Raw genomic sequence first — 56,331 nt, 5'->3', positions numbered from 1 at the left:
GAAGAACTGATTATTTACAGCCGACTGACCCGCATCGACGGGCGCGATGCCATTCAACAACTTTTGGCACTTCCACAGCCGCCCGACGCTGCTTTTTGCGGAAACGACACCTCGGCACTTGCCATGATGGTATACCTGAAAAAAATCGGGATGAAAATCCCGCAGGACTTCGGCCTAATTGGCTTTAGCGACGAACCGTTCTCGGAAGTGGTTACCCCTTCTATTTCAACATTAAAACAGCCGGCCTTTGAAATGGGACTGAAAGCTGCGGAGCTACTCATTCAGGAAATTGAAAGTAAAAACAGGCTAAGCAAACACCTGACCATTACGATGCCAACCGAGTTGATTCAACGCGAATCATCGTCGCGAATCCGTTAAAACGCCCTCCTATTTTCGATTAAATTCATCCGAAGGCTCTGTTGCGGGGCCTCACGGCCCGTATTTCAGGCCCGCGCAGCTACCTGTACACCAACGCTCCCTGAACAGCCGGAAGAGCAACCACCGATACCTTGTCACGGGTTATACCGATTAACAGTTGGTATTAAACCGCAGGCCGAAACCTCCAGGCACCATGCCGACAGATCGCTAAAGCCCTGCAACGAGAACTGCATTTAGGGGGTCATTTCAACTACAAATCGGCATTACATCCACCTCCTTACTATTTCCCTGCTCATGGCTTGTCTGCTACACCTTCTTGTGGATTTATTACACTCCACAAATGACACCCCACATTCAATTTTCAACAATTTCGAAAAATATTTTGAAAAAACAGCTATTAACGATCATTTGTTCTATATATTTGCATTAACAAATCGCACATTAGTGCAAATATAAACGAACAAAAATTAACATCGTATGAAAATAGCCATCACTGCAACCGCGAACAATAGCAAAGCAAAACTGGACAACCGTTTTGGCCGTTGCGCCTATTTTGCGATTTACGATACCGAGTTACAACAAACCGAGTATCACGAAAACCCGGCTAAAGCAAGCGCAGAAGGCGCCGGACCGGCATCCGTGCAGTTTATCGCGTCCAAAGGTGTTAACCGGATTATATCGGGAGAATTCGGGGGCAAAGTAAAAGATATTCTAAATGGTCTTAAAATCCAGATGGTGATCCATGGACAGCCGGATAGTACCATCGCGGAGATCGTACAACAATTTTCTAAAAACTAATAAATTAAAACGTTATGCCAGGATTTAACAGAAAAGGCCCACAAGGCGAAGGACCGATGACCGGTCGTTCCATGGGCAAATGCGGAAACAAACAAGGAAACCGGATGAACGGTCCGGCAAACAACGATGTGCCTTCAGAAAACAATGGTGATCAACAGCAGATGAGCCCAATGTTCAGGAACAGAGGCCGCGGCCGCCAACGCTGCCAGTCGAACGGCGGTGGATTCGGAGGCAGAAGAGGAAGATTTTCAACCGATAAATAACGAAGAATGAGAAAAATAGCGATCCCAACCGAAAACGGTGTTTTAAGTACCCATTTCGGACATTGTAAAAACTTCACATTGATTGAAGTTCAGGAGAACACCATGACAAACGAAACCGTTGTTGAAGCGCCGCCACACGAACCAGGCTTATTACCCAAGTGGCTGGCCGAAAGAGGTGTCACTGAAATTATTTCAGGTGGTATCGGCCAAAAAGCCGTGAACCTGTTCAATGCAAACCGGATTGTTGTTCATGCAGGCGCCCCAAACAAGCCGGCCAAAGAATTAGTTTCCGACTTAATTCAAAATAAACTGGCCACCGGCACTAATGCTTGCGATCATTAAGCTATGGCTTTCGATTATCGTTGCTTTTATTGCTTTTGCCGGGCCTGCGACAGGCTCATCAGCCAAATGCAATTAACGGAACAACAAGCCAACACGCTCACCGCTGAGCTGATTGAGATTTATGCTTCGGAGAAAGACAGGTTCTCGACTCCGCAATTTGCCCGGGAACTTCATGCCCGCATCAAGCAGATTACGGGCCAGCTCGATCCTTACAGCGAAATAAAAGCGCAGAGCAACCGGCAGGTGCTGGCCATGTATGCCGACCTGAAACAAAAGGTTTCGGAAGCAACAGATCCTTTTGAAATGGCCTTAAGGCTGGCTATTGCCGGCAATATTATTGATTATGCAGTCCATGATGAATACAATTTGCCGGAAACAATTGCCCATGTCGTGCAATCGGATTTTGCGATAAACCATGCTGCGCGGCTAAAAGCAGAAATCGCCAAAGCGAACAAAGTATTGTATTTGGGCGACAACAACGGCGAGGTCGTTTTTGACAAATTGTTCATTGAGACGATCAACCATCCGAACCTGATTTATGCCGTTCGGGGCGATGCTGTAATTAACGATGTTACCATAACTGATGCACAATCGGTGGGGATGGATGAGCTTGTCAACGTCATTTCAAATGGTTACGATGCTCCTTCCACCCTGCCCGATTTGTGCTCACCCCAATTCAAGGCGCATTTCGAATCTGCCGATCTGATTATCTCGAAGGGCCAAGGTAACCTGGAAGGATTACTCGATGACAAAAGCCACAACATCGCCTTTTTACTTATGGTGAAATGTCCGGTTATTGCCGAAAAGCTTCAGGTAGCAAAAGGCGATTTTGTTGTCAAAATGAATTAAATTATTTACGAATGAAAATAGCGATTGCCAGCGGCAAAGGTGGCACCGGTAAAACCTTGGTTTCAACCAACCTTTTCAATGTCATCCGTCAAACCGGGCAGAAAACCCAGTTGATCGACTGCGACGCCGAGGAGCCCAATGTATGCGAATTTATTCGGGGCAAGGTTGAAGAAGAAACCCTCACAACAACGCATATCCCGGTTATCGACGCGCGGAAATGTACTTTTTGCGGCAAGTGCCAGGAGTATTGCAGCTACAATGCCATCATCATGCTGCCGGCCATTAAAACCATTCAGGTTGTCGAAGATTTGTGCCACGACTGCGGCGCCTGCGTTTATGCCTGCCAGTACGATGCCATTACCGAAAAAGAAAAGGTTACCGGCAGCATTACCCAATACGCAATTGGCTCGAATGCTGATTTGCTGGAAAGTCAGACCGAAATCGGCATTTACTCGCCTGTCCCGATTATCGGGCAAACCATCAACATGGCCGAAGCTGAGGCACTGACCTTGTTGGACTCGCCCCCGGGAACCTCGTGCCCCTTTATTGCAACTGTGGAGCGGGCCGATTACGTTGTTCTGGTAACTGAACCCACTCCTTTCGGGTTGAATGACTTAAAGCTTTCGGTTGAAACACTGCGCCGGTTGAAGAAGAAATTCGGTGTTGTGATCAATCGTTTCGGCCTGGGAAAAGAACTAATTGAAGACTACCTCAAGCGCGAAGGAATTGCCCTGTTGGAACACATTCCTTTTGATAAACGCATCGCCCGGGTTTATGCCAAAGGAGAGCTTATCACCGAAGAGCTGCCCGAATACCACGACTTATTCGGGAAATTATATCAAAACATCATGAAACAAGTTCAGGCATGACAGAAATAGCCGTTTTAAGTGGAAAAGGAGGAACAGGAAAATCCGGCATTAGCGCTGCACTAGCCAGTTTGGCCTCCAAAGTTGTTGTGGCCGACTGCGACGTGGATGCCGCGAACCTACACTTGATTTTAGAGCCGGAGAACTATCTCGAAGAAGTTTACACCTCCGGGCAAAAGGCGCAAATTGATGCCGACAAATGTACAAGCTGCGGCAAGTGTATCGACTACTGCCGTTTTGATGCTATTAAAATCTCTGACGGGGAATTTACGGTTGTTGGAACCGCCTGCGATGGATGTCAGCTCTGTGCGCGCGTTTGCCCCACCGGCGCGATCACCATGATTGATCAAAACGAAAGTCGCTGGTTTGCCGGTGACATCCGGAATGGGAAAATGGTACATGCGCGCCTGGCTCCCGGCGAGGATAATTCGGGCAAGCTGGTCAACCTGGTGCGCGACCATGCACGCAAGGAGGCGCACGATATTCAATCGGATCTGATCCTGATTGACGGCCCCCCGGGAATTGGCTGCCCGGTCATTTCAACGTTGAGTGGAATCAACAAAGTGCTGCTGGTGACAGAACCAACTGTCTCGGGCATACACGATTTAAAACGCATCACCGAGTTGGTCAACCAGTACAAACTAGAAGTATTCCTGGTGATCAACAAATGCGACATCAACATGGAAATGACAGAAGAGATTGAAAAATGGGCGGCTGGAAAACAAATTCCGGTGATCAGCAAAATCCCGTTCTCTGAAGTTTGGGTTGAAGCAATGATCAACTGCAAAAGCATTGTCGACTGGGCCCCGGAGTCAGCGCTAAGTAATGAGATAAGAGTGATTTGGAATCAATTAATTGGAAATGAATAAGCAAACAGCAATCGAAAAAATAAAACTGCCCGGCGTAAAAAACATCATCGTTGTGGCATCGGGTAAAGGGGGCGTTGGCAAATCAACCGTGGCAGCCAACCTGGCCGTTGCATTGGCATCCGAAGGCTACAAAACCGCCCTGTTTGATGCCGACCTATACGGCCCGTCGAGCCCGATTCTTTTTGATGTTCAGGATGAAAAGCCACAGGTTTTTAAATATCCGGAAGGTGAAAAATATTTCCCTGTCGAAAAATACGGGGTTAAACTCATGTCGGTCGGGTTCTTCGTTGCGAAGAAAAAATCGCTGATCTGGCGCGGGCCCGCAGCCTCGGGCGTTTTAACCCAGCTGCTCTCGTCAACCGAATGGGGCGAAACAGACTATCTGATCATTGACTTTCCTCCGGGCACCGGCGATATTCAGCTGACAACCATCCAGAAACTGGCACTTACGGGAGCGCTAATTGTAACCACGCCCCAACAGCTGGCCCTGGCCGATGCCGAGAAAGCTGCCGACATGTTCGAAAATGAGCACCTCCACGTACCGCTTTTGGGCGTGGTTGAGAACATGGCCTATTTTACGCCGGCACAACACCCCGACGAGCGCTATTTTGTGTTCGGCAGCGGAGGAGGCCAGCAGCTGGCGAACCAGCTTAATGTACCACTGTTGGCTCAGCTGCCGCTCATCTGCGAAAATGACGTGAGTTCGCCCGAGACCTTCAAAATAAGCACCAACCCAATTCTGGCTGAGAAATTCCGGGGCTTGGCCGATTCCATTCAGAAATCGGTGTCGGACAAAGCCTGGGGATTCAGATATGTCAAACAAAATTGAACCGAAAAGCATGATTAGAGGAAAAATAAGCCTGCGCCCACGCTACGGCGAAGTCGACCAAATGGGCTACGTGTACCATGGCAACTACGTCAACTATTTTCACCAGGCCCGCACCGAGCTGATGCGCGAATTGGGCATTGAAGACAGCAAACTGGAGGCTCAACAAATTATGATGCCCGTCATCAGCATGAATTTGCAGTATCATCGCCCGGCCGGTTACGACGAACTACTCACAATTCACACGCTCGTTTTGGAGAATCCCGTAACCCGCTTAAGCTTTCAGTTTGAAGTGCGAAATGAACAAAACCAACTGGTGTGCTCGGCCGACTCAACCGTTGTTTTTGTTGACAGCAAGACCCGAAAGCCCATGCGGGTCCCCCGATTCGTAAAAGAAAAATTCGACCTGATTTTTGAAAATGCAATGGCATGAAAATAACCATTCTAACTGAAAACATAGCCGGTGGATATTGCTGCGCAGAACATGGCTTGTCGTACCTGATTGAGCACGATGAAAAAAACATCCTGCTGGATGCAGGGCACAGCGATGTTTTCCTGAAAAACGCCAATCATCTGGGCATCAACCTGATCGATCAAGTTGACCAAATCGTTCTCAGCCATGGGCATTGGGACCACGGCGATGGATTGCGATACATCCAAAACAAGCCCCTGTTGACACATCCCAAATCGTTTATGAAACGTTTTCGGAAACGCGATCAAACAAACTTAGGCCTGAGTTTAAGCCCTCTGGAAATTGAAGAACAATTTGACCTTCAGCTTTCGTCGGCTCCTGTTCAAATTTCCGAACACATCTTTTTTCTGGGTGAAATTCCACGAACAAACAGCTTCGAAGCGCAGACAACCGCCTTTGTTGATGAAAACGGAAATGACGACTTTGTCCCCGACGATTCGGCTTTGGCTTTTGTCGAAAACGAGGCGTTGATCATCGTTACCGGCTGCAGCCATTCCGGCATCTGCAACATCTGCGAATACGCCAAAAAGATTACCGGGCTTAGCCACATCAAAGCCGTGATTGGCGGCTTCCACCTGAAACAAAACAACCTTCAAACCAAAGAAACCATCAACTATTTCATGCGGGAAAAAGTTGAAACCCTACTCCCTTCACATTGCACTGACTTACCGGCATTGGCTGCCTTTCAAAACCCGTTTTCAAACCGGTTTGTCAAAACCGGGCAAACATATCAATTTTAAAACCTTAAACCGAAATTGAAATGAATACACGCAAAAAAATAATCGTTATCGGAGGATCGGCTGCGGGGCCCAAAGCTGCTGCGCGCGCACGACGCATGGACGAATTTGCCGAAATAACCATGTTTCAAAAAGGTCCCGACCTATCGATGGCCTCCTGTGGTTTTCCATATTATGTGGGCGGTTTTTTCGACGATCGCAACAAACTGCTTTGTACACCGACGGGCGTGGTTCGCGACCCCAATTTTTATTGGAATGCCAAGGGAATTGTGTGCAAGATCAACACCGAAGTAACGAAGATAGATCGGGCTAAAAAGCAGATTGAATACAAAGATTTGCTGACCGGTGAAACCGGCACGCAGGAGTACGACAAGCTGGTTATTGCGACCGGAGCCACAGCGAACATGCCGCCAATTCCAGGGATTGAGCTTGACGGCATCACCACACTGCAATCGATGCAGGATGCTGATTACCTGCGTAAAATCAGGGACGAAAAGAAAATACAGAAAGCAGTTGTGATCGGTGGCGGCTTGATCGGCATCGAAACCCTGGAAGCGCTTCACCTGGCAGGTATTGAATTAACCATGATTGAATTGCTGCCGCAACTTCTTACTTTTCTCGACTGGAAAATGGCGAAACTGGTTGAGAATTACCTGAAGTCGAAAGCCAATGTGGTAACGAAAAACGGTGTTGCCCAATTCATTGGCGAAGATGGCAAACTAACCGGTGTTAAGTTGCAAAACGGCACCGAGATCCCTTGCGAGCTGGCGGTTGTGGCCATCGGCGTACGTCCCCGGGTTGACTTAGCCAAAGCTGCCGGGCTCGAAATTGGCCAGCTTGGCGGCATCCTTGTCAACCAATACATGCAAACCAGCGATCCGGACATTTACGCTGCCGGCGATTGCTGCGAAATTCCCAACCTGATTACCGGCAAAAATGTTTTGGCCCCCTACGGCGACCTGGCAAACCTGGAAGGACGTGCCGCCGGCGAAAACATCATCAAAGGGAACGTAGCTACCTTCCCGGGAACGATTCAGACCGGAGTTTGTAAAATATTTGATTATGGCGTTGGCATCACCGGCTTATCGGAAGCCAAAGCGATTGATGCCGACATTGACTACGTGAAAGCAGTCAATGCCAGTCCCGACAAACCGGGCTTCATGGAGGGCAAATTGCTATTCACCAAACTAATTGCAGAGAAAAAAACCGGGCGAATCCTGGGCGCACAATGCCTGGGACCGGGCGATGTGAGCAAACAACTGGCCATCTGGGCAACTGCCATCAAGGGGAAATTAACCGTTGACGATATGGTGAATGCCGATCTTCCGTACGCGCCTCCCTTTTCGCTGGCTATCGACCACAGTATCGCGACGGCACACATCCTTCAAAACAAGATGCACGGTCTGTTTGATGGCATCTCTTCGCTGGATCTGAAAACAATGCTTGATAGCGGCGAAGACCTCTACATCCTGGATGTTCGCGGTGCCGACGAATACGAACAAACCCGCCTCGGTGTTGGTGAAACGCTAATCCCGCTGGGCGTTCTTCGGAAACGGATCAACGAACTTCCGGCCGACAAAAACAAAACGATTGTCACCTATTGCAAGATATCGCTGCGTGGCTACGAAGCTGCCATGTTGATCAAGGCACATGGCTACACCAACGTGAAAGTGATGGAAGGTGGTATCGCCGGCTGGCCGTTCGAAAAAGAAAAATAAAGGGGGAAGATTAGTCATTTTTCGATTAACTCCGGCAGTCGGGCGTATTCAGCTTTAGCGTGATACCAATGGCTGCCGGATATTTTTTAATTTTACCGCTATGAAAACAACCAACTGTATTTACTTTTCACCAACCCATACAACAGCCAGCATTGCCAAAACAATCGCCGAAAAGCTGAGCTCAAACACCGTTCATGAAGTTAATCTGACCAAGTCGGACTTCCTCTTCGAGCCCGACAATTTCAGCAACGAATCCCTGTCCGTTATTGGCATGCCTGTTTACGCAGGTCGTTTGCCGCTCGATGCGGTGGTGCGTTTTCTGAATATCGATGGCAAAGGCTCGAAGGCCGTTGTTGTGGTTGTTTACGGCAATCGCGAGTTTGACGACGCTCTGCTGGAGCTGACCGAGCTGGCCGAAAAAGCAAACTTTGAAGTCGTTGCCGCTGCTGCTTTTATTGGCGAACACTCCTACTCCACTGTCCACAAGCCCATTGCTGCCAACCGCCCCGATGCCGGGGATATGCAAAAGGTTGCTGACTTTGCCGACCGCATTCACCAAAAACTAGCAGGGCCGGACTCCGGCATATCCTTCGACAGCTCCCAAATTCCGGGAAACCGACCCTTTGTAAAGCGGAAAGAACACCCCGCAGCTGCTCCTGCAACAGATACCGAAACGTGCACGCTGTGCGGGCTTTGTGCCGCAAGCTGCCCAACAGATGCCATCCGCGTCGGAAGCAGCATCGTAACCGACCCGGAGAAATGTATCTGGTGCTGCGCCTGCCTCAAGCAATGTCCGGAGCAAGCACGCACGTTCGATGTGGCAATAATCCAGTCGATTCGCGAACGTTTATTTCAGAATTGCGCACAGCGAAAGGAACCACAGTTTTTCCTGTAACGGCCAATATTTCCCCAACGTGAAGCTTTGCACGTTGCAGCACAATCCGGCACCAATCGTAACGATCGGGTGTTAAGTTTGCATCCCTTAAGTCAAAAAAAAACAGATGGGTTTATACAAAAGTTATCGGGAAAACCCGATGTACAAATATCTGATCCTGCTGGCTGTTGCATCGGCCATGGGATTTCAGGGCTGGCGTACGCTGTTCAATAACTTTGCAGTGGACGTTGCCGGCGTCAATTCGGTCGAAATCGGCATCCTCCAGTCGGTTCGCGAAATTCCCGGTTTTCTCACCTTTTTTGTGATTTACCTGCTGCTTATTTTTGCGGAACACCGCTTTGCCGCACTGTCTGTCATTGTTTTAGGGATTGGAGTGGCATTATCCGGCATGTTTCCCAGCTTTCACGGCCTGCTGTTTACAATCGTGGTCATGTCGGTCGGCTTTCACTTCTTCGAAACCTGCAACCAGTCACTTTCACTCCAATATTTCCAGGGCGACCGGGTGCCGCAGGTACTGGCCAAGCTCAAAAGCATCGGAGCGCTCACCAATGTCTCGGTTGGTGCTTTTATCTGGATTGTATCGAAGTATCTGCAACTGCATGCTATCTTTTACATCATCGGTGCTGTAGTTATCGTCTTAGGCTTTTATGCGTTGACCCGCAACCCGGTCGACCACAGCCTGCCTGTTCAGCAAAAGAAGTTAATTCTGAAAAAGAAATACTGGCTTTTTTACACCCTGAACTTTCTGGCCGGAGCTCGCCGACAAATTTTTGTTGTTTTTGCCGTCTTCATCCTGGTTGAAAAATACCACTTCTCGGTCGGCCATATCACCACCTTATTTGTGATCAACAACATCATCACCTATTTCCTGAGCCCTTACGTTGGACGGGCAATCAACCGCTTTGGAGAACGGACGATGCTAAGCATTGAATACGGAGGCCTGATCATCATTTTCCTTTGCTATGCCCTCATTGAAAATAAAGACGTTGCTTCCGGACTGTACATTGTCAATAACTTTTTCTTCAGCTTTTCGATTGCCATCAACAGCTTTTTCCGCAAATACGCCGAGCCGCAGGATATTGCGCCCTCCATGGGTGTTGGCTTTGCCATCAACCATATTTCAGCGGTCATTCTGCCGGTTGTTGGGGGGGTATTGTGGACGATCGACTGGCGGATTCCGTTTGTAGGCGGAGCTGCAATCGCTGTTTGTTCCTTATTTTTCACCCAATACATCCGAAAGTACGAGGCTCGATTAGTTAAGGCATAAAAAAAAAGCAGGCCGACAAACCGCCGACCTGCTTCATAATTAATCTAACCCTGTATTTACTAAGCTTACTAGCTTAAGAATTTCTTGCGAAGGTCTTCAACTTGTTCGTCGTTAATTGGAACAAGTTTACCCAATGAAGCGCCCATTACCAGTGATTTCGCGCTAAATTCGGCTACTTCCAGTTTATCGAAAGTTCCCAGCAACTTGTCGCCGGTAACAATTACTGAATCGTTGTTCACCAATACGGCAGGAGTGTCTTTTGAAATGGTATTCAAAATTCCTTCCTCACCGGCAAAGTGTGAACCAAACGGCATGTTTGGAATATCTTGCAGGAAGATCCAGCTTTCCGGAATTGTACGAACATCCAACTTTTCATTGGTGACACTGTACGCCATCAAATAAGGTGTTTGTGTCAAGATGATTGAGTTGATGTGCGGGTTACGCTTGTAGATTTCCTGGTGCAACCAGGTTGAACGGCTTGGAACTTTTCCCGGCTCGCGTTTTCCACCTTTAATCTGCACGATATCCTCGTGTTGAATATCCCAACGCGAAACTTGCGGAGGAGTGATCAGGAAGTCGTCGCCTCTCCAACGCACAGAAACTGTTCCGTAGGAGCTGATCATCAATCCTTGATCGCAGGCTCGGTGAACAATTTTACAGATGTCTTCGCGAATGGCACGTTCGTCAGAAGGATGCTCTACGGCGTCCATTTCGGGCAACAAGCGAGGAATTTGAGATTCAAACGCTTCAATTTGCTCGTCCGACAAATAGTTGGGCGTACCAATCTGGCTACCGTAGATGATGGTGCGGCAGCAGAACTCCAGCGTTTCAAAACGTTGATAAGCGTCAACCATGTCGGTGCCACCAACAACAGTTCCGTGGTTTTCCATGATGACACCGTTGAATCCTTTTTCAAATTCTTTGGCGATCACTTCACCTAACTCATCACTACCTGGTAGCGCGTAATCAGCATAACCGATATCGCCACAGATGTATTTGGCCTGTGGGATGATGTTGGTGTTTGGAATTTGACGCACGATACTGAGTGAAACCAGTGCCGGCGGGTGAGCGTGAATAACCGCTTTAATTTCAGGGCGGCATTCGTAAATCGCTTTATGGAAAGGGAATTCAGAGGACGGTTTGTGACGACCATCAATCGTACCATCTTTACGTACGCATACGATATCAGATGCACGCAAAGTTCCCTTGTCGATTGCAGAAGGAGTAACCCAGATGTCTCCGTTTTCATCGATAATTGAAATGTTACCACCTGAGGTAGTTGTCAAACCACTGCGGTAAATCTTATCAATGATCATCGTGATCTGGTCACGCGGATGCATCAATTTGGTGTCTAATTTTCTCATTTCTAACTAAATTTATTATGGAATATTAATAAGCTGCTTCGTAAATTTTCACCGTTTCTTCCAAGTTCACCGGGCGGGGATTTCCGCCGGTACAAACATCAGCCAATGCTTTTTTCGCCATTGTTTCGAAATCTTCCGGTTTAGCACCCAATTCTTTCAAACCTGTTGGGATACCAACATCAGCAGATAATTTTTTGATGGCACCGATCGCTGCCTTGTTGGCTTCTTCGGTCGACATACCTGTTGTGTCAACACCTAAAGCTTCAGCAACATCGCGGAATTTATCGCCGCAAACCGGAGCATTAAACTCTTCAACGTAAGGAAGAAGAACTGCGTTACAAACACCGTGAGGCAAATCGTAAACAGCGCCCAACTGGTGAGCCATGGAGTGTACGTAACCTAAACCACAGTTTGAAAAAGCTTGTCCGGCGATGAATTGGCCCCAGGCCATTTTGTTGCGGGCTTCCAGATTTTGGCCATCGGCAACAGCGTCGCGCAAGCTTTCGCCAATCAATTTGATTGCCTTCAAAGCCAGGGTATCCGACCAATCGTAAGCACCGGCAGTTACATAAGCTTCAACAGCGTGAGTCAATGCATCCATACCGGTTGCAGCGGTCAAGCCTTTCGGCATGTTCACCATCAAAACCGGATCATTAACAGCGATGTCAACCAAACAGTTTTTGTCGACCATCACCATTTTCACTTTCCGTTTTTCGTCAGTGATTACGTAGTTGATGGTGATTTCGCTGGCTGTTCCGGCCGTTGTGTTAATTGCAATCAACGGAGCCGATTTTTTAGCTGATTTGTGAATACCTTCATACGATTCGATGTCGCCACCGTTTGTTGCCAGGATTGCAATTGCTTTACCGCAGTCCTGAGGTGAACCACCGCCCAACGTTACGATCGCGTCGCACTTGTTATCTTGATAAACCTTTAAGCCTTCGTTCACATTCGAGACCGTCGGGTTTTGTTTTACCTGGTCGAAAATCAAGTATTTCAAACCCGCTTCTTTCAGGATTTCTTCAACTTTAGCGGCCAAGCCAATTTGCACCAACATCGGGTCGGTTACAAATAAAACTTGTTTGTATGAACTCGTTTTCAGATCCTCTTTCAGTTCTTGCAAGGCATTCGGGCCAACCAAGCTCAAAGGAGGTAAATAAATGCGTTTTGCAGTTTCCATTTGTTTTTAATTTGTTGATTTTATCGTGTGTTTTTTAATCTAAAGCCAATTTAATTTCCGGCTTGAATCCAACCACATCGGCCACCACCAAAGCGGCACCCAATGCACTGGCATTGTCAATCTCGGATGTAATAATTTCTTTTTGAGTGAAATATTCTTTCAATAAGTGAATGTAGATCGGGTTACGGGCGAAACCTCCGGAGATGTACAGTTTGCTGGTTGAATCGTTTTGAGGGATAACCAGGTTAATTGCAGTAATACACAGATTTGTTAAGTCGATCATCAGTTTCGTGTAAGCCTCTTCGTAGTTGTCGAAAATGCTCAGATCAACCGACTTCAAGCCATCTTCGAAGCTTTCTTTCCCGGCTGGGAAGAAAACGGAAGTCGAGCCAAACGTTTCTTCCTGTTTTGCCAACAAGCTTTCACCACATTTCACCTGTTTGAAATAGGAACCTTCAGTTTTGAAATGTGTCGCCAGTTTTTCGGCCCAAACTTCGTGGAAGTGCCCCATAAACAAGCGCGAAGATTTTACTTGCTGCTTATCCGGACTCAGGAAACAAAGGCAATCCTGTTCCAACTGGTCAGCGGTTAAAGGCTCGCTATTGAAAGGATTCATGGTGATGCACCAGGTTCCGGTTGAAACCAAAATAAACGGTTCTTCACTTCCTTTTAAATAAGGCACGAGTGAAGAAGAACTATCGTGGATACCGGTTCCCACCAACACATTTTTTCCGCCAATTTCACTTTCGAAAACAAGGTCGTTGGTTACCGGCTGTGGTAATTCAATTTTGTGATCCCCAATCCACGGATGGTAAGTCCTATTATCGTAGTCCCACAGGAAGGTGTGGCAGCCAATTGATGTGGGCTCAGAAACTACTTTGCCATTTAAGGTGTAAGCCAAATATTGCGGAAAGTGCAGGATTGATGCTGTCTTCGCGAACACCTCCGGTTTTTCCTGTTTCAACCACAGGATTTGAATACCGGAATTCAGCAACAAGCCCAGCGCCGGGCTTGCTGTACGACGGCAGAACTCGTCTTTGCCACCGTAGTTTGCAAATAAGCTTTCGGAGATTGCTGAAGGAACGTCCTTCAAATAGTTGTACACCGGTGTCAATCGTTGTCCCTTCGCATCCAGGAACATCAGCGAAGCACCGTAAGTTGAAAAGTTAACAGCCTTCAAATCATACTCTCCGACTTTCGCGATGGTTGTCAATTCTGTTTTAATCCAGTCGGTAATCCGGTCAATGTCGTCACACTCAAATCCATCTTCGTCGGCAATGACCGGGAATTTTTGTTCGTGCTGAAAAACCAATTTCAAGCTCTCGTCGAAGAGCAGGACTTTTTTATTCGTTTTTCCGATATCGAATACAGCAATAACTTTCTTCATAGGTTGGTTTGTTGGCAATAGCCTCAATTGGTATTGAAAGTGGTCAAATCAAAAATTACCGGTTCATGGCAGAACCGGTAATTTCAGAAATGTAGTTATCGATTGCTTAGAACGTCTTTTTCGTATTGCTGAATTTCAGCGATATAATCGGCTCCGGTCGGAACGCCTTCCTGCAGACAGTAGTAATCCCAAACAGCGGCGAAAGGCATTGTTTTCAGTTCTTCCAACATTGCCAAACGTTCGAAGTTTTGACCCGCTTCTTCCAACTCAACCAATGTTTTTGTCGGCTCCAGCATCGCGATCAGGAATGCTTTTTGAGCAGCACGAGTTCCAACGACATAAGCACCGATACGGTTAATTGAAGCGTCGAAGAAGTCGAGGCCTACATTGACACGTTTCATGAAGTCGTTACGCACGATTTCCGAAGCAATCAGCTGAACTTCTTCGTTCAGTGTTACAACGTGGTCCGAGTCCCAGCGAATTGGGCGGGTTACGTGCAACAACACTTCGTCAACAAACTGAAGGCATGATGAAATCTTATCGCCAACAACTTCTGTTGGATGGAAGTGACCGTTGTCCAAACAGATCAATTTGTTATTCTTGATGGCGTAGCCCAAATAGTAATCGTGAGAACCAACTGTCATCGACTCGGCACCAATACCGAACACTTTACTTTCAACAGCATCTTTCATGTTTTCTTTCGGGTATTCTGTCGCAAAACCTTCGTCCAACGATTTTGTCAACTGCGCACGCATGCCGTTACGGTCAACCGGAGTGTCTTTTGATCCGTCAGGAATCCAGGTGTTCAACACACAGGGAGTTCCCAATTGTTTACCGATTTCGTTGGCGATTTCGCGGGAACGCTTCAGGTGTTCAACCCAAAATTTACGCACTTCTTCATCTTTTGACGAAAGTGTAAAACCACTGTCGGCTTTTGGGTGAGAGAAGAATGAGCCGTTGAAGTCCATACCGATTCCCATTTTCTTACACCAGTCGATCCATCCCTGGAATTGCTTCACGCTAATTGCGTCGCGATCAACCATCCCGTCAGAAAAATCGCCGTACAAAGCATGTACATTCACACGTTGCTTACCCGGAAGCAGAGACATTACTTTCTCCAGGTCGGCTGTAATTTCGGCAATATTGCGTGCCTTTCCCGGGTAGTTGCCGGTAGCCTGAATACCGCCCGACAATTGCCCATCCGGATTCTCGGTACCCGACACGTCGTCGGTTTGCCAGCAGTGCAACGAAATCGCTAATTCGCCCATTTTTTTCATGGCAGCGTCGGTATCCACGCCCAGTGCAGCATACTGCTCTTTCGCTAATTCATAAGCTTTTTTGATCAATTCGTTCTTGTTCATTTTATAGATATTAGATTTTATACTTTCGATTTTTAGATTCCTCTCTTTGGAACTTGTCTTCCGAATTTTGGAATCTGGATTTTGGATTTTGGAATTTGGATTTTGTCCTCCTTATTCCATATAAAACAGTTCCTCCAACGGTACGCTCACCGGCGAATTGTCGGGGTTGGTTTTCATCACATCGGCCATGAAGGCCCACCACTTTTGCACGATTTCGGTTTTTCCCAAATCCTGTGATCCTCCGTCGCCGCTAACCTTTTGAAAAGCAAAAAGGATGTTGGTTTCTTCGTCCAGAAAGATGGAATATTCACTCACTCCGGCGTCTTTCAGGAGTTTTTTCAGCTCAGGCCAGATTTCATCGTGGCGCTTTTTGTAGGCCTCTTTCTGTCCTTCGTTCAGGTACATTTTGAATGCTAAGCGATTCATTTTAGCTGTGTTTTTAGTTTAAGAAGTCGCTTTTGGCAATCCCCATAATGATGATGGATAACAAGATCAAACCAATTCCCAGGAAAATGGTAGTCCGTGTTTTGCTGGAAACGCCAGCCCACTCTTTGCGGTAGAAGCCCCAAAAGTTGGCCGTGAGGATGATGGTCGACATGTGGAGGATCCACGAACTGGCACCATTCCCGATTTTGGTTTCGCCCATTCCGTAGAAGAAAAACTGCAGGAACCAGGTTGTTCCGGCCAAGGCACAAAACAGGTAGTTTTTCAGCAAGGGAGTTGACGAGTCGATCAGATCACCACCGGTTTTATTTTTCAAAATCAGAGCAACCGACCAAATCAGGTTGGTTGTTAAGCCCCCCCAAAGAATAACCAGAAAGATGATATTGTTCTCGAACAGGTAGGTTCCATTGCTCACGAACGACAAATTGTTAGCCACTGCTATTTCGCGAACAGCTTCGCCCATTTGTTTACCGGCATCAATTCCGAAGCTAAAGAAGGCACTTAAGATTCCGGATATTCCCGCAATAATTAAACCGACTGTCAGTTTAAACTCAGTATTTACCCCTTCTTTTTGGCCCAGCAGATCTTTATCTTTCATCAACCCGGCTTTACCGCAAAACACGATACCAATCATCAGCACCAGGATACCGAAGAGAATTACCTGGCCACTGGACGTTCCAAGCATATCGGTAAATGAATCTCCGGCCGGCAGTACTTCAGCCAGGTTGCCAACATTCCGCAAAACGGGTAATCCCAGCGAGCCCACCAGGGAGGTAATACCCAGCAGTACCGAGTTACCAAGCGACATACCCAGGTAGCGAATGCCAAGCCCGTAAGTTAAGCCCCCCACTCCCCAAAGAACACCCAAAATATAGGTAGTACGAACAACAGCCGGATCGGCTTCCGCAAGAATGTTTTGCCAGCCGGGAGTGGTTAACAATACGGCGATGAAAGGCATAATCAGCCATGAGAAAAGCCCGCCAATGATCCAGTACACTTCCCAGCGCCACTTTTTGACCAAATTGTAGGGCATATACCAGCTTCCCGAGGAAGCCCCTCCCAAAGAGTGAAAAATAATTCCTAAAATAGCTTGCATAGTTTATTCGATTTAATCCGGTTTAAAATGATTATTATACTTTTGGTTTGATTCTATTTCATTACAGCATGTCAAAATTAACGGCAGATGCAGAAATCATCAATACACAAAATGGCAATTTAGTTACACTTTTTGACCCTATATTTGAATGGCTGACTTTTTAAAATACCTAACACCGGGGGAACGCGACAAAGCCTGGGGAATTTATCTGAATGTAGCCGGATCATCACGGGTACAGCCCAATAGTGTTTATCCGTCGCCGCAACATCCGTCGGGATATCACTTTAATTGGGAACAAGGACGTTTATTGAATGAGTACCAGATAAACTACATTACCGAGGGCAAAGGCATTATTGAAACAGAAGCGGGAAAGCAGCAGATAAAGCCCGGGAGCATCCTGTTAATCAGGCCCAACTTCTGGCATCGGTACCGCCCCTTAAAAAATACCGGATGGAAAGAGCAATTTATCGGCTTTAGCGGTTCCATTGCCGATCAGTTTTTAGGTCACAACCTGTTTTCGAGCAAACTGCCGCTAATGCAAATTGGCATGCACGAAGAGGTGCTGGACACTTATTTGAAGATTTTTGATTTAGTGCGCGACGAAAAACCCGGCTACCAGCAAATTGCCTCGGGCATGATTGTCAAACTATTGGGGTATCTGCTTTCCATCGAGATGCAAAAAGAATTTACGGGAAAGCGAATTGCACATATCATTGAGGAAGTGCGATTTAAAATGCGGGCTGCTGTTGACGGCAACATCGATTTGAAGGAACTTGCCGACCACTACAACATTGGCTACTCCTACTTCCGGAAGATGTTTAAAAGCTACACGGGTGTGGCGCCGCACCAATATTATTTGGAGTTGAAGATTATGCGCGCCAGGGAACTGCTACTGTCAACCGATAAGAGTGTGAAGGAAATCAGCTTTGAGTTGGGCTTTCAGTCCATTCACTATTTCAGCCGCATCTTTAAAAGCAAAACAGGAATTAGCCCGAGTGAACTGAGAAAATAAATCGTAAAATCGCTTGTTCACCCAGGCTATCAACTATCTAAAACAGGAATCTACTTCCCTTCTATTTCAGGAATAAACCGTTAAAACCAGTTGGCGGGGGCCACCATGATCGCGAAACTCGCACATATAAATGCCTTGCCAGCTTCCCAGGTTCATCTTCCCGCCGGTAATCGGGATGGTTACTTCGCAGCCGATCAATGCTGCTTTGATATGTGCAGGCATATCGTCGCCCCCCTCCGAAGTATGCGTATATATCCGGTTATTCTCCGGGACAATGATATTCATCGTCGACTCAAAGTCGCGACGAACAGCCGGATCCACATTTTCATTCAGGGTAATCCCAGCCGAGGTGTGTTTTACCAAAATATGCAACAAACCAGCCTCCGGCAAATCGGGCAAGCCAGCCAACTCCGTTTCAACAACATCCGTAATTAAATGATAGCCCCGACGGAAAGCAGGCAACTTTATTTCTTTTTGCTGAATCATAAGTTTAAATTTTTAAGTTAAACGTTTTATTTGATAAGGTCATTATAGGCATGATAGTTTCCGTTTGTTTGCTGAGCCTGCTGCTGATCGTGTTGCTGTTGCTGCCATTGCAGGGCAAGCTCGCTCAAGGTGGCATCGGCATGCTCAAAAAACAATTTATAAGAGGCACAAAAGCGCGGTTTCCGGTGATCCTGCGGGTCTTTAATCCGGTCTTTCGTACAACCGCCAAAACATTTAGTCAGCCAACGGCACTGGCGACATTCGCGCGGTAAAACCGACTTGGCCTGACCAAAGGCCGTTTGCTTTTTCGAATTCAGCATATTAATCAACTTATCGTGCTGAAGATTTCCCAGTTTCCACTTCGGCTCCACAAAGAAGTCGCAACTGTAAATATTGCCGTTATGCTCAACAACCACATAGGGCGCACATTCCTTCATCATGGTGCATTCCGGTGCTTCAAGGCCCACATAACTGTAAAAAACCGACTCGAAGTGACGGATTGAAGTGGTTGGCTGCCCATTTTCAAAATCCGCCAGCCACAGGTCGAAAAGCTTATTCAGGAAATGACCGTAATCGACAGCCGAAACCGAAAAACCCGCTGCCCGTGTCGGATCATTTTTATCGGTCTCCACAACCGGAATAAACTGCATAAAATTCAGGCCCAACGATTTGTAATAAGCATATAACTCCTCCGGGTATTTCACCGAATGACTGGTCACACAACACATGGCATTTACCGCCACCCCTTCTTCGAGCAACATCCGGGCATTGTCCTCCACCCGTCGGTGCGATCCTTGGCCTGCCCGATCTAACCTGAAATGATTATGAATAAACTCCGGGCCATCGAGCGAGAGGCCAACCAGCCAATCGTACTTTTTCAGAAATTTAGCCCATTCCCGGTTCAACAAAAGCCCATTGGTTTGCAAGCCATTGCCCACCGTTTGGCTGTGTCCGTATTTTTGCTCCAGCTCAACCGCTTTGCGGTAAAAATCCAGTCCCATCAAAGTGGGCTCTCCCCCCTGCCAGCTAATGGTGACCTGCTCGCCCGACTGCTGCATCACCTGGCGAATTGTTTCCTCCAGTGTCTGCTCACTCATTCGGTGGGCTTGCTCCTTACCAAACAATTCGGCTTTTTCCAAATAAAAACAATAGGTGCATCCCAGGTTGCAATCCGGCCCCGAGGGTTTTATTAAAACTGATGTTAAAGGTTTTCGTCTTACTGCCATTTTTTCTCTTTCTACTCTAATCAAAATCGCGAAATCAAAGTCAAGATAGCAAAATAAATTGTTCCTTTTCACTTTTCCTCCGCCGATCTTTAGTTGCACTTGTTTCGTGCCTCCGATCCCGATAATGCAACTATTCGGGAATGAGTTTATTGCAAAAGTCACCTATTCGACCGGTTCTGACTATGCCTCAACAGCCTCTCCTCAATATTGCCGCCCGATTTTTTATCGGGCTCGCTCCCCAAAAAAGGAAATAAAATCAGCAGATGCCGTTGAAAGTCGCGCTCATTTTACATCTTATCACAATAAGGCTATATGCCGAAGGTGTTAAAACCTGTACTCCCGCTTCGGTGGGAGTTTTCTTTTTTAAACCATTGATAGCTGTTGGCCTATTAGAACTGATCATCATCGATCGCCGGCAGTTGGCAGCAGGCTTAGCAAAAAGATTTTTCAATTTATAATTTTTAGTCGAGCAATGGTTCTATTTCCATAACTTTTTTACGAACGACTGGTTTTCGATGACCAACAGGGCTTCCGGCTATACGAAGCGCATTTTTATTATGATCATATACTTATGGTTTTTCGATTTATCCGCCGGTTTTTGCTATTTTTGCGCAAACTTTACACCATGCATAAAAACAAAACTGAGTTACTGGTTCCGGCCGGAAGTGTCGATTCGTTCCGGGCAGCCCTTCGTGGTGGTGCCGATGCCGTTTACCTCGGATTAAAGCGCTTTAACGCCCGGGTTCGGGCTAACAATTTCAGCGAGGAGCAGCTGCCGGCCATCCTGCAAGAGGCTCGTAAGCATGGTGCCAAAGTGTACATCACCCTAAACACGGTAGTTAAAAATGCCGAACTGCCGAGTTTGCTCGATTTTATGGCCTACCTGGAGCGCGTTGGCGTTGATGCAATTATTGTGCAGGACTGGGGCGTTTTTGCACTGGCACGCCAGCACTTTCCCCGCTTAACCATCCATGCCAGCACCCAGATGGGTACGCACAATTCGGTGGGGGTCGACTATGCAGCGCAGCTTGGCATAAAGCGCGTGGTGCTGGCGCGCGAGCTCACACTGCCCGAGGTGGAAGCAGTGGCTGACAAGCCGGCCTGCGAGCTCGAGATTTTTATTCACGGGGCACTGTGTTACTCCTTCTCGGGGCAGTGTTTCTTCAGCAGCTATATTGGTGGCCGCGGGGCCAACCGGGGAATGTGCAGCCAGCCCTGCCGCATGGTTTACCAGGACCGGCAGGAAAAGAAGTACCTGTTTAACCTGAAGGACAACCAGCAGCTGGCTACCCTCGGCCAACTGCGCGAGTACGGCATTCATTCCTTAAAGGTTGAAGGGCGAATGAAATCGGCCGATTACGTGTACCAGGTGGCCTCGGCTTACCGGCTGGCGCTGGATCATCCGGAGAAAACCAACGATGCCGAAGCTATGCTCCAGATGGATTTTGGCCGCGAGAAAACCGGTTACTTCCTGGCTCAAAATGTATCGGGAGCCATTGCCGACAACTCCAACACGGGCATTTTGCTGGGGCCAATTACGCGTGTTGGTAAAAACGAAATCACCTTTTACAGTAGTCGCGAGTTGAAAAACAACGACCGCCTGCGCATTCGCCACGCTAAAACCAACCAAACATTTAACCTCAAGGTGGAGGATCTGTGGGAAGAAAAAGGCCGCTATACCATTCCCTTCGATGGGAAGCAAGCGGTCGCAGCCGGCGACGAGCTGTATTTAATCGGACGCCGGGAGCAGTCGTTCCCTTCGCGGCTGCCCAAGGTCGCAGCGCCACAGGTGAGGCTCAGCTTGCAGCAAAAGAATAAGTACTTGCAGCAACTGGCAATCCCTGACCGCACGCCCGACCGCGAGAGTCTTTTTATCCGCGTGGACGACAGCGGCTGGTTCCCGTTTATCCGAACCGAGGAAGTGGAGTGCATCCTGCTGTCGCTGGGGCGCCATCAACTGGAGGCGCTGAACCTGGATCAGAAATTCATTCAGAAAAACCGCGCCAAAATAGCCATTGAACTTCCCAAGTTTATTGCCCAGGGGCACTTGGAAGAGTGGAAAAAGCTGATCGCAAAGGCCGAAGATAAAGGCATCAGGCACTTTTTTGTGAGCCATCTGTCGCAAAAGCTGCTCCTGTCGCCATCAAGCACCGTGAGCTGCAACGAGCAGGTTTACGTGTATAACGATGCCGCTTCGAAGTTCCTGAAAAGTCAGCACATCAACCATTTCTGCTATTCGCTCGAGAATGATTCGGACAACTTGCAGAAACTTCAAAACAAACAGGGCATTGTGTTGCTGCACAGCATCCCCGAGCTGTTTTATTCGCGTATGCCTGTAAAAGTTGAAAACAAGGAAAATACCTTCAAAGACGAGTTCAACAAAACATACCTGAAAGAAAGCAAGGAAGGAATAACCATGGTGCTGCCCGACCGGCCGGTGAACTTGTTTCCGTATAAAAAGCAGCTGCTCGGTGCAGGCTTCATACGTTTTATGTTCGACCTGAAACACCAGGAGCCCAATCCGCGGTTAATCAAAAAGCTGTTTTTGAACTACCGCTCCGGGCAGGCCATACAACCGTCAACTGTTTTCAACTTCAAGAAAGGCTTGCAGTAATAAGAACTGAACGAAATAAAATCACGAAATCCTGTTTCAAAATGGCATTCATTTTTTATCTTAGAACGCTTCATCAAGCTATTCCGGATCGAATAGATCGAGGCCGTGTCCATACTGCCTCGCAACAAATGCCGGAATGATTTGATGAATTGAAAACCAATAACGACCAAACCCACTATGAATAAAACGCGACTTATCACGGCAATTTTACTGTTTTCCGTTTCTCAACTTTCGGCCCAAATCAGCCTTAAAAAGGAGCTGGGAGGCATTTGGATTACCGATGCCGGACAAAACATTGCTTTTTACCAAAAGGAGCCGATGAGCCTTAACGCGACCGAAAAACGCAATAACTTTCTTCACCCGGTTATGCTCCCCGATGGCACAACGGTCACCGAAAATATTCCGGACGACCACCCGCATCACCGGGGAATATTTTGGGCCTGGCACCAGATTTTTATCGGCGATCAGCAGGTTAGCGATGGCTGGGACCTGAAAAACTTTATGGTCGATGTGAAAAGCATCGAGTTTCAGCGTACACCCAACGGCGATGGCTTACTGAAAACCGGCTCGTTCTGGAAATCGCCGCTTTACAAAGATGGCACCGAAGCCTACCTGGAAGAAACAACCACCTATACCTTCCACCAGAAGAAGGGCAACTACCGCCTGATTCACTTTAAGATTCGCCTGGTTCCGCTGGTCGAAGGGCTTAAACTTGGTGGCTCGAACGACGAAAAAGGCTACGGCGGCTTTTCGGCCCGCCTGAAACTTCCCGCCGATGTTGTGCTGAAGTCGGCCGAGGGAACCATCAAAGCCACCAACACAGCCGTGCAGGCCGGTAATTATGTGATTGTTAGCGGCTCGATGGCCAAAAACGGAAACGGTCCCGGCGGGGTGATGCTTTACGCCGATCCCAACAACCCGCTAAATTCACAAAGCTGGATCCTGCGCGATAAAGACAGTATGCAGAATGCCGTTTTTCCCGGGCGCTACCCCATTGCGCTGGAGAAAGATGTTCCGCTGGAGCTGAACTACACCATCGTGTTGTTTACCGGAAAACTAAAAGAACGCTACGTGCTCCGGGATATTCAGGCCGACGATTCGGCCCTTACAGACGAATAGTACGCTGTTCCTGATCGCTCAGCAAACAGGCCTCCAGAACACGCAAACAGTCGCGGCTTTCCTCGGGCTTCACCAGCAAGCTTTCGCCATTTGTAATTGCGCCGTACACATTTTCGTAGAACAGCGCATAGTTACCCCGAATGGTTTCCATCTTTTGGCGTATTGGCTGCCCGTCCTTTTCGGTATGCAGCATTCCCCAGGCACTTTCCGGCTCTTCGCCCCAGCCTGATCCACCGGGTAGTTGTCCGGCTTTCAGGGCTTCCTCCTGCGGATCGATGCCCCACTTCTGATACGAGCCCAGGGTGCCATGCAGCGAGTAACGAGGGCCCGGCTCACGCACCAGGTACGAGCTTTTCAGCAGCGCAGCAAAGCCGTCGTACTGCAAGCGAATATCGTAATAATCCGGAACACGTCCTCCGGTACGCAAAGTGGCCAGATGAGCCGTTACCGCCCCGGGCATACCAAATAAATTCAGCGCCTGATCAACCGCATGCGAACCTAAATTGTACAACACGCCTACCCGATCAATGCCTTCTTCCTTCCAGGTATCGGCTTGAATGAAATTGCGGTAGCGATCGAAGTGCGACTCAAACTCCACCAAACGTCCTAAAAGGCCTTCGGTTATGATTTTTTTCACGGTCAGGAAATCGCCGTCCCAACGCCGGTTCTGGTAAACGGTTAGCACCAGTCCTTTTTCGTTGGCCAGGGCAATGAGCTCGTTGGCCTGCTCCACCGTTTGGGTGAATGGCTTCTCAACAACAACATGCTTTCCGGCCAGCAAAGCTTGTTTGCACATCTCGTAATGCAAATAATCGGGCGTATTAACCACCACCAGCTTAATCCGGGGATCATCCAGCAAAGCAGCATAGTTACGCACAATGGTGGCCTCGGAGAAAAGTGCGGCCGAGCGGTTCTTCGATCGTTCCAAAATCGATCTGACTTCGAAATCAGGATTTGCCTTCAGCGAAGGGCCGTGAAACACCATGCCCGACATACCATAAGAAGCTATCGCCGTTTGAATCTTCATCGTTATTTTTTTAGCAGTTTGACAATGCAAGTTAACAAACCCAGCGACTTCGCGAAAAAAACCAGCACTCCTCCAGCTCCGGAGTAGCGAAATCGTTGTAGCAAAATCGCCATAAGCAGAAATCCGAGCTCCGGAGGAGCGGCACATACGAGGCTGTTGGGGGCAGTTGCGCTCCTACGGAGCTCCTGTATCTCTACGCCCAGCCGTCCCGACGGGACTGGAATTTGCGCTTACCTTTCGAAACCCTCCGCTTTAAAACCGGAAGTTAACGCCCAACCGCCAATACGGCCGTTTTCTTGGTCGAGCCGACAAAGGGAGTTTCGCCCTAAGCTCCTCACAGCACCTCCCCCCGACTAATCGGGACAAGCGTTGACAGTCTCCCGTCATCCGGCTCCGGTTTTGCAAACCGAAAGGTTTCATCCAGTTATGCCGACTTGCCAGTGATAAAACAAGCCCGGAAACGGATCCCGAACCCGGCGTTAAACCAAGCTTCGATCTAAACCAAGTTCGTTGCCTACATCCAGAGATCTCCTGCCACTTAGACAGAGATTGACAACCATCATTTTAAACTCTTTGTCGCACTTCTTTCGTGTTTTCTCTTTCATGTTCTCTCTTTCATACTCTAGAGATAGGGGCTTAACTTTGTGTCCTCGCCAATGTAGCAGATCCAGTAGGCATCGACAGTAATTTCCGGTGCCAGTTTGGTGCCTTTTTAAACCACAAACCAGTGTTCCCGCCCATTGCTCGGGATAACTGCCAGCAACTAACTGATATAAAGGAGTGATTTCCCAATAAAAACGATTAATTTTATCATCCGACATCAATTGAAACTGGCAAATCCAGTATAAAAAGGTGGGATTGGTCATTTGATGATGGCTTTCGCACCCCTGTAGAGGAAAGTGATTGATTTGCTTTCCTCTTTTTCTTATCAATACGATTTAATTCGTGATGAGAATAACCCTGTTGGTAGCCCTGAACCCCTCACTTTGCAGCACCTCCGTCTACAAGCAAAGGAATAATTCACAAAAAAAGAGCTCTTTATTCAACTCAAAATAAAGAACTTGAATCATTGCAAATAATTTGAAAAAGGAACATTTAGTTATTGAATTTACTTTCCTTATTTTTGCTCATTATGAGTAAGCTTCGATTCAGTGGACATGATACTTTTGTTCTCTTAAAAAGGGTTTTATTCAATCTATAGTATAATCCCGCTTCTCTGGAATCACTCCGCGAACACCTCCAGTTGGATTTTCAATATCACCAGCATATCGGGGAATTAAATGAATGTGAACATGAGGAATCGTTTGCCCCCCGGCCTGATTAATATTTACTCCCACGTTGAAACCATTAGGATTAAATTCACTCGCTATAATGCACTTAACATGATTAAGCAAAAACCAACAAGCCTGTTGTTCTTTTATGCTTAATTCAAAATAGTCAGCACAATGACGTTTAGGAATAATTAAAGCATGGCCGGGATTGACCGGAAATTTATCAAAAATAGCAAATGCAGTAGCCGTTTCTGCAATAAAAGCTTGCTCCGGGGTTGAATTACAAAATGGGCAACTGATATTAATCGTTTTTTCAATACGGTTGAAATGCTGATACTCGTAAATTTCACAATTCCCGTTGACGAAGACAGACCGGAACGGAAGCTTGACATTACACTGATAGGTTTTCTTTTTATGTAATTTGTGAGTACGGTATCCTTCAAACTGAAGATCACGACGTACTGCGAAATAAGCTTTCCCAGTAGGCCTCAACAGTCGAGAGATCTCGACCAAGACTTTTGCTTGCTCCTCTGGCAATAACACGTTCAATACATAGAAACAAAGTATTGTATCGAACTTCTTTTGAGGATACTCCGGGAAATAGTGGACATCATATCCTTTCACATTCATGCCCAATTCAGATAGCAATTGAACATCAGATCCAAAGCCGCACCCAAAATCGAGAATTTCTCCTTTGAGCCAGCCACGCTCTATGGCCAGTCGAGCAGGAAACGAAAGACGATCGCGCTCTTTAGCAGTGAGATAATGATATTGATTTAATTTCGTCCGTCCCATTGGTCGAATCCGCGTTGAGAAATTAGATAATCACACGTACTTTTTAGCTGAGTAATGGCAGTTGTTTCCCAAGAATCAAAATTAGTGTCACCAAGCAATGTGACACCGATCTCCTTTCTGAAACGTTCATGTTGAAACTGATTCAGTATATCCCAATACTGGATGATCAGTTCTTTTTGCGATTCGATTAGTGCAGCAGACGGAATTTTGTCTCTCTTCCGACTATTTGTAATTGAATCACTTGGAAGTAGATTCCACAAGTCGTTATTTTTCCACACTGAAAATGGAATCAAGTGGTCAAGATCATACTTCCTAAGTTTCCTTCCTGTCCACACGCAATATACATTCCCCTGCTCCTGCAGATAGTTATTGAAAATCTTTTTTGATTCGTTCACCTCCCTTTCTGTGACCGGACTTCGCAAAACATCATTCAATACTTGACTCACCGACAGGTTATCCGAAGACATCCGCACCGAAAACTCAGCCCACTTAAACAAGATAGAATCCTTACCCGCGATAAACGAACCAAAAACCCGAAAGGCATCATAGTATTCTCGGGGGATGGAAAAGCTACCCAGCCTATTTATCAGATATTCTGCATCTATTATATTAATCCGCTTACTGGCTTCACTTCGTTTCTCAACCCTAAAAATGGAATAATACTCTTTGCTAAGTGATCGACCGATATACCGCATGGGCATTTTCGTGACCGTGTCTTTGATTTTACTTGCCAGCGCTTTAAAGTCATCCTCTAAATCTACTGGTATTCCTCTAGTCTTTAAATCATTATAAAACGCAGAAAATCCACCTCTCAACTTATACTTATCCGTAAATTCCAGCAACTGTTTGCCAAATGCCAATTCAGTTTCTCCTCCTATCTGTGGAATACTCAGAGATGAATCGAAAATTGGATAGTAATAAAGTAACCATTTTTCAACCAACAGCCCTGTAGGAAAAATGACACGATCCCCTTCTACAACAATAAACGGAGAATTATCTTGTATAAGATCAATGACAGCACGAAGCAAGGCAAACTTATAAGTCGAAGTTTTGCTTTCCCGTTCAATAATTCTGCTAATATTGGTTAATACATATTCCTTCATTCAATAGTAATTCACCGAGATACAAATAACGAGGTTAATCGCTTCATCTCGGCCTCTTCAACCGCAGAATCTGAATTTGCTTCATCCAAAAGCATTTTGTCCTGATAAGAAAGAAAATGGTTAGTAATAATCCGAAGAGTACCGCCTTTGTGGATGAATTGTGCAAAACCATACGACAAAGTGCGAATTGCGTTGGAACTAAAATAGCCAAGTTTCAAGTCGATATGCTTGCAATTTGGTATAGTCAGCATAAAAAACTCGATTGGAAGATGATTTCCATCAGAGCTATATTCTAGGGTTAGCGGATATACAATATCTCTTAGCATAGCGATAGGCACTTTAGTATTTGGCATTTGTTAAAATCCAAATTTACAAAATTATCGTTTAACAAGGCTTTATTTACGATATTTTATTTCCGTATGAGAACCACATCCGACTTCAGGAACCATCCGATCCAATCTGCAACTTTCGTCGGAATTTTTATCCGCTCTCTGTTTTATTTATCCGCTTGGTGATATAGGCCTACTCCCCCTATACGATTCCTTCGGAGATCCTTCTTGGAAAGTTCGGGGTTTCTGTAAGGTTTCTGTATGGTTTCTGTATGCTTACTGTATCTTTTTATACAGAAAACTAGTATAAACCTTAGAGTTAAAAAGTAAGAAGTACGAACCTTTCAAGAAGAATCTCTATGGCAAAGGCGAAGGTAGCAGGAGGATTTCAGTTAAGTGGTAAATTGGGGAACACGCTGGTTTTTGTTCCTTATGGCGATGAAGTGATTGTTCGCTCGGCGCCGGAAAAGCGTAAGCGCGATAGCTGGAGCCCGAAGCAACAGGAACACCGGATGCGTTTCCGGGCCTTGAGCTTTTTTTATAAAGCTTACCGCGAAAATGTTGTTAAGCCGATCTGGAATCTGTCGGCAACCGTGAAATATACCGGCTATAACCTGTTTGTCCAGGCCAATATGCCGGCTTTTGGTCGTTACGGAGCACTGACGGATCCCGACTTGTTGCATTTTTCAACAGGCCCGGTTCCCTTGCCGCAAGAGCTTCGGGTGGAGCGGTCGGCCGACGACCCGGCTGTTGTTCGGATTAGCTGGAGCACCGACCAGCTGAGCCGGCAAGCCCAAACGAACGATTGCCTGATGGGGATTTATTACTCCCGGGATGGCAGCCAGCCTTTTGAAATCGGTGCAACGCGTGGGCAAGGCGAAGCATTGCTCCCCCTGAAAGAGTGGCAAATTACCAGGCAATTTCATATCCACTTGTTTTTCCGGCGCGATGATCGTTCCGCCTATTCTCCGGATCGCTGTTTTCTGGTCTGAAACGCGGGAAAAGCAGAGGTTTAGTAGTGAGTCTTGAGTAGCGAGTCGTGAGTAGCGAGTCGTGAGTCTTGAGTAGTGAGACCAGATAACCAAAAGCACTACGGCTCAGCAACCATTCATAAAACAGGGCTACAGCATCATGAAAGAGGCTGTCCAAAAAGTATGAAGAGATTTTTCAAAGCTATCAAATTGTAAGTCCGTTCAAACTACATGCCCCCTAAATCCTCCCGAAAAGTTGGGGACGGGCTCTGAAGGGGACTTTAAGCCATCCGGCAGCTGACGGAGAGCTTTGCCCGCCTGCCGGTGGGCAGGGAGGGTAAAATCAGCTAGAGCTTTCAATTTGTAAGTCTGAGTTTCTTCTTATCGACTTTTTAGACAGCCCCAACAATCATTCACCAGTTAGCTTCTCGATTGCTTCCACAAAATCCAGCTTAATGAGTTCTCAATGTTTGCTCCTTAGGCAGATGGGCTCAAAATCATTATCGGCTGCTTCAAAATTGGTAAAATTCTTGAGTATCTCAGTGGGTTCATGGGAGTAGGGATAGCGTTCTTCATGCAACAAAATCATTTGTGGAATCGAATAATATTCTAATAATTCGTGCAAATCCCAAAAGTGCTTTTTCCGCGCTATGCGACTTACAAGGTCGATTTTCATTGCCGTTATATCGTCGAGACTAGCTAACCGTATATTGTCAACATTTAAAACAGGCCGAATAAAAGGATCGGTATAAAACAAATCAAGTTTAATACAATCATCCGCCGAATTTCCTATAAAGTAGGATTTACCCATTGCAACAGGTCCGTCAAATGAATCAATATATTCAAAACTAACTTTTAGATGCTTATCGATTAAATCAAAATCAATTTCGCCATAAGGAGTCTCGGTAAATAAGTCAATATCGACGGATTCACGATGACCTAACTGCAAACTTAAAGCGGTTCCACCAACCAGCCGAAAAGGATCGAAGATTTTTTCCCCCATCAGCCAGGACAAGATTTCTCGTAGCTGAGGCGTTACCGTATTGTATTTTAATTGTTTGGTCATCTACTTATCGGAGATATTTCTGTATATTATTTTCCAGTATTGACGAACGGTTTGAGAGCTGGGCCAAAATAGCCTGCACTTCCTGTTCGCCATAGAAACGAATTATTTCTCCAATTTCCTGTTCATTCCCCCGTTCGAATACGCGCCTAATAACACTGGTTTTACTCTTCGCCCAATTAATCGAATTTATAGCTGTATCCCAAAACAAAACAGGTCGCAAAAGTTTTAAATTAGGATGTTCATGCTGGGTTTGTTTTTTCTTTTGTTGCTCAATATCGTAATACGCTTGTAATACGGCAAAGAAACTTTCATCAATACCCAAAGCATCACCAAGTCTTATGGACAATGAGGGATTGATGCGACGTTTCCCCTTCGTAATATCTCCCAAAAGCTGAGGATATTCATCAATCAACATCGCCAATCGTCTTTTAGGCAATCTTCTTTTTTTTAATTCCCTGTCAAGAATAAAACCGGGATGTATCCCCTTTAAAATTGTAATATTTTTATCTATTGAATCCATCGCAGTAACAAATATAAACAAATTTGTTTACACCCTGAGACCATGCTCTGTTTGATTATCAAAGGACACTCACAAAAGTACCTCCATGGCATCATCTACTAACGAGTTAAGTATTGAGTCGTGAGTAGTGAGTCGTAAGTCTTGAGTAGAGAGTATTGAGTAGAGAGTCTTGAGTAGAGAAAACAGGCTGTAAGTACAGTTAGTCATAAGTCCGAACACACAGGGATCAGGATTCAGTGATCAATCGCAGTCTGAGACAATTTACGATTGGACGATTGACCATTTACGATTGACCAAGATGAGTATTTGCTCGAAACCCACATGTTTATTCGATCTTGAATATTGGTTATTGGAAATTCGAAGCCAGCAGCATCATCGCTTTTCCCCACATCGTATGTTGGTAGGGAGCGTTTCTTTTCTATAAATATGCTCCCCTCCGGACTTCGATCGTCAATCAGTTCTCCGCGTCGTCTCCGCGAACGTTGCGATTAAAAAGCTTGCTGATTACAACCTGTCAGCGTCCGCAGGTCCTGACAGCGTTTACGATCTGGCATCCGTTGTTTATTCCAAAAATGAGGGAATAAGGTTGATTGCCGATCTTTCGGTTCTCTACGAAGGTTAAAGAGGTGCTGGTTGGTTGAAAATTGCGCCATTAGTGAAGGCATGGGGCATAGCAACGAAAAAACGACGACAATCTACCTGAGAAGCTTTGCAGATAGTTAGCTGGACGAATTGAATAGAAAACTATTATAGCAAATTCTTGCAACTGTTTTTTAGTTGCATTTTTATATATTTGTATTATGAGCAAAATTGAGAAGCTGATTAGCCGGTTTAAGAGTAAACCCAAAGATTTTACTTATAACGAGCTGGTAACGCTACTGGCTTATTTTGGGTACAAGCAAGCCCAGGGAGCCGGATCGAGAGTCGTATTTGCCAACGAGAAAAGCGGGCACAAAATGAAACTACACAAGCCACATCCGGGAAACATCTTAAAACGCTACCAGTTCGATTTAATTGAGCAGGAACTAAAAAATACGAATGCACTATGAAAAATGTATTGGAATATAAAGGTTTTTTGGGCACGGTGAATTACAGCGCCGATGACCGGGTTTTCTTTGGCAAAGTAGAGGGAATAAATGATCTGGTAACTTTTGAGGGGACTACCGTTGACGAATTGGAGGCCGCCTTTAAAGAAATGGTGGATGGCCATATTGAAGATTGTGAACGCGAAGGAAAGCCGCTTGAGAAATCGTATAAAGGAAGTTTTAACGTACGACTGAGCAGCGAGCTACACAAAAGAGCCGCACAAATGGCAGCCGCCAAAGGCATTACCTTAAACCAACTGGTAAAACATGCTTTGAAGCGCGAACTGCACGAAGAAAACGAAGTTGATTAAGATTTCCTCGATAAAAACCAAGAAAGCCGGCAGTGTGTGAAGCTGCCGGCTTTTATTGTTTGAAAAAAACGTGATTCTGTGTGTGTTTGAAAAAATTTAATTATTCTGAAACAACTTCGAAGTTGAAATCAACAATAACTTCTTTGTGCAATTTGATTTTTGCTGTAAACTGACCAACTTCTTTGATGTTGTCTTCAGCCAAACGGATTTGTTTGCGGTCGATGTTGAAGCCCAATGCGTTGATTGCTTCAGCCAATTGAATGGTGTTAACCGAACCGAAAATTTTACCAGACGAGCTGGTTTTTGCACCAATAGTTACTGATTTGCCTTCCATCTGAGCAGCCAATGCCAAAGCTTCTTCTTTCAGTTTCGCTTCTTTGTGGGCACGTTGCTTGATGTTTTCAGCCAAAATCTTCTTGGTTGATTCGTTGGCTACGATAGCCATTTTCTGAGGAATCAAGTAGTTACGGCCATAACCGTCTTTTACTTTAACGATATCGTCTTTGCTCCCCAGGTTGTTAATATCTTGCAATAAAATGATTTCCATTGTGTCTTTCTTTTTCTTATTTCAACATATCAGTTACGAAGGGCAGCAATGCTAAGTGACGGGCACGTTTTACTGCTTTTGCCACTTTACGCTGATACTTCAGTGAAGTACCGGTAATACGGCGAGGAAGAATGCGACCTTGTTCGTTCAAGAACTTTTTCAAGAACTCAGGATCTTTATAATCCACATACTTGATTTTGTTCTTTTTGAAACGGCAGTATTTTTTCTTTTTGATTTCTACTGACGGGGGAGTCAGATAACGGATTTCACCTTGATTACTTGCCATAGCTTAATTCTCCTTTTCAGCTTTAGTTTTGTTTCTTCTTTTCTCTGCATACTCTGCTGCGTATTTGTCCTGTTTGAAAGTCAGGAAACGAATAATACGCTCGTCGCGACGGTACTGGATTTCCATTTTTTCGATCAATTCGGGTTCAGCTTTGAACTCGAACATCTGATAGAAACCTGTACTTTTTTTCTGAATGGGATAAGCTAATTTGCGTAATCCCCAGTGCTCTTCATTGACAATTTCGCCACCGTTTTCGGTGATGATGTCTTTGAATTTCTGTACCGCTTCCTTTATCTGTACGTCAGATAAAACGGGAGTTGCAATGAAAACGGTTTCATACTGGTTTTTCATAAAACATCTAATTTATTAAACATTAAAAAATTACACCTATCTTTTAGGTCGCGCAAAATTAGGAATATTTTAGTTTTTCACAAACCATTTTCCGAAAGAAAAGCAACCGACAGCTTATTTTCACGCATCTCAAGCCAATTTTAAGTTTGCTGCCATTCCGCTGTTCTTACGAATGAATTGAAATAAGCCTTCGATTTTGTTTGTTACCTTTGCGGCTCAATTTTGAATTATGGTATTGGAAAAACATCCGAAAGCCGAAGCGCTGATCTTTGATCTGGACGGAACCCTGTCCGACTCGCTTCCGGTGCACATTGCCACCTGGCATCAGGTGTGCGCGCATTACAACTGTAAATTTAACGAGAAGATTATCGATGAGCTGACCGGCATGCCGACCATCCGCTTTGCCGAACGCATTATCGAGGAAAACGGACTGCGCGGGGTCGATCCGCACGAAATGGTGAAAATGAAGCAGGAAACCTTCTGGAAACATGCCTCGCTGCTAAAACCGCACCAGGCCGTCGTTGATTTCATGAAAAGCTTCCACGGTAAAATTCCACTGGCCGTAGGTACAGGAGCCAGCCGCCGAAGTGCCGAAGTGCAGTTGAAAACCCTGGGACTGACCCATTATTTCGATGCCATTGTTACGGCCGACGATGTCAGCCATCATAAACCCGAGCCGGAGACCTTCCTTCGCTGTGCCGAGATGGTTGGTGTAAAAGCCGAAAACTGCCAGGTATTGGAAGACGGTGTTCTGGGTATGGAGGCCGCCAAAACAGCAGGCATGTATCTGATTGATGTGCGGCCAATCACTTACGAAAACTTTAGCATCGCTGATTAAGCATTGTACATTTTGACATGAAGATTTTCAAACAGCTTTTCATCATCCTGGCCATCAATTTGGCGGGTGATTTAATCAGCAGGTACCTGCACCTCCCCCTGCCCGGCCCGATTACCGGAATGTTGCTGCTGCTGATTTTGTTGCTAACGGGGGTTTTGAAAGAACGCGAAATTCGCGACACCGCCGATTTCATGCTTCAAAATATGGGTTTTTTCTTCATCCCCGCCGGGGTGAGCGTTATGATCTCGTACCATGCTCTCGACGGCTTTTATTTTGAAACGGTGTTGGTGGTGGTTCTATCCACCATCCTGGTGATGGCTGTCACAGCACTGGCCACGCAATTGTTTATTCGTTTAAACGAAAAGAAAAATGGAAAACATCACTAATACCCATCTGTTTGGCATCCTGCTGACCGTGGGGCTGTTCTACCTGATTACTTTAATCAAACATCGTTCGCGGCAAAACTGGCTGAATCCGCTGTTGTTGTCCGTGATCATCATCATCTGCATTCTTGTGTTGACCGAGATCCCCTTTGAGCACTACATGAAAGGCGGAAGCGTGATCCATGCTTTTCTGGGGCCTGTAACGGTTGTTTTGGCTTTACCGCTGTATCGTCAGCGCAAGCTTTTGGTTGAACACAAATATTCCATCGTTGGAGGCATCCTTGCCGGCGTCGCTTCAGCTGTATTATCGGTTGTCGGACTGAGTCGCCTGCTGGGCTTGAACGAACTGCTCGAACGCTCGCTTATCCCACACTCGGTAACGACCCCCATCGGTATTAGTGTCAGCAACATGCTGGAGGCAAACGAGGGAATCACCATCATCTCGATCATCATTACCGGCATACTGGGGGGATCCATCGCTCCGGTTTTACTCAAACTACTGCGCATTAAACACCCGGTTGCAAAAGGACTGAGTATTGGTACTTCGTCGCACGCATTGGGAACCACCAAAGCCATTGAGATGGGCGAAACAGAAGCAGCCATGAGCAGCCTGGCCATTGGTGTGGCAGCACTGACAACAGTGCTCGTGGTAATTGTTATGCAAACGATGGGCTGGTACTAAGGGGAAAATTCCAAAGGGTGAAAAGAGAAATTCCAAAAAGGGAAAATCCAAATCCCAAAGGGTGAAATTCCAAATTCCAAAAAGAGAAAATCCAAAAAGGGAAAATCTAAATCCCAAAGGGTGAAAGTCCAAATCCCAAAGGATGAAATTCCAAAAAGGGAAAATCCAAAAAGAGAAATTCCAAATTCCAAAAAGGGAAATTCCAAAAAGGGAAATTACAATTTACAAAGGGCTACACAGTCTGGTGATGGGTTGATGCGAAACTACCTTTTGACTTTTCACTTTTGACTTTACACTTTTTCCTTTTGCCTTTTTACTTTCTACTTCCGCCTTCACACTTCCTTCCCGTCCAAATAGTGCATCAACTCGTGAACCACGCGTTCGTGATCAATATCGCTGCCGATAAAAACCAGTGTATTGACGGGCTCTTCGCCGGGTTCCAGAAAAGATCCTTCGGCATAGGACACCGCTCCTCCGACCGATTGCACAATGGTTTTGAAAGGAGAGTTCTGCGCACACAACAGGCCTTTAATCCGGTAAATTTCCCGCTGATTGATGGCTGCATAATAGTTAAACCAATATTTAAAACGGTCTAAATTGATAAAACCGTCAAATTGATGGGTAAAGGTGCTGTATTTCTTCGATTCCACCATGCGAAACATCACCGGTCGGGCCAGTTTTTGCTCGATCTGCCCCTGCACGGCCTCGCTGAATTTCTCGAGCGAGAAATCCGCTAAAACACCATAATTGGCCTGCCTGATCAGCGCTGATCCGTTAAAAGCCAAAAGCTGCCTTTCCAGTATCGACAGGCTCTTCGCGTCAATTTCGTCGACTTTATTGACCAAAAGCAGGTCGCTCAAGATAAGCTGCATCTGTTGCTCGGTTGCCGTCAGTTGCCGGGTGGCATTTTGAGCATCAACCAGGCAAATACTTCCATCCAGCTGAAAGCGTTCCTTCAGGTCATCGTCGTCGAAAAATGGCTTAATCACATTGGCCAGGTCGGCAATGCCGGTGGTTTCAATCAACAGGAAATCCAGCTCGCCGGCTTTATCGGCCAAATCGAGTAAGGTGAGTGAAAACTCGTTCGAGATGGTACAGCAAATACAGCCATTGCTCAAATCGAAAATATTGTCAGCCCGCATGCCAACAATCAAATCCTGGTCGATGGATTTTTCACCGAACTCATTTTCAACCAACGCCAGTTTCAGATGCTGGTGTTTTTTAATCAGCTCGTTGATAAAGGTTGTTTTACCGGCTCCCAAAAAGCCGGTTACCAGGATCACACGTATTTTCTTAATTTCGGATAGCATTAAATGACGAAAGTTGATTTCCTGATTTGAAACTTGAAACCTGGAATTTGGAACTTGGAATTTGGAATTTGGAATTTGAAATTTGGAACTTGAAATTTGGAACTTGAAACCTGCTACTCCTGAATATTCATCCGGGCAAAAGGTACCGCATCCTGACCGATAAATTCCCCTTTCAGGTACTTGTAGTGTCCGGTCATGGCAATCATTGCCGCGTTGTCCATGGTAAAGGCAAACTTGGGAATAAAAAGGTTCCAGTGGCGTTTTTCGGCTTCGGCACGCAGTGCATTTTGCAAGCCCGAATTGGCTGAAACCCCACCAGCGACGGTCACTTCGCGGATGCCGGTTTGTTTGCAAGCCTTCACCAGCTTTGCCATCAGGATGTCGATGATTGTTTTCTGAAGCGAGGCACATAAATCGGCCTTATTCTGCTCAATAAAGTTTTCGTTTTCCTTTAACTGATCGCGCAAAAAGTAAAGGAAGCTTGTTTTCAAACCACTAAAGCTATAGTCGAGTTCTTTAATCCGGGGCTTGGCAAACTGATAAGCATCGGCATTTCCTTCCTTCGCCAAACGATCGATCAAAGGGCCTCCGGGATAGGGCATCCCCATCACTTTGGCACATTTATCGAAGGCCTCGCCGGCCGCATCGTCAATAGTCTGGCCAATCACCTCCATGGTCAGGTGGTCTTTCACCAAAATAATTTGCGAGTTGCCGCCACTCACCAGCAAACACAAATGCGGAAACTTCGGAGAACGATTTTCGGCCCCTTCTTCTTTTAAAAAGTGTGCCAGAACATGTCCTTGCAGGTGGTTAATTTCGATCATCGGAATGCCGGCTGCCAGCGCATAACCTTTGGCAAAGGAAGTACCAACAAGCAGCGAGCCCAGCAAACCCGGTCCGCGGGTAAAGGCAATCGCCGATATGTTTTTGCGATCGATGCCGGCCTGCTTAATGGCCTGATCCACCACCGGCACAATATTTTGTTGGTGCGCCCGCGAAGCCAGCTCGGGAACCACGCCCCCGTAAGCCTCGTGAACCTTCTGACTGGCAATGACGTTTGACAAAAGGAAACCGTTTTTCAGTACTGCTGCCGAGGTGTCGTCGCACGATGACTCAATGCCGAGTATGATGATATCTTTTTCCTGATCCATAATTTTAGCTACTTTTTAAATGGGAAACTTCATCCGGGGATTTAAGAAATCCATCGATTTTAGTTTATTTTGCGTGTAAACAAGGGGACAAAATTATTAAAAAAACACTCAAAATAGCAGTTTGGTTTACAGGAGCCATTTTCGTGCTTCTGCTGGCGGCATATCTGGCTTTTCAAACCAGTGCTGTTCAAACCTTTATTGTTCGCCACATTACCACCGAGCTTAGCAAAACGCTCAACACCGAGGTCAGTGTAAAACGGGTTAATATTTCTTTTTTTAGCAAAGTTATCCTCAAAGGCGTTTACATCGGCGACCAGCAACAGGACACCCTGCTGTATATCGACGACTTGGTTGCCAATATCGATGCCCTGAAGTTCAAGAAGAAAACAATCGATCTTTCGTCGGTCAGCCTGCTGGGCACCAAGTTTCGCCTTTCAACCAATGAAGAACATCTGCCCAACTACAGCTTTTTGCTCGATCATCTGCGAAAAACATCGGCCAAAAAAGACTCCGGAAGCTGGGAAATTACCTGTCGGAATTTTCTGTTCGACCGGGCACAGGTCGGTTACTCGTACTTCCGGCAACACGACAAAAACCTGATTGATTTACGGAATATTCATCTCGAGATTTCAGACTTTGCGCTGGACAAAGATTCAATTTATTTTCGGATCAATCATCTGAACCTGGACGATAACAAACTGCTAAAGCTGGAAAACCTGAATGCAGAATTCACTTCACGAAAGCGACTCATAAAGCTTACAAATCTGCGGGTTAAAACCAATCAATCGCAGATAACAAAAGCCGATTTCACCTTCGATCAGCGAGCGCTGAAAAAGGGAGACGACTTCGCCAACAGCCAGATAGACCTAAACCTGGAAGCCGCAACCATCAACCTGGCCGACCTGGGCAATTTTATTCCCCAACTAAAAAGTTACCAGCAGGAGTTGAAGCTTTCGGGGCATGTTTTCGGGAAAATTACCGAGCTGCGGGGACGGAACCTGCATTTCAGCACGGGCCGCTCCACAGCCATCAACTGCAACTTCTACTTAAACGGGCTACCCGACCTTGCGCAGACTTTCATACAGCTTGACCTGCAAAACTCGGCCATCGACTTCCGCGACATCTCCGGCATCCTTTCAACGAACCAACTGATTGCCCAAAGCCCCAGGCTGGCGGCTATTTTCAACGATGCCGGGCTGATTCGTTACCACGGTAATTTTACCGGCTTTTTAAGCGATTTTGTCGCCTATGGCTCCATCCGGTCCGATTTTGGGCGGATCGACACCGACTTGTCGTTTAAGCCCGACGAGAACAAACATCAGCAAGTCAACATTGCCGGACACCTGAGAACCTACAATTTCAACCTTGGCAAGTTTACCCAGTCGCCCCAGATTGGCCGCTTTACCTTTGCCGGTCAGGTTGACGGGAACTACAACAGTCGGCGTAATGCGTTCAACGCCGCCGTGAAAGGGCGAATTGACAGCATTGCAATAAGAGACTACAGCTATCGGAAAATCAATCTGGACGGCTTGATACAAGAGCAAAAATTTGAAGGTCAGGTATCGATCGACGACCCCAACCTGAATTGTTTGTTCAGCGGAAAAATCGACAACGATCCCGGCAAGCCGGCTTACGACTTTGAGCTGATGCTGAACAAAGCCGACCTGGTAGCTCTGAAACTGGACAAAAGCCATCAAAAATCAGATCTATCGCTTCATGTTAACGCCAACTTCTCGGGCAAGAATATTGATGAGATAAAAGGCACAATAAACGTTAACGATGGAAGTTATAGCAGTGGACAAGACACCATCCTGCTGAATAGTCTGGCCGTTGAAACCAGCTCGGGAGATCAAAATTCGCTGAAACTGAAATCGGACTTTCTGGATGTGGATATTGAGGGCTCCTACCGGTTTAATTTGCTGCCCCAAAGTCTGCAAAACCTGCTGCATTTTTATCTGCCATCGAGCGGAGCCAGCTGGCGGCAAACAGCGGCAAACAACATTTTTAAGGTCGATGCCGAGATTAAAAATGTGGAGCCGCTGATGCGTGTTTTTTCGCCCAAGCTGCAAATCACCAGCGGCTATGTTACCGGAAGTATCGACGAAAGCCAAAACAAAATCGATTTGTATTCCGAGATCGCCGCCATTCAGTATGCCGATCTGTCGCTCAAAGGCTATTCGCTTTCAGTTCGCAGCGGCGAGCAACTGGAGATCAAGAGCCGGGCGGAAGAGTTGAACTATGCCGACAAGCAAAAACTATACAACCTGGCATTGCTGGCCACGGCTAACGACGACCAAATGAAGGCCAAGTTTGTGTGGAATAATTACGACATTCTCACGTACAGCGGCGAAGTGGAGTCGGATGTATACTTTAGCCGAAAGGAAGACGGCACCAGCCACATCGACCTGAAAATTGCGCCCAGCAAAATCTATATCGCCGATACCCTTTGGCAGATCAGGCCTGCCGCCATCGCCATCGACTCGAGCCGTATTGAAGTTGACAACCTGATGCTTTCGCACAAAAACCAGTTCATTTCGTTTAACGGAGTGATTTCCAACAACGAAGAAGACCAGATTGATATGCGAATTAATCAGTTTAAACTGGAAAATCTGAATCTTTTAACCGGCGATAAAAATAAACTGAAGGGCATGCTCGATGGCACCATCAGCTTTATCGACTTATACAAGCGTCCGCTCTTCCTCTCGGATATCAAACTGAAGGATTTCAATTACAACAACACCCCTGCCGGCAATATTTCGATGCTCAGTAAGTGGGACCGCCCCTCGCAGTCGATCCAATCGGAGCTGATTGTTGATAACGACACCCGCCAAACCCTGTATGGCTATGGCAGCTACTTCCCCATAAACGACAGCCTCGACTTTACCATTAATGCCGACGCCTTATCGTTGAGCTTGCTGAATACGGTAATGGGCAGTAGTTTCGAAAACATTCACGGCAGTGCAAGCGGTGAGCTCAAAATAAAGGGCGGGCTGGACAAAATTGAGATGTACGGCGACATGATGGGTATCAACGCCGGACTGGCACTCAAACACCTTCAGGTAAGTTATTATTTTACCAACCTGGTGAAATTCCGGGGCGACTCGATGATCTTCGACAATATTGAAATTCAGGATTTTGAAGGACATACCGGTATTTTTAACGGGTCGATACGGCACGATAATTTCTCGAATATGGATTACAACCTGAGTATTCGTTCCAACGACTTACTGGTGATGAACACAACGCCTCAGATCAATCCGCGATTTTACGGGAAAGCTTACGCCAGCGGGCTTGTAAAAATCACCGGCCACGGAGCCCGGGTTTTTATCGACGGTACAGCCCGCACGCTAAGCCAAACAGCCATCAATATTGCGCTGGACTACGAAGAGGAAGCCCAGGAATACGACTTCATCCGCTTTGTGAGCCACAAGGCCGAAGAGGAGAAAGCTGTTTTTATCCGCCAACGGCCGGACGAATCGGCGGTGAACATGAATTTCAACTTAAACCTTACGCCCGACGCCCATTTTCAACTGGTTTACAACTCCAGCATTGGCGATGTCATCCGGGCGCAGGGAACCGGCAATATGCAGCTTAAAATTGATCCCGACTTCAACATCGAGCTCTATGGCGATTACCTGGTCGACCGGGGCGACTATTTGTTTACCCTGAAGAACGTGATCAACAAGAAATTTGAAATCGAACGGGGTGGTAAAATTCAATGGAACGGCGATCCCTACGATGCCAATATCGATGTAAATGCCATTTACCGGCTGAAAGCTTCGCTGAATGAGCTATTTGTCAACTCCACCGAAACCGTTGATTACACACAGCGTGTGCCGGTTGTTTGCCGCATCAGCCTGAAGGACAACCTGAACAGCCCCGACATCAGTTTCGGAATTGAATTTCCATCGGCCGAAGACCGGATCAAGGAAGAAGTAAAACAATTTATGAGCACCGATGAAGATATGAACAAACAGATCCTCTCGCTGCTGGTTATGGGCCGTTTCTACACTCCCGAATATCTTCGGGGAAGCTACGAAGCACAGAATCCCAACCTGGTGGGCACCACGGCCAGCGAGCTGTTTTCAAATCAGCTGAGCAACTGGTTATCGCAGATCAGCAACGATTTTGACATCGGTGTTAATTATCGGCCCGGCAACCAGATTACCGACGATGAGATTGAACTGGCACTAAGCACACAGTTTTTTAACGACCGGGTGACGGTAAATGGCAACATCAGCAATAACACCAACCAAACCGGAACAACGACCACCAACAGCAACAGTAGTTTTATAGGCGATTTTGATGTGAATGTTAAACTGACCAACAACGGGAAGCTTCAGCTGAAAGCCTACAACCACTCCAACAACAACATCATTTACGAAACCTCGCCCTACAAACAGGGCATTGGCCTGAGCTACCGCGAAAATTACGACAGCTTCGAAGAACTGTGGCAAAAGTTCCTCAAACTATTTCGCCGGAAGAAATAAACCGATATGAACTAAACGTGATTTGTACGCTGAAATCGATTAATGATGCGACACGGCTTGTCAAGTTTTTTATTTTTGTGGTCAAAACCTTTTCAAAACTTTTAATTTAAACTCCAACTATGTTCTTATTAATGGTTGCAGTGTTTGTGCTGGGTTACCTGGCAATAGCACTCGAACATCCTCTGAAGGTCGACAAAGCTGCATCGGCCCTGATTATTGGCACCCTTTGTTGGGTTGTATACATCATTGGTTCAAAACAAATTTTATCGCTGGGCTTCAGTCATGCCTGGGAGTCCTTTTCGCAAAGCAACAACGTTTGGCTTACCATACAGGCAGCGCACGAGTTTATCGTGGAACGCGAGATCATCCATCACCTGGGTGAGATTGCCGAGATCTTGTTTTTCCTGATGGGCGCCATGACCATCGTCGAGATGGTTGACCAACACAACGGATTTAAAGCCATTACCGACAAGATAACCACCACCAACAAAGTAAAACTACTTTGGATTTTGAGTTTTCTGACCTTCTTCATGTCAGCCTTGCTGGATAACTTAACCACCACCATTGTACTGGTTGCACTGCTCCGCAAGCTGATTGACGACAAACAAACCCGCTGGTTTTTTGCCAGCATGGTCGTTTTAGCAGCCAATGCCGGTGGTGCCTGGTCGCCCATTGGCGATGTTACTACCATCATGCTGTGGATTGGCGGCCAGGTTACAGCGGCCAATATTGTTGCAGGAGTATTTATTCCCAGCTTAATCTGCGTGGTGGTTCCTTTGGTTATTCTAAGCTTCACCCTGAAAGGAAACATCGAACGTCCGGTGGTCGAAGAGGACAGCTCGGACCTGACCAGTGCGAACAAACAAACGCTGATGCTTATTTTAGGCGTGGCCGGTTTGCTGCTGGTACCGCTTTTCAAAACCACCACTCACCTGCCCCCTTATATGGGAATGCTACTGTCACTGGGCATCATCTGGGTAATTTCCGAGATTATCCACAAAGACCTGGATGCTGAAACAAAAAATAAGTTGCGCGTAACAGCGGTCCTTCGTAAAATTGACATGCCCACGATTCTGTTCTTTTTGGGAATCCTGTCGGCTGTTGCCGCCTTGCAGTCAGCCGGCCACCTGAATCTGCTGTCGCAATATCTGGATAAACATCTGGGCAACATCTTCCTGATCGACCTGGCCATCGGTGTGCTGTCGTCCATTGTCGACAACGTTCCTCTGGTAGCCGGTGCTATGGGTATGTACCCCATTGCCGAAGTAGGAACAAGCGGTTACCTGGCCTCCTTTGTGCAGGATGGCGAGTTTTGGAAGTTTTTGGCCTACACAGCAGGAACCGGCGGCAGCATGCTGATTATCGGATCGGCAGCAGGCGTTGCCGCAATGGGGCTCGAAAAAATCGACTTCATCTGGTATCTGAAAAAAATTTCGTGGTTGGCACTAATCGGCTATCTGGCCGGGGCGGCCTATTATTATTTTGAGTTTGCCATTCGTTAAGTTCAGCTTAAAAATATTCTTATTTTTGCGAGGCATACTTTATTTTAGTGTGCCTCGTTTATTTTTACACGGTCTACAAAAAACAGAAAACAATATGCTGAACTTCGTCCTATTACAAGTGAGTACACCCGTTACCGAAGGTGCTGACTCAATCGCTCAAGCTGCACAACAAGATGGAATTGTCACCCGCTTTTTTGACCTGGCCTTAAAAGGTGGATGGATCATGATCCCGATCCTGGTTCTCTCGCTGGTTGCCGTATTCATCTTTATCGACCGCTACTTAGCGGTTAAAAAAGCCGGCAAGGTTGACAATTCCCTGCTCGAACGCGTGAAAGACTTCATCCTGCAAGGGAAAATTGATGCCGCTCTGACCCTGGCCCGCTCACAAGATACCCCGACGGCCCGCATGATTGAAAAAGGCATTACACGCATTGGCCGACCAATGGCCGATGTTAACACAGCTATTGAGATGGTGGGTAACCTGGAGATCTCGAAACTGGAGAAAGGCTTGCCCGTTTTGGCCAGTGTGGCCGGTGGTGCTCCCATGATCGGTTTCCTGGGCACGGTTATTGGTATGATTCAGGCTTTCTACGATATGGCAAATGCCGGAAATAATATTGACGTGACGCTGCTCTCATCGGGTATTTACCAAGCCATGGTAACCACCGTAGCGGGGCTTACCGTTGGTATTATTGCCTACTTTGCTTACAACATTCTGGTTTCGAATGTCGAAAAAGTAGTCTTCAAAATGGAAGCGGCGACTTCGGAGTTCCTGGATTTATTGAATGAACCTGCAAAATAAGGACAATGGCTTTAAAACGAAGAAATAAAGTTGATGCCAGCTTCAGCATGTCGTCGATGACCGACATCGTGTTTTTGCTGCTGATCTTTTTCATGGTCACATCAACGCTCATTGCGCCCAATGCACTAAAACTGCTTTTGCCCGAGAGCAACAATCAAACAGCGGCAAAACCGATTACAACGGTGTCCATTACCGCCGACCTGAAATACTATGTCAACACCGATGGTAATCCGCGGCGAGTATCCTTTGGCGAGATTGAACCGGCTCTTCAAGGCGCTATGGGGAGCGAAGAGGATGCCTACGTATCGCTACATGCCGATAAGTCCGTACCAATTGAACAGGTTGTCAAAGTAATGAACATTGCCAAGCGCAATAAATATAAAATGATCCTGGCAACAGCACCGGAAAACTAATGAGCTTCATTGGCAAACATAAAGAAGGTTTTTGGGGAACAGTTATTTTCCACGGCCTCATCCTGATCCTGCTGCTGCTGTTCGGCTTCTTCACGCCCCTGCCACTTCCCGGCGAAGAGGGCGTGTTGGTGAACTTTGGCGATAGTAAAACAGGGCTGGGCAAAGAAGAACCGGCTCCTGCACCACGTCGGCGTACACCAGCCAAACAGGAACCGGCGGCTCCGCCGGTACAGGCCCCTACACCTCCCCCGGCATCCTCTTCATCAACACCGGCAACACCGGTTGAAGCGAAGCAGGAGCTAATGACCCAGGATTATGAAAAAACCATCGCTCTCGAGGCCGCCAAAAAGAAAAAGCAAGAAGAAGACCGGAAGAAACAAGAAGAAATAGCACGCCAAAAACAGCTGGCTGATCAAAAGAAAAAAGAAGAGCTGGAACGCGAACGTAAGGCGACTGCCGAAGCGGAAGCAAAACGACAAGCAGAAATAAAGAAACAACAAGCGATTGAAGCCGAGAAACAACGTCTGGCCGAAATAGAGCGGCAGAAACAGGCTGAGCTTGAACGACAACGCCAAGCTGCCGAAGAAGAGCGCAAACGCCGCGAGGCCGAAGCTGCCAAGATCGCACAAATCAACAACCGCGCTGCAAGTGCCTTTGGCTCGGGAGCCGGAAGCAACGACTCTAAAAGCACCGGCCAGGGCGTAAGCTACCCCGGTGGCAACCAAGGCAGTCCAACAGGCGGAAATTTGAACAACTATGGCGATGGTGGTACCGGAAGCGGCAACTCGGGCAACGGCCCCTCATTCAGTCTGGATGGACGCCATGCGCTGGGACTGCCCAAGCCAAACTACCCGGGTAACGAAGAAGGAGTTGTGGTAGTCAGCATCACAGTCGACAAATACGGAAAAGTGAGCAATGCCAAAGCAGGTGTTCGCGGAACCAATACCTACAACACCAGCTTGCTCGAGGCAGCGCGCCAGGCTGCCCTGAAAGCGAGCTTCAATGCCGACCCGGAAGCTCCGGCATTCCAAACCGGAACCATCACTTATCGCTTCGTATTGGATTAATCAGGGATTGATTAAATCGGGATTAAAGAATCCCAAAATAGACCGAACCATATCGATTTGATTTTGGGCACCCGGAAAATGCGCATCAATTTCCAGCACGCGGTTAAAAGCATTGATTGCTTTGCCCCACTCCTGCCTTTTCAGATGAATCTGCCCCTTTTGATACTGCAAACCCGCCGAATGCGGGGCAATTTTCAAAGACTGCTCCAGCAGTTGCGAAGCTTCATCCACTTTATTTTGATCCAGCAAGGTCTGTATCTGCTCAATTTTCGTCTGCATAGTTCGTGTTGTGGCTAAGGGGTGTTAAAACAGATGCTGAAGATACAAACTTATCGGCTTCCGGCTTGTTCTTCCTGTTTAAAACGTGAACACCAATGACAAGCAAAGCAGAAAACATTGAAAACTGGCTTAAAAGCCGCAAATCAACCTTCGTAAACGGACTGAAAGAAGGCAGTAAAATTGACGATGCCATTATCGGGAAGCTGCTCGAAAATGCCAGTTGGGCACCATCGCACGGACTGGTTCAGGCCTGGCATTTCAACGTGTTTGCCGGCGATGCTGTGAAGCGCTTTTTTAGCGTTCAGCAAGAAATTTACAAAGCCATTACGCCGGCCGACAAATTTGTCGATTTTAAGTACGATGCCTACGCCCAAAAGCACCAACGGGTTTCCCACATTATTGCCATTGTCGCAAAGCGCGATCCGTATAAACGTTTTCCGGTTCAGGAAGATGTTGTGTCGGTTGCCTGTGCCGTCGAAAATATCTACCTGAGCCTGCAAGCCTACGATATCGCCGGATACCTGAGCACTGGCGGCATTTGCTACGCGCAACAAATGCGGGATTTTCTGGAGCTGGAAGAGGAAGATGTGCCCATCGGTTTCTTCATCTTAGGTGAAGCCGACGAGAGTTTTCAACGTCCACCGCGGATGCGCATTCCGGCGGCTCAAAAAACAAAGTGGATCCGGGAATAGTTATTTCAGGTTGAAGAACCATAAGTACGCCTTAAAAAACAGGAAAACAAGTCTATCTCAGCTCATCAATCAAGCGGTAGAGTGTGCTGTGCAGTGCTTTTAGCTCGTCAGCGGAGAAATTATTCATTGTCTCGGCCAGTTTAAAAGGAATTTCGGCAGCTAATTGCTCCATACCTTTGCCTTTATCGGTTAGCTGAACAATCACTTTGCGCTCGTCGTCTGTCGCCTTTGCGCGCGTGATAATCGCTTGGCTTTCCATACGCTTTAGCAAGGGCGTAACCGTGTTTGTTTGCAGAAATAAGCGCTTGGCAATGTCGTTTACCGGCATGGCATCGTTTTCCCACAAAACCAGCAACACCAGGTACTGTGGATAAGTGATCTCCAGTTCGTCCAGGAACGGCTGATATTTTCGAATAATCATCCGCGAAACGGAGTAAAACGGAAAACACAATTGATTGTCGAGTTTTAGTTGTTCCATCTTGTTGAAAGTTGCAGCTAGCTTGCAGGGCTACCTGCAAGCCAGCATTTTATAATAGTTTTAAAATATCTTTTTCCATTTTTTCTGGTTTGCTAATCGGGGCAAACCGCTTCACCGGGTTACCCTGCCGGTCAATCAGGAACTTGGTGAAATTCCACTTGATTTTGCGCCCCAGAATGCCGGGTTGCCTCGCCTTCAGAAAAGTATACAACGGATGTTCCTGGTCGCCGTTGACATCAATTTTTTCAAACATCCGGAACGAAACGCCATAGTTAACCAGACAGCCTTCTTGAATGTCTTTCGCACCACCGGGTTCCTGGTTTCCAAATTGATTACAGGGAAAACCTAAAACCACCAGCCCCTGGTCTTTATACTTCTCGTAGAGCTGTTCCAAGCCGGCGTATTGCGGGGTAAAACCACATTTACTGGCCGTATTGACAATAACCACGACTTTCCCTTTAAACTCATCCAAGGCGACTTCTTTCCCTTGTAGCGACTTGGCTTTGTAGTCATATATTGTTTTCATAGCTGTTTCTTTATTTGGATTAATTTTCTGATTGAACTTCCGAAGAAACAAAATCAACAACTTCCAATTCAACCTTAATGTTTCCTTTTGTTGCTTTCGAATACGGACAAGTAGCGTGAGCAAGCGAGGCCAACATCCTGGCCGTAGCCAAATCGACATCTTTGATACGAACAGTGAGCTTCACACTCAAGTCGAACTCCAGTTCCTTCCGATGTAAAGTCACTTCGGCTTCAACCGAACTTGCTTTTTGCTTTAAGCCTTCTTTCAGTATGACGAACTGAAGCGCACTGTCGAAGCAGGCCGCATAACCAGCAGCAAACAGCTGCTCGGGATTGGTATATGCCCCACCAGGACCTCCCATCTCTTTGGGGATTTTAATATTCAGGTCTATAATGCCGTCTTCACTCCTGACCCGACCGTTTCGGCCGCCGTCTGCGGTAACTTTTGTTGTGTACATATTCGTTTGAATTTATATCGTTAGCGACACAAATATAGGCATTATATCGCACGCGACACAAAAAGCAGCCATTTTTTTGTGAAAGTGCCTTTGGGTGATGCGCCTGCCTGCGGTAGACAGGGTTTTCAACCGCATCGGGAATGCTTTGAATAGCGGTTCTGCTTCAACCCAGAGCAAAGACTCATTCTGTCGCAAACTCTTGTTGGTGGGCCTTGCGCCAACTATTTTGGGTAAAAGTCGATGCACGCAAAGACACTAAGGCGCAATGCCAACAACTGTTTTTGATTAGAGGTGGAACGACAACCCGACAACTTTTGAGAAAAACGACAACAGCCTGGTCGAAAATACTAAACTTTCATTCCTGTTGGAGATTCCCCTGAATCGTGAAAGTTTTTATAATTCCTCCATATTGAATGCCCCTTGCTAGCCATCAGCACGCGACACGTGCTGAATACCTTTAATATGTTGGAGTTTGCGCATTAAAAATTCGAGGTGATCAATATTTTGAACATACACACGCAGTGTTCCCAAAAATTCACCTCCGGTACTGTCGATGGCAATGGATCGCATGGAGACGCCAACATCTTTCGAGATTACATTTGAGATTTGCGCAACAATGCCAACCTCTTCGATTCCCGAAAGGCGAATGGTTGCCTGAAAGGAGGTTTTCTTATCCGAATCGCGCCATTTGGCCGGAATGATGCGGTAAGGATAGCGCTCGAACATCTGCTTGGCATTTGGGCATGTTCTCCGATGAATTTTAATGCCTTCGCTGATGGTAACAAAGCCAAATATATCGTCGCCAAAAATCGGGTTACAGCATTGTGCCAGCTTGTGATTAACGTCTTTAATGTTGTTATCAATCACCAGGTAATCGTCGCCGCCCGAAAAGTCCATCTCTTTAAACTGATCGGTAGCCATATTGTCAGCCAGCTTTTGCCTGGCTGATTGTTGCTCAGTCTCCCCTTTTGCGGAGAGCAACTCTTTAATGCTGAGCGTATCGATTTTTTCGGTCGAGATATTATAATACAAATCCTGGGCTAGCTTCAGGCGATAATGCTTCAACAAGGTCCGGATCACTTCATCGTTATACTCAATTTTCCAGTTCTTCAGCTTGCGCAGCAGTATTTCTTTTCCATTGTCGGCCTCCCGTTTGCGTTCTTCGTTCAAACTCGCCTTAATCCGGTTTCGGGCTTTGCTGGTTACCGCAAAATCCAACCAGTCGAGCTTGGGCTTTTGGTTGTTTGACGTGTCGATAGCGATTTGTTCGCCATTTTTCAGCTGATAGCGCAGCGTAACTTTACGGCCATCCACCATACCGCCAACGCAGTGATCGCCCACGGCCGAGTGAATTTCGTAGGCAAAATCGAGCAAGCTGGCTCCCGCCGGCAGTCGCTTTAAATCGCCTTTGGGGGTAAATACAAAAATCTCGTCCTTATAGATATTGGTATTGAACTCGTCGATGAAATCAACCACGTTCAACTCCGGGTTCTCGAGAATCTCGCGAACGCTGGCCAGCCATTTTTCCATTTCTGCCGATGCCGAACCGCCCTTATATTTCCAGTGGGCGGCAAGCCCCTTTTCGGCTACTTCATCCATCCGTTGGGTACGGATTTGAATTTCGACCCACTTTTTATTGGGGCCCAAAACGGTGGCATGCAGGCTTTCGTAACCATTGGATTTTGGAACCGTTATCCAGTCGCGCATCCGTTCAGGATTGGCCTGATACTCCTCAGTTACAATTGAGTACACCTGCCAGCAGTCCGACTTTTCGCTTTGGGGCTCCGAGTCCAGGATGACCCGGATTGCAAAGATATCGTACACCTCTTCGAAAGGAATGCCCGACTTTTTCATCTTATTCCAGATGGAGTTGATCGCCTTGGTGCGGGCTTTCATCTCAAACTTAAACCCTTTGGATTTGAGTTTTTCCTCAATCGGCTTTACAAACTCAGCAACAAAGTTTTTACGTTCTGTTTCCGACTCTTTCAGGCAGTCGAAAACGTGCTGATAGGCCTCGGGTGAAAGATACTTGAGACATAAATCGAGCATTTCCGAATTCACATAATACAGGCCTAAACGGTGAGCCAGTGGTGCATACAGGTGCGAGGTTTCGACCGCAATTTTGCGGATCGAATCGTCGGAATAAGTCTCCAGGTGGCGCATCACGTGCAAACGATCAGCAATCTTCACCAAAATTACCCGAACATCGCCGGCCAGCGCCAGCATCAGCTTACGGTAGTTTTCCGAGTGCAGGTCGACCGTATCGGTGCCCAGCGCATTGATCTTGGCCATCCCCTCCAGAATTGCGCGGACAAAAGGGCCAAACATTTCTTCAATTTCATTGAAACCGGGACGCTTCGGAACATCTTCGTAAGGCACATTGTGCAACAGGCCGGCAATGATCGAATCCATTCCCAAACCGATCTCCCGAGCTACCACCTCCGCCACTTCGAGCGAGTGCAAAATGATGGTCTCTCCACTTTTCCACTTCCGCTCCTCCAAAATGTCATAGGCATAATCGAAAGCCCGCCGAACTTCCTGCCGTTCATTTTCCTGCAGGTTTTCTTTGCAGGCTTCAGCCAACGCCAACCAGGCTTTTTCAATACTTTTGTCCATATTTCAATCAATCGTTAAACTCATTAATAAAACCCACTCTCGCTTCCTGCAAATCATCACTCCGAGTGAAAGCGGGAACGTTTTCCAAGCGTCCTGCGGTGCTGAAGCCCCCAACCTGTCGGCTTGTCAATCAAACATTCCGCCAAAGTCAGGCAAATCCACATCGTCTCCTCGTTCTGTGTTTGCGCACATCAAACAGTATAAAAAAAGGCTACCAACCGGCAGCCTTTTATATATTCGTTCAGAATAGAATTATTCGGCTGCTGTTGAATCAACAAAGGTGCGCGAGGCCAATTCACGATTTAACATGAACAAGCCATTGCCCTGACCGTTGATCAAACGAAGATCGTCGAGAATGCCATTCACGGTTGCTTCTTCTTCAACCTGCTCGTCGACAAACCATTGCAGGAAGCTTTGAGTTGCATGGTCGCTGGCAGCAACAGCCACATCCACCAAGCTATCAATTAAGGCCGTTACTTTTTGCTCGTGAGCCAATGTTTTTTCAAAAGCATCAATAACACTGTCAAATTCCTGATCAACACCTGCGATGGGTTCCAACAACACCCGGCCATTGCGTTCGTGTACGTAGTCGAAGAACTTATTGGCATGTGTTAATTCTTCCTGGTACTGAATTTTCATCCAGTTGGCAAAACCAGACAATCCTTTGGCCTGAAACCAAGCCGACATGGACAGATATAAATAGGCAGAATGCATCTCTGCATTAATTTGAGCGTTCAACGCTTTTTCAACTGATTCTTTAAGCATAATGGTTATTTTTTGTGTTTTTTTCAAAGATAAAGAATTTCGGGAATCATTGCCAGTTCACCGCACCCCTTAATCATTTTTAATATTCTATTTAAAATAGATTTTATCAATGATCACTGAAGTCAAGATTAAAGGTTTGTTTCAGCAAACTAATCTGAGGATTCTTCCGAAGCATCTCGGCAAATTTTTCGGTTTCGGAATAGGGTCTTGCGCGTGTATCGTCCAATTCGCTTATCTCGGTAATCAGCTCAATCCCGGTATTGCGCAGCTCTTTGCGCAACCACGACACCAGGTCGGGCTTAATCTTGCTGATTTCAGTATCCACAATATCACTATCGATTTGCAGTTTCAGTTTACAGCTATCGAAGATCTGTGGTGTGCGCGACAAGCTGGCTTTCAACACCGGGCGGTCGGACAGACGTTGCAGATACTCCTCCCACTTTTGGGCAAAGACTTCAGCGGTAAAGGGTTCGCTCAACTGTTCACCACTGTAATACTTCATCTTATCGATGGCATTTTCTTCCTGGTTTTCCTCCTGAAATTTCCCGGCTAAAGCATCTTTGATAGAAGGTGTGAAACCGCTTCCCTTGCGTTTGATTACACGCCGGCTACTTACCTTTCGGGCTGGCTCTTCGACAGTAGCGGCAACGGGTGCTCCCTGGGTCATCCGGGCAGCTGGGGCCGCAGGACGGTTAGCGGCTGAGGCCTGCGGTGCCGGCTTTATCCCCTCAAAAATAGGAGCCAGCTGATCGCTTACCGTTTCGTCAGCTATTTTTTTTTTAAGGTAAGCTGTGCCATTTTGATCACGGCCAGCTCGACAAGTAAACGTTTGTTTTGGCTGATTTTGTACTGCAAGTCACATTCGTTGCTGATTTTCAGCGCCTCAAACAAAAAGGCCTGATCGCAGCCTGTTGCCTGTTGCTTGTATTTCTCTTTAATCTCGCCTCCCACCTCGAGCAGCTGCACGGTAATGGGGTCTTTACATACCAGCAGGTCGCGCAGGTGACTGCTCAGTCCGGTTATAAAATGGTGGCCATCGAAACCATGATCGAGCACCTCGCTAAAAAGCATCAGCGCGCCGGGAACATCATTCTTCAACAGGGCATCAACCAGTCTGAAGTAGTAGTCGTAATCCAACACATTCAGGTTGGCGATCACATTCTTATAGGTAATTTCCTTCCCCGAGAAGCTCACAATCTGGTCGAAGATCGACAAGGCATCGCGCATAGCTCCATCGGCCTTTTGAGCGATCACATTCAAGGCTTCACCTTCGATGTTTACCGACTCACTTTGGGCAACATAGCCCAGATGACCGGCGATATCAGAGATTTTAATGCGGTTAAAATCAAAAATCTGACAGCGCGACAAGATGGTGGGGATGATTTTATGCTTTTCAGTTGTTGCCAGAATGAACAAGGCATGCTTTGGCGGTTCTTCCAGTGTTTTCAGAAAAGCATTGAAAGCTGCCTGCGAGAGCATGTGAACCTCATCGATGATATAGATGCTGTACTTCCCGATTTGCGGAGGAATACGCACCTGATCAGTCAAGGTCCGAATATCTTCAACCGAGTTATTCGAGGCCGCATCCAGCTCGTGAATGTTGTACGAGCGGTTGCTGTTGAAGGCCTGGCACGACTCACAAGTGTTGCAAGGCTCGGTATCAGCTGTCAGATTCTGGCAGTTGATTGTTTTGGCAAAAATACGGGCACAAGTGGTTTTTCCCACCCCTCGCGGACCACAGAACAGGTACGCATGTGCCAACTGCTGGTTTTTGATGGCATTCTTCAGAGTTGAAGTAATGGATGCCTGACCAACAACCGAGTGAAAAGTGTCGGGACGATATTTTCGTGCTGAAACAATAAAATTCTCCATAATTTTCCTTGTGAGAGTCCAAAGATAAACATTTTGCCCTATTTCGGGGAGCATAGTTATTAACAGTTGCCGATAATCGGGAGAGCTCGTCTGCTAAACATTTTCAACAACAGCCTGTTTTATACAAAATCATTTGCGCCAGGAAAATTTTCAGACCAACGGCGCGTTTATTGTTTCGTGTTATTGCAAATACATCGTCAACTAAAATTGAGATAAAATGAAAAAGTTTAATTTGATGCTGATCTTTGTTTTGACGGCGCTGCTCGGCTTCGGGCAGAAGTCGTTTTACGATTTTACAGTGAAAGATATTGAAGGAAATAACTTCGACATGGCCAATCTGAAAGGCCAAAAAGTACTAGTCGTCAACACCGCTTCCAAGTGTGGTCTCACGCCACAGTACGAAGCACTGGAAGCTTTGTACAAAAAGTATGGAGGCGAAAAATTTGTGATTATTGGCTTTCCGGCCAATAACTTTTTGAGCCAGGAACCCGGATCGAACGACGAGATCGCCGAGTTTTGCCAACGCAACTACGGAGTAAGCTTCCCCATGATGGCCAAAATATCGGTAAAAGGCAGCGATATGGCCCCCATCTACCACTGGCTTACCGAAAAGTCGCTGAACGGCCTCGAAGATTCGTCGGTAGCCTGGAACTTTCAAAAATATATGATCGACGAAAATGGTCGCCTGGTTGGATCGGTAAGTCCCAAAACGGCTCCCGACAGTCCCAAAATCGTCAGCTGGATTGAAGGAAAATAATTTTAGAGACCAGACAAAATAGACGTTAGATGTTAGACGGAGCTCCGATCTCGTTTTGAGATCGGGGCTCTGTCTGTAAAAGTCGATAGACGCCAGATCGCCACGAGATTTTGACTTTGTTTGGACGACAACCCGATAACGTATGACAAGCAGGTCTACAGGATAACAGAAAATCCTCAACGTTCATCGCTATTGGTGACCTCAAGAAACCTAAACGCTAGCTGGTGAAATTGTCGATAAACTGCCCTACTGAAGGATTTGAGCTTCCGTAGCTGACAAGCATAACCTCCAACGAGCTATTCCGAAACCGGGACAAGGCTTTTTCAAGCGACTCCAGAATCCATTCAATTTTGTTTCCAAAAACACCGCCCCCCAGCAGGGTCAAATAAACGCGCTTGTTACCTGTTCGGTTTCGGTTTTCGAGCGCAGCAAACAAGGTGGCCTCATAGCTGGCTTCCAACACCAATCGGGCAAATGGTTCCCACAGCGCTGCGTCAATGCTTGAATAGGCAACCGGCAAAGCGGAACAATAAGCCTGGGTAACAAAGTTTGAACTGCTATTGATCGTTACCTGGCTGTCGGCTTGCACGCCGATTCGCAAACAAGCTTTCAGTTGCTCATATTCATCGGTCGACAAGCTTCCGATAGTCCGGCTAATGAATTTTAACCCCTCAGAAGTGGCTAGCGCATAACCATTGGTCATCGTCCACCATCGATTTTTGTCGTTTTCAAAATATTGTCCGAGTTCCTTCAGGCAGTCAATCTGATTGTCTACATACTGACCTTTTCTTCCGTTAACATCAACAAAATAATTTCGGTAAATGGTGCCGGCACCACACGAAATGGCGCAGGCCGGTCCTTGCGTACCATCGTAGGCATACCTTTCCACGCCCTCCTCGGGCGTAACATCGGGACCAACCATTTCGAGTAAATTGAACTGCGATGCCGCCTGAAAGAATGCGCCCTGATTTTGAGCTAAGCAATGAAGCTTTTGCACATCGCCTACAACTTCAGACAACTGCATTGTCTGGCCGCCCTCGTCCGGGTATGTTGAAGCCAGCCGCAGTTCATGCAAGGAGGGAGTCGTTAACAGACCAATCGTGTAAGCTTGTTTGTTGACTTTTGAGATGAGTTTGTCGCCGACAAGCTCGATATTACGTCGCACCTGATCCGGATTTTGCTCTTTAAAGCCCATTAAATCTTCGAACCACATCATACTCGTTTTTCAGCTTTTACTTTCCTGCTGAAGATAACAGATAAATTCAAATTTGAAATTGCGTATGAATTGTTTTTTAAGTTCGCCCAGCATTTCACCCGTATATTTATAAAAACCACGGGACACTCGCCAACCGAGCACCAACATTCAAACTAACGCTCACACCTAGCCACCTACAGTTAAACAATTAGCCCAAACACACCATCCATTTTCATCCCAGATACCGTCCACCCGGCAACCAGGTTTTTCCGTGAAAGTCCCTTCCCAGACGCTTCAGAGCTGTCTTTTGCTCGTCGACTTTTAACGACCAAAGGACCGTTGTACTACCGGACGGTTTTTTTCTGAAAAAGTCTTACTCGGCAGAGGTGCTAAGGCGTCATGTCAATAACTGGGTTTGATTAGAGGTGGAACGACAACCCGACAACTTTTGAAAACAACGACAACAGCATCGTCGAAAAATAGTAAACTTTCATCCCTGTTGGTGATTCCCGGGAATCATGAAGGTTTTTTCTGAAAGTCACTCACCAAAATATAGTTCGGTTATAAAAGAATTATAATTTTTTCTACGTGCTCACAATGGCAACAACTGTTGGTTCTTAGCGTCTGATGTCAGTTTTTTCTACGGGATTTAATCACCAAAAAAACCACGACCTTTTAATTTCGATAGACGCTTTTTAAATCTGCTAATTGTCTTTCTAACCGTTGTATTCTTTTTAATCTTCGTTGTTCTTCAATTGCCTTGTTCTGGCTACTTAATAAGTAAGGTGTTTTTTCCCAGAGAACAAAGTAAGCAGCCGTCAGGAT

At 46.5% G+C, this 56,331-nt stretch carries 59 protein-coding genes (1 of these 59 only partly in view); 30 read left to right on the top strand and 29 right to left on the bottom strand.

Annotated elements, in window-relative coordinates:
• From C8N47_RS05970 to C8N47_RS05910, 13 genes are all read left to right on the top strand, one after another.
• On the top strand, positions 1–378 hold the 3' end of the coding sequence (locus C8N47_RS05970; protein ID WP_107821627.1) for a LacI family DNA-binding transcriptional regulator. The gene continues 651 nt to the left of window position 1, outside the view; only the last 378 of its 1,029 coding nucleotides appear in the window; the start codon falls outside the window, past its left edge; the stop codon is at positions 376–378.
• Positions 379–855: 477 nt separating this feature from the next.
• Entirely contained in the window at positions 856–1,176 is a 321-nt protein-coding gene (locus C8N47_RS05965; protein ID WP_107821626.1) for a NifB/NifX family molybdenum-iron cluster-binding protein, read from the top strand.
• A gap of 14 nt (positions 1,177–1,190) precedes the next feature.
• Positions 1,191–1,439 carry a DUF5320 domain-containing protein gene (locus C8N47_RS05960; protein WP_107821625.1) on the top strand — a complete coding sequence of 83 codons (249 nt, stop codon included), beginning with the start codon at positions 1,191–1,193 and terminating at the stop codon, positions 1,437–1,439.
• 6 nt (positions 1,440–1,445) lie between these two features.
• Entirely contained in the window at positions 1,446–1,781 is a 336-nt protein-coding gene (locus tag C8N47_RS05955) for a NifB/NifX family molybdenum-iron cluster-binding protein (RefSeq protein ID WP_107821624.1), read from the top strand.
• Between the two features lie 3 nt (positions 1,782–1,784).
• Positions 1,785–2,630, top strand: a complete 846-nt coding sequence (locus tag C8N47_RS05950) for a damage-control phosphatase ARMT1 family protein (protein ID WP_107821623.1) — start codon at positions 1,785–1,787, stop codon at positions 2,628–2,630.
• 11 nt (positions 2,631–2,641) lie between these two features.
• Positions 2,642–3,499, top strand: a complete 858-nt coding sequence (locus tag C8N47_RS05945) for a nucleotide-binding protein (RefSeq protein WP_170111306.1) — start codon at positions 2,642–2,644, stop codon at positions 3,497–3,499.
• Positions 3,496–4,365, top strand: coding sequence for a nucleotide-binding protein (locus C8N47_RS05940; protein WP_107821621.1), 870 nt, complete (start codon positions 3,496–3,498; stop codon positions 4,363–4,365). Before C8N47_RS05945 ends, C8N47_RS05940 begins: the two co-directional genes overlap by 4 nt.
• Positions 4,358–5,194 carry an Mrp/NBP35 family ATP-binding protein gene (locus C8N47_RS05935; protein ID WP_107821620.1) on the top strand — a complete coding sequence of 279 codons (837 nt, stop codon included), beginning with the start codon at positions 4,358–4,360 and terminating at the stop codon, positions 5,192–5,194. The genes C8N47_RS05940 and C8N47_RS05935 overlap by 8 nt, the downstream gene beginning before the upstream one ends.
• Before the next feature lie 10 nt (positions 5,195–5,204).
• Positions 5,205–5,624, top strand: a complete 420-nt coding sequence (locus C8N47_RS05930) for an acyl-CoA thioesterase (protein ID WP_170111305.1) — start codon at positions 5,205–5,207, stop codon at positions 5,622–5,624.
• Positions 5,621–6,403 carry an MBL fold metallo-hydrolase gene (locus C8N47_RS05925; protein ID WP_107821618.1) on the top strand — a complete coding sequence of 261 codons (783 nt, stop codon included), beginning with the start codon at positions 5,621–5,623 and terminating at the stop codon, positions 6,401–6,403. The genes C8N47_RS05930 and C8N47_RS05925 overlap by 4 nt, the downstream gene beginning before the upstream one ends.
• Before the next feature lie 20 nt (positions 6,404–6,423).
• On the top strand, positions 6,424–8,118 hold the full coding sequence (locus tag C8N47_RS05920) for an FAD-dependent oxidoreductase (RefSeq protein ID WP_107821617.1): 1,695 nt from the start codon (positions 6,424–6,426) through the stop codon (positions 8,116–8,118).
• 100 nt (positions 8,119–8,218) lie between these two features.
• Positions 8,219–9,013 carry an EFR1 family ferrodoxin gene (locus tag C8N47_RS05915; RefSeq protein ID WP_107821616.1) on the top strand — a complete coding sequence of 265 codons (795 nt, stop codon included), beginning with the start codon at positions 8,219–8,221 and terminating at the stop codon, positions 9,011–9,013.
• Between the two features lie 106 nt (positions 9,014–9,119).
• Positions 9,120–10,280 (top strand): MFS transporter, encoded by a 1,161-nt coding sequence (locus tag C8N47_RS05910; protein ID WP_107821615.1) that lies wholly within the window; start codon positions 9,120–9,122, stop codon positions 10,278–10,280.
• Between the two features lie 68 nt (positions 10,281–10,348).
• Here C8N47_RS05910 and C8N47_RS05905 read toward each other — a convergent pair whose 3' ends face one another.
• From C8N47_RS05905 to C8N47_RS05880, 6 genes are all read right to left on the bottom strand, one after another.
• Positions 10,349–11,644 (bottom strand): class II aldolase/adducin family protein, encoded by a 1,296-nt coding sequence (locus C8N47_RS05905; RefSeq protein WP_107821614.1) that lies wholly within the window; start codon positions 11,642–11,644, stop codon positions 10,349–10,351.
• 25 nt (positions 11,645–11,669) lie between these two features.
• The gene (locus C8N47_RS05900; RefSeq protein ID WP_107821613.1) at positions 11,670–12,824 is read right to left on the bottom strand and encodes an iron-containing alcohol dehydrogenase; all 1,155 of its coding nucleotides are present in this window, start codon (positions 12,822–12,824) and stop codon (positions 11,670–11,672) included.
• A gap of 34 nt (positions 12,825–12,858) precedes the next feature.
• A complete protein-coding gene (locus C8N47_RS05895; RefSeq protein WP_107821612.1) occupies positions 12,859–14,211 on the bottom strand; it encodes an FGGY-family carbohydrate kinase in 1,353 nt (450 codons plus the stop codon).
• 95 nt (positions 14,212–14,306) lie between these two features.
• Positions 14,307–15,572, bottom strand: a complete 1,266-nt coding sequence (locus C8N47_RS05890) for an L-rhamnose isomerase (RefSeq protein ID WP_107821611.1) — start codon at positions 15,570–15,572, stop codon at positions 14,307–14,309.
• A gap of 111 nt (positions 15,573–15,683) precedes the next feature.
• Complete coding sequence (rhaM, locus tag C8N47_RS05885; protein ID WP_107821610.1) at positions 15,684–15,998, bottom strand: L-rhamnose mutarotase; 315 nt, start codon at positions 15,996–15,998, stop codon at positions 15,684–15,686.
• A 13-nt stretch (positions 15,999–16,011) separates the two neighbouring features.
• On the bottom strand, positions 16,012–17,112 hold the full coding sequence (locus tag C8N47_RS05880) for an L-rhamnose/proton symporter RhaT (protein WP_107821609.1): 1,101 nt from the start codon (positions 17,110–17,112) through the stop codon (positions 16,012–16,014).
• A gap of 148 nt (positions 17,113–17,260) precedes the next feature.
• Between C8N47_RS05880 and C8N47_RS05875 the strand changes: the two genes are divergently transcribed.
• Positions 17,261–18,124, top strand: a complete 864-nt coding sequence (locus C8N47_RS05875; RefSeq protein ID WP_107821608.1) for an AraC family transcriptional regulator — start codon at positions 17,261–17,263, stop codon at positions 18,122–18,124.
• A gap of 66 nt (positions 18,125–18,190) precedes the next feature.
• Here C8N47_RS05875 and C8N47_RS05870 read toward each other — a convergent pair whose 3' ends face one another.
• Entirely contained in the window at positions 18,191–18,610 is a 420-nt protein-coding gene (locus C8N47_RS05870) for a secondary thiamine-phosphate synthase enzyme YjbQ (protein ID WP_107821607.1), read from the bottom strand.
• Positions 18,611–18,636: 26 nt separating this feature from the next.
• On the bottom strand, positions 18,637–19,836 hold the full coding sequence (locus tag C8N47_RS05865) for an anaerobic sulfatase maturase (RefSeq protein ID WP_107821606.1): 1,200 nt from the start codon (positions 19,834–19,836) through the stop codon (positions 18,637–18,639).
• Between the two features lie 263 nt (positions 19,837–20,099).
• Here C8N47_RS05865 and C8N47_RS18650 point away from each other — a divergent pair, with 263 nt between their 5' ends.
• The 3 genes from C8N47_RS18650 to C8N47_RS05855 all read left to right on the top strand — a co-directional run bounded on the left by C8N47_RS18650 (position 20,100) and on the right by C8N47_RS05855 (position 23,569).
• Positions 20,100–20,294, top strand: a complete 195-nt coding sequence (locus tag C8N47_RS18650; RefSeq protein WP_146161440.1) for a hypothetical protein — start codon at positions 20,100–20,102, stop codon at positions 20,292–20,294.
• Between the two features lie 167 nt (positions 20,295–20,461).
• Entirely contained in the window at positions 20,462–22,450 is a 1,989-nt protein-coding gene (locus C8N47_RS05860; protein WP_170111304.1) for a peptidase U32 family protein, read from the top strand.
• A 177-nt stretch (positions 22,451–22,627) separates the two neighbouring features.
• On the top strand, positions 22,628–23,569 hold the full coding sequence (locus C8N47_RS05855) for a DUF6807 family protein (RefSeq protein WP_107821604.1): 942 nt from the start codon (positions 22,628–22,630) through the stop codon (positions 23,567–23,569).
• Here the strand turns inward: C8N47_RS05855 and C8N47_RS05850 are convergent.
• The 5 genes from C8N47_RS05850 to C8N47_RS05830 form a co-directional block, all read right to left on the bottom strand.
• Positions 23,556–24,596 carry a Gfo/Idh/MocA family oxidoreductase gene (locus tag C8N47_RS05850; protein ID WP_107821603.1) on the bottom strand — a complete coding sequence of 347 codons (1,041 nt, stop codon included), beginning with the start codon at positions 24,594–24,596 and terminating at the stop codon, positions 23,556–23,558. The two genes, C8N47_RS05855 and C8N47_RS05850, sit on opposite strands and share 14 nt — an antisense overlap.
• A 479-nt stretch (positions 24,597–25,075) precedes the next feature.
• Positions 25,076–25,528 carry a hypothetical protein gene (locus C8N47_RS05845; protein ID WP_170111303.1) on the bottom strand — a complete coding sequence of 151 codons (453 nt, stop codon included), beginning with the start codon at positions 25,526–25,528 and terminating at the stop codon, positions 25,076–25,078.
• Between the two features lie 258 nt (positions 25,529–25,786).
• Complete coding sequence (locus tag C8N47_RS05840; RefSeq protein ID WP_107821601.1) at positions 25,787–26,662, bottom strand: HIT domain-containing protein; 876 nt, start codon at positions 26,660–26,662, stop codon at positions 25,787–25,789.
• Positions 26,644–27,765, bottom strand: a complete 1,122-nt coding sequence (locus C8N47_RS05835) for an HNH endonuclease domain-containing protein (RefSeq protein ID WP_107821600.1) — start codon at positions 27,763–27,765, stop codon at positions 26,644–26,646. The genes C8N47_RS05840 and C8N47_RS05835 overlap by 19 nt, the downstream gene beginning before the upstream one ends.
• 11 nt (positions 27,766–27,776) lie before the next feature.
• Positions 27,777–28,118 (bottom strand): phospholipase D-like domain-containing protein, encoded by a 342-nt coding sequence (locus tag C8N47_RS05830; protein ID WP_107821599.1) that lies wholly within the window; start codon positions 28,116–28,118, stop codon positions 27,777–27,779.
• Between the two features lie 335 nt (positions 28,119–28,453).
• Between C8N47_RS05830 and C8N47_RS05825 the strand changes: the two genes are divergently transcribed.
• Positions 28,454–29,086, top strand: coding sequence for a hypothetical protein (locus tag C8N47_RS05825; RefSeq protein ID WP_107821598.1), 633 nt, complete (start codon positions 28,454–28,456; stop codon positions 29,084–29,086).
• 442 nt (positions 29,087–29,528) lie between these two features.
• On the opposite strand, the gene C8N47_RS05820 is transcribed toward C8N47_RS05825, so the two are convergent.
• Both C8N47_RS05820 and C8N47_RS05815 read right to left on the bottom strand, forming a co-directional pair.
• Entirely contained in the window at positions 29,529–30,131 is a 603-nt protein-coding gene (locus tag C8N47_RS05820) for a nucleotidyl transferase AbiEii/AbiGii toxin family protein (RefSeq protein WP_107821597.1), read from the bottom strand.
• A gap of 4 nt (positions 30,132–30,135) precedes the next feature.
• On the bottom strand, positions 30,136–30,651 hold the full coding sequence (locus tag C8N47_RS05815) for a helix-turn-helix transcriptional regulator (protein WP_107821596.1): 516 nt from the start codon (positions 30,649–30,651) through the stop codon (positions 30,136–30,138).
• An 800-nt stretch (positions 30,652–31,451) separates the two neighbouring features.
• Here C8N47_RS05815 and C8N47_RS05810 point away from each other — a divergent pair.
• Both C8N47_RS05810 and C8N47_RS05805 read left to right on the top strand, forming a co-directional pair.
• Positions 31,452–31,700, top strand: a complete 249-nt coding sequence (locus C8N47_RS05810; protein WP_107821595.1) for a type II toxin-antitoxin system HicA family toxin — start codon at positions 31,452–31,454, stop codon at positions 31,698–31,700.
• Entirely contained in the window at positions 31,697–32,047 is a 351-nt protein-coding gene (locus C8N47_RS05805) for a type II toxin-antitoxin system HicB family antitoxin (protein WP_107821594.1), read from the top strand. Before C8N47_RS05810 ends, C8N47_RS05805 begins: the two co-directional genes overlap by 4 nt.
• A gap of 100 nt (positions 32,048–32,147) precedes the next feature.
• On the opposite strand, the gene rplI is transcribed toward C8N47_RS05805, so the two are convergent.
• From rplI to rpsF, 3 genes are read right to left on the bottom strand one after another with little or no spacing between them, the layout of a single operon-like run.
• Positions 32,148–32,594: a 50S ribosomal protein L9 gene (gene rplI / locus C8N47_RS05800; RefSeq protein ID WP_107821593.1), complete on the bottom strand. Its 447-nt coding sequence runs from the start codon at positions 32,592–32,594 to the stop codon at positions 32,148–32,150.
• Between the two features lie 16 nt (positions 32,595–32,610).
• Positions 32,611–32,880, bottom strand: a complete 270-nt coding sequence (gene rpsR / locus C8N47_RS05795; protein WP_107821592.1) for a 30S ribosomal protein S18 — start codon at positions 32,878–32,880, stop codon at positions 32,611–32,613.
• A gap of 3 nt (positions 32,881–32,883) precedes the next feature.
• The gene (rpsF, locus tag C8N47_RS05790; protein WP_107821591.1) at positions 32,884–33,231 is read right to left on the bottom strand and encodes a 30S ribosomal protein S6; all 348 of its coding nucleotides are present in this window, start codon (positions 33,229–33,231) and stop codon (positions 32,884–32,886) included.
• A 229-nt stretch (positions 33,232–33,460) separates the two neighbouring features.
• Here rpsF and C8N47_RS05785 point away from each other — a divergent pair, with 229 nt between their 5' ends.
• Genes C8N47_RS05785 through C8N47_RS05775 form a run of 3 tightly spaced genes read left to right on the top strand, consistent with a single transcriptional unit; the run spans position 33,461 to position 35,134 of the window.
• Entirely contained in the window at positions 33,461–34,069 is a 609-nt protein-coding gene (locus tag C8N47_RS05785; RefSeq protein ID WP_107821590.1) for a beta-phosphoglucomutase family hydrolase, read from the top strand.
• 17 nt (positions 34,070–34,086) lie between these two features.
• Complete coding sequence (locus C8N47_RS05780; protein ID WP_107821589.1) at positions 34,087–34,455, top strand: CidA/LrgA family protein; 369 nt, start codon at positions 34,087–34,089, stop codon at positions 34,453–34,455.
• Positions 34,439–35,134: an LrgB family protein gene (locus tag C8N47_RS05775; RefSeq protein ID WP_107821588.1), complete on the top strand. Its 696-nt coding sequence runs from the start codon at positions 34,439–34,441 to the stop codon at positions 35,132–35,134. Before C8N47_RS05780 ends, C8N47_RS05775 begins: the two co-directional genes overlap by 17 nt.
• A 332-nt stretch (positions 35,135–35,466) precedes the next feature.
• Here the strand turns inward: C8N47_RS05775 and C8N47_RS05765 are convergent, their stop codons facing one another.
• Positions 35,467–36,444: a CobW family GTP-binding protein gene (locus C8N47_RS05765; RefSeq protein ID WP_107821586.1), complete on the bottom strand. Its 978-nt coding sequence runs from the start codon at positions 36,442–36,444 to the stop codon at positions 35,467–35,469.
• A 113-nt stretch (positions 36,445–36,557) separates the two neighbouring features.
• On the bottom strand, positions 36,558–37,595 hold the full coding sequence (gene tsaD / locus C8N47_RS05760; RefSeq protein ID WP_107821585.1) for a tRNA (adenosine(37)-N6)-threonylcarbamoyltransferase complex transferase subunit TsaD: 1,038 nt from the start codon (positions 37,593–37,595) through the stop codon (positions 36,558–36,560).
• A 143-nt stretch (positions 37,596–37,738) separates the two neighbouring features.
• Here tsaD and C8N47_RS05755 point away from each other — a divergent pair, with 143 nt between their 5' ends.
• From C8N47_RS05755 to tolA, 5 genes are all read left to right on the top strand, one after another.
• Positions 37,739–42,085 carry a translocation/assembly module TamB domain-containing protein gene (locus C8N47_RS05755; RefSeq protein WP_107821584.1) on the top strand — a complete coding sequence of 1,449 codons (4,347 nt, stop codon included), beginning with the start codon at positions 37,739–37,741 and terminating at the stop codon, positions 42,083–42,085.
• A 119-nt stretch (positions 42,086–42,204) separates the two neighbouring features.
• The gene (gene nhaD / locus C8N47_RS05750; protein ID WP_107821583.1) at positions 42,205–43,587 is read left to right on the top strand and encodes a sodium:proton antiporter NhaD; all 1,383 of its coding nucleotides are present in this window, start codon (positions 42,205–42,207) and stop codon (positions 43,585–43,587) included.
• Positions 43,588–43,681: 94 nt separating this feature from the next.
• Positions 43,682–44,389 carry a MotA/TolQ/ExbB proton channel family protein gene (locus C8N47_RS05745; protein WP_107821582.1) on the top strand — a complete coding sequence of 236 codons (708 nt, stop codon included), beginning with the start codon at positions 43,682–43,684 and terminating at the stop codon, positions 44,387–44,389.
• Between the two features lie 5 nt (positions 44,390–44,394).
• Positions 44,395–44,802, top strand: a complete 408-nt coding sequence (locus tag C8N47_RS05740; protein WP_107821581.1) for an ExbD/TolR family protein — start codon at positions 44,395–44,397, stop codon at positions 44,800–44,802.
• Positions 44,802–45,869, top strand: a complete 1,068-nt coding sequence (gene tolA / locus C8N47_RS05735) for a cell envelope integrity protein TolA (protein WP_107821580.1) — start codon at positions 44,802–44,804, stop codon at positions 45,867–45,869. The genes C8N47_RS05740 and tolA overlap by 1 nt, the downstream gene beginning before the upstream one ends.
• Here the strand turns inward: tolA and C8N47_RS05730 are convergent, their stop codons facing one another.
• Positions 45,870–46,148, bottom strand: a complete 279-nt coding sequence (locus tag C8N47_RS05730; protein WP_107821579.1) for a tetratricopeptide repeat protein — start codon at positions 46,146–46,148, stop codon at positions 45,870–45,872. It lies immediately after the preceding gene.
• Between the two features lie 95 nt (positions 46,149–46,243).
• Here C8N47_RS05730 and C8N47_RS05725 point away from each other — a divergent pair, with 95 nt between their 5' ends.
• Positions 46,244–46,840: a nitroreductase family protein gene (locus tag C8N47_RS05725; protein WP_107821578.1), complete on the top strand. Its 597-nt coding sequence runs from the start codon at positions 46,244–46,246 to the stop codon at positions 46,838–46,840.
• A gap of 52 nt (positions 46,841–46,892) precedes the next feature.
• Here the strand turns inward: C8N47_RS05725 and C8N47_RS05720 are convergent, their stop codons facing one another.
• From C8N47_RS05720 to C8N47_RS18840, 7 genes are all read right to left on the bottom strand, one after another.
• A complete protein-coding gene (locus C8N47_RS05720) occupies positions 46,893–47,318 on the bottom strand; it encodes a MarR family winged helix-turn-helix transcriptional regulator (protein WP_107821577.1) in 426 nt (141 codons plus the stop codon).
• Positions 47,319–47,367: 49 nt separating this feature from the next.
• Positions 47,368–47,844, bottom strand: a complete 477-nt coding sequence (locus C8N47_RS05715) for a glutathione peroxidase (protein ID WP_107821820.1) — start codon at positions 47,842–47,844, stop codon at positions 47,368–47,370.
• Between the two features lie 19 nt (positions 47,845–47,863).
• Complete coding sequence (locus C8N47_RS05710) at positions 47,864–48,301, bottom strand: organic hydroperoxide resistance protein (RefSeq protein WP_107821576.1); 438 nt, start codon at positions 48,299–48,301, stop codon at positions 47,864–47,866.
• A 423-nt stretch (positions 48,302–48,724) separates the two neighbouring features.
• Positions 48,725–50,917 (bottom strand): RelA/SpoT family protein, encoded by a 2,193-nt coding sequence (locus C8N47_RS05705; RefSeq protein ID WP_107821575.1) that lies wholly within the window; start codon positions 50,915–50,917, stop codon positions 48,725–48,727.
• Positions 50,918–51,169: 252 nt separating this feature from the next.
• A complete protein-coding gene (locus tag C8N47_RS05700) occupies positions 51,170–51,682 on the bottom strand; it encodes a ferritin (protein ID WP_107821819.1) in 513 nt (170 codons plus the stop codon).
• A 106-nt stretch (positions 51,683–51,788) separates the two neighbouring features.
• Positions 51,789–52,349: a hypothetical protein gene (locus C8N47_RS18845; protein ID WP_107821574.1), complete on the bottom strand. Its 561-nt coding sequence runs from the start codon at positions 52,347–52,349 to the stop codon at positions 51,789–51,791.
• A 101-nt stretch (positions 52,350–52,450) separates the two neighbouring features.
• The gene (locus tag C8N47_RS18840; protein WP_107821573.1) at positions 52,451–53,554 is read right to left on the bottom strand and encodes a DNA polymerase III subunit gamma/tau; all 1,104 of its coding nucleotides are present in this window, start codon (positions 53,552–53,554) and stop codon (positions 52,451–52,453) included.
• 217 nt (positions 53,555–53,771) lie between these two features.
• On the opposite strand from C8N47_RS18840, the gene C8N47_RS05685 reads away from it, so the two are divergent.
• Complete coding sequence (locus C8N47_RS05685) at positions 53,772–54,311, top strand: glutathione peroxidase (RefSeq protein WP_107821572.1); 540 nt, start codon at positions 53,772–53,774, stop codon at positions 54,309–54,311.
• A gap of 217 nt (positions 54,312–54,528) precedes the next feature.
• On the opposite strand, the gene C8N47_RS05680 is transcribed toward C8N47_RS05685, so the two are convergent.
• Positions 54,529–55,527 (bottom strand): hypothetical protein, encoded by a 999-nt coding sequence (locus C8N47_RS05680; RefSeq protein WP_211316060.1) that lies wholly within the window; start codon positions 55,525–55,527, stop codon positions 54,529–54,531.
• Between the last annotated feature and the right edge of the window lie 804 nt (positions 55,528–56,331).

It is taken from the genome of Mangrovibacterium marinum (genome assembly GCF_003046625.1).
GTDB lineage: Bacteria > Bacteroidota > Bacteroidia > Bacteroidales > Prolixibacteraceae > Mangrovibacterium > Mangrovibacterium marinum.
Note: the sequence above shows the minus strand (reverse complement) of the source record. Positions and strands in the feature narration are given on the sequence as shown.

What these genes read in the sequence shown, in the direction of transcription:
- C8N47_RS05905 (WP_107821614.1), bottom strand. Translation starts at nt 11,644, where the DNA reads ATGAGAAAATTAGACACCAAATTGATGCATCCGCGTGACCAGATCACG.
- C8N47_RS05930 (WP_170111305.1), top strand. Translation starts at nt 5,205, where the DNA reads ATGATTAGAGGAAAAATAAGCCTGCGCCCACGCTACGGCGAAGTCGAC.
- C8N47_RS05855 (WP_107821604.1), top strand. Translation starts at nt 22,628, where the DNA reads ATGAATAAAACGCGACTTATCACGGCAATTTTACTGTTTTCCGTTTCT.
- C8N47_RS05900 (WP_107821613.1), bottom strand. Translation starts at nt 12,824, where the DNA reads ATGGAAACTGCAAAACGCATTTATTTACCTCCTTTGAGCTTGGTTGGC.
- C8N47_RS05685 (WP_107821572.1), top strand. Translation starts at nt 53,772, where the DNA reads ATGAAAAAGTTTAATTTGATGCTGATCTTTGTTTTGACGGCGCTGCTC.
- C8N47_RS05775 (WP_107821588.1), top strand. Translation starts at nt 34,439, where the DNA reads ATGGAAAACATCACTAATACCCATCTGTTTGGCATCCTGCTGACCGTG.
- C8N47_RS05700 (WP_107821819.1), bottom strand. Translation starts at nt 51,682, where the DNA reads ATGCTTAAAGAATCAGTTGAAAAAGCGTTGAACGCTCAAATTAATGCA.
- C8N47_RS05745 (WP_107821582.1), top strand. Translation starts at nt 43,682, where the DNA reads ATGCTGAACTTCGTCCTATTACAAGTGAGTACACCCGTTACCGAAGGT.
- rhaM (WP_107821610.1), bottom strand. Translation starts at nt 15,998, where the DNA reads ATGAATCGCTTAGCATTCAAAATGTACCTGAACGAAGGACAGAAAGAG.
- C8N47_RS18650 (WP_146161440.1), top strand. Translation starts at nt 20,100, where the DNA reads ATGCCGTTGAAAGTCGCGCTCATTTTACATCTTATCACAATAAGGCTA.
- C8N47_RS05710 (WP_107821576.1), bottom strand. Translation starts at nt 48,301, where the DNA reads ATGTACACAACAAAAGTTACCGCAGACGGCGGCCGAAACGGTCGGGTC.
- C8N47_RS05840 (WP_107821601.1), bottom strand. Translation starts at nt 26,662, where the DNA reads ATGGGACGGACGAAATTAAATCAATATCATTATCTCACTGCTAAAGAG.
- C8N47_RS05890 (WP_107821611.1), bottom strand. Translation starts at nt 15,572, where the DNA reads ATGAACAAGAACGAATTGATCAAAAAAGCTTATGAATTAGCGAAAGAG.
- C8N47_RS05820 (WP_107821597.1), bottom strand. Translation starts at nt 30,131, where the DNA reads ATGACCAAACAATTAAAATACAATACGGTAACGCCTCAGCTACGAGAA.
- C8N47_RS05835 (WP_107821600.1), bottom strand. Translation starts at nt 27,765, where the DNA reads ATGAAGGAATATGTATTAACCAATATTAGCAGAATTATTGAACGGGAA.
- C8N47_RS05705 (WP_107821575.1), bottom strand. Translation starts at nt 50,917, where the DNA reads ATGGACAAAAGTATTGAAAAAGCCTGGTTGGCGTTGGCTGAAGCCTGC.
- C8N47_RS05940 (WP_107821621.1), top strand. Translation starts at nt 3,496, where the DNA reads ATGACAGAAATAGCCGTTTTAAGTGGAAAAGGAGGAACAGGAAAATCC.
- C8N47_RS05875 (WP_107821608.1), top strand. Translation starts at nt 17,261, where the DNA reads ATGGCTGACTTTTTAAAATACCTAACACCGGGGGAACGCGACAAAGCC.
- C8N47_RS05725 (WP_107821578.1), top strand. Translation starts at nt 46,244, where the DNA reads ATGACAAGCAAAGCAGAAAACATTGAAAACTGGCTTAAAAGCCGCAAA.
- C8N47_RS05945 (WP_170111306.1), top strand. Translation starts at nt 2,642, where the DNA reads ATGAAAATAGCGATTGCCAGCGGCAAAGGTGGCACCGGTAAAACCTTG.
- C8N47_RS05720 (WP_107821577.1), bottom strand. Translation starts at nt 47,318, where the DNA reads ATGGAACAACTAAAACTCGACAATCAATTGTGTTTTCCGTTTTACTCC.
- C8N47_RS05965 (WP_107821626.1), top strand. Translation starts at nt 856, where the DNA reads ATGAAAATAGCCATCACTGCAACCGCGAACAATAGCAAAGCAAAACTG.
- C8N47_RS05785 (WP_107821590.1), top strand. Translation starts at nt 33,461, where the DNA reads ATGGTATTGGAAAAACATCCGAAAGCCGAAGCGCTGATCTTTGATCTG.
- C8N47_RS05895 (WP_107821612.1), bottom strand. Translation starts at nt 14,211, where the DNA reads ATGAAGAAAGTTATTGCTGTATTCGATATCGGAAAAACGAATAAAAAA.
- C8N47_RS05740 (WP_107821581.1), top strand. Translation starts at nt 44,395, where the DNA reads ATGGCTTTAAAACGAAGAAATAAAGTTGATGCCAGCTTCAGCATGTCG.
- C8N47_RS05935 (WP_107821620.1), top strand. Translation starts at nt 4,358, where the DNA reads ATGAATAAGCAAACAGCAATCGAAAAAATAAAACTGCCCGGCGTAAAA.
- C8N47_RS05920 (WP_107821617.1), top strand. Translation starts at nt 6,424, where the DNA reads ATGAATACACGCAAAAAAATAATCGTTATCGGAGGATCGGCTGCGGGG.
- C8N47_RS05825 (WP_107821598.1), top strand. Translation starts at nt 28,454, where the DNA reads ATGGCAAAGGCGAAGGTAGCAGGAGGATTTCAGTTAAGTGGTAAATTG.
- C8N47_RS05830 (WP_107821599.1), bottom strand. Translation starts at nt 28,118, where the DNA reads ATGCCAAATACTAAAGTGCCTATCGCTATGCTAAGAGATATTGTATAT.
- rplI (WP_107821593.1), bottom strand. Translation starts at nt 32,594, where the DNA reads ATGGAAATCATTTTATTGCAAGATATTAACAACCTGGGGAGCAAAGAC.
- rpsF (WP_107821591.1), bottom strand. Translation starts at nt 33,231, where the DNA reads ATGAAAAACCAGTATGAAACCGTTTTCATTGCAACTCCCGTTTTATCT.
- C8N47_RS05765 (WP_107821586.1), bottom strand. Translation starts at nt 36,444, where the DNA reads ATGCTATCCGAAATTAAGAAAATACGTGTGATCCTGGTAACCGGCTTT.
- rpsR (WP_107821592.1), bottom strand. Translation starts at nt 32,880, where the DNA reads ATGGCAAGTAATCAAGGTGAAATCCGTTATCTGACTCCCCCGTCAGTA.
- C8N47_RS05805 (WP_107821594.1), top strand. Translation starts at nt 31,697, where the DNA reads ATGAAAAATGTATTGGAATATAAAGGTTTTTTGGGCACGGTGAATTAC.
- C8N47_RS05715 (WP_107821820.1), bottom strand. Translation starts at nt 47,844, where the DNA reads ATGAAAACAATATATGACTACAAAGCCAAGTCGCTACAAGGGAAAGAA.
- C8N47_RS05810 (WP_107821595.1), top strand. Translation starts at nt 31,452, where the DNA reads ATGAGCAAAATTGAGAAGCTGATTAGCCGGTTTAAGAGTAAACCCAAA.
- C8N47_RS18840 (WP_107821573.1), bottom strand. Translation starts at nt 53,554, where the DNA reads ATGGAGAATTTTATTGTTTCAGCACGAAAATATCGTCCCGACACTTTT.
- C8N47_RS05780 (WP_107821589.1), top strand. Translation starts at nt 34,087, where the DNA reads ATGAAGATTTTCAAACAGCTTTTCATCATCCTGGCCATCAATTTGGCG.
- tolA (WP_107821580.1), top strand. Translation starts at nt 44,802, where the DNA reads ATGAGCTTCATTGGCAAACATAAAGAAGGTTTTTGGGGAACAGTTATT.
- C8N47_RS05850 (WP_107821603.1), bottom strand. Translation starts at nt 24,596, where the DNA reads ATGAAGATTCAAACGGCGATAGCTTCTTATGGTATGTCGGGCATGGTG.
- C8N47_RS05915 (WP_107821616.1), top strand. Translation starts at nt 8,219, where the DNA reads ATGAAAACAACCAACTGTATTTACTTTTCACCAACCCATACAACAGCC.
- C8N47_RS05680 (WP_211316060.1), bottom strand. Translation starts at nt 55,527, where the DNA reads ATGATGTGGTTCGAAGATTTAATGGGCTTTAAAGAGCAAAATCCGGAT.
- C8N47_RS05950 (WP_107821623.1), top strand. Translation starts at nt 1,785, where the DNA reads ATGGCTTTCGATTATCGTTGCTTTTATTGCTTTTGCCGGGCCTGCGAC.
- C8N47_RS05865 (WP_107821606.1), bottom strand. Translation starts at nt 19,836, where the DNA reads ATGGCAGTAAGACGAAAACCTTTAACATCAGTTTTAATAAAACCCTCG.
- C8N47_RS05730 (WP_107821579.1), bottom strand. Translation starts at nt 46,148, where the DNA reads ATGCAGACGAAAATTGAGCAGATACAGACCTTGCTGGATCAAAATAAA.
- C8N47_RS18845 (WP_107821574.1), bottom strand. Translation starts at nt 52,349, where the DNA reads ATGACCCAGGGAGCACCCGTTGCCGCTACTGTCGAAGAGCCAGCCCGA.
- C8N47_RS05870 (WP_107821607.1), bottom strand. Translation starts at nt 18,610, where the DNA reads ATGATTCAGCAAAAAGAAATAAAGTTGCCTGCTTTCCGTCGGGGCTAT.
- tsaD (WP_107821585.1), bottom strand. Translation starts at nt 37,595, where the DNA reads ATGGATCAGGAAAAAGATATCATCATACTCGGCATTGAGTCATCGTGC.
- C8N47_RS05860 (WP_170111304.1), top strand. Translation starts at nt 20,462, where the DNA reads ATGCATAAAAACAAAACTGAGTTACTGGTTCCGGCCGGAAGTGTCGAT.
- C8N47_RS05960 (WP_107821625.1), top strand. Translation starts at nt 1,191, where the DNA reads ATGCCAGGATTTAACAGAAAAGGCCCACAAGGCGAAGGACCGATGACC.
- C8N47_RS05880 (WP_107821609.1), bottom strand. Translation starts at nt 17,112, where the DNA reads ATGCAAGCTATTTTAGGAATTATTTTTCACTCTTTGGGAGGGGCTTCC.
- nhaD (WP_107821583.1), top strand. Translation starts at nt 42,205, where the DNA reads ATGTTCTTATTAATGGTTGCAGTGTTTGTGCTGGGTTACCTGGCAATA.
- C8N47_RS05910 (WP_107821615.1), top strand. Translation starts at nt 9,120, where the DNA reads ATGGGTTTATACAAAAGTTATCGGGAAAACCCGATGTACAAATATCTG.
- C8N47_RS05815 (WP_107821596.1), bottom strand. Translation starts at nt 30,651, where the DNA reads ATGGATTCAATAGATAAAAATATTACAATTTTAAAGGGGATACATCCC.
- C8N47_RS05955 (WP_107821624.1), top strand. Translation starts at nt 1,446, where the DNA reads ATGAGAAAAATAGCGATCCCAACCGAAAACGGTGTTTTAAGTACCCAT.
- C8N47_RS05925 (WP_107821618.1), top strand. Translation starts at nt 5,621, where the DNA reads ATGAAAATAACCATTCTAACTGAAAACATAGCCGGTGGATATTGCTGC.